Here is a 57,671-nt window from a genome sequence, read left to right as displayed (position 1 = left end):
TAAGGCTTATCGTTGATGACCTCACTGTGGCATATCAGCGCGCGTGCGATGGCATTACAGCGGATTTTGGCTGTGAGGCTGCGAAACAAGTGACCTATCTTGATTATGCAATATGGCAGAAAACACAGTTGCAAGGCGCGACACATCACGCATTTTGGCAAGGCTATTTGGCAGGGGCGCCTCAGGTCCATGAGCTGGCTTTGGATGGGATGCGGAGCAATAAATCTCTGCAACTCGGTGCAACATACATTAGCCATTTTGACAGCACTTTGTCTGAACATATCACTTTGCAATGCCAGCGTTTAGGGATGAGCCATTTTATGTGGCTACACACGTTGTTCTCTTTGTGTATTGCCCGTTGCAGTCAAGTATCTGATGTGGTGGTAGGTTCACCATTTTCTGGGCGTCACCATGCTCAGCTCAAAGACATTGTTGGCTTTTTTGTTAATGTACTCCCCATCCGCGTTCAGTTTACACCAGAGATGACGCTCGAATCCTTATTGGCTGCGCAAAAAGCGCAGATCTTAGCTGTACATGAGCATCAAGGGATGCCTTTTGAGCAAATATCAGCGCTCTGTGAGCCGCGAACAGACCTGAGCCATCACAGCTTATTTCAAATCAGCTTTGCGTTTGACCCAAAAGAGCACACTGAGTTGACATTAGGCGATATACAAGTCACTGCATTGGATGAGCCTAATAGTCAGGCAAAGTTTGAGCTCGACTTAACCTGTAGTGAGCAATCTGATGGCATACGGCTCAATTGGGTTTATGATAAAACCCTATTTTCTCATCATGCAATCGCGGGATTGGCTGACGCGTTTGAGGCCATGGTGAAAGCTGCGGTGACAAACCTAGATCAGCGGGTAACTGAACTACCATTAGTAAAAACTGCAACATGGCAAAAACAGATATTATGCGGTGAGCAACATGCGCTGCGCTCGCCGAGCGTACTGCAGCCTATTTGGGCTCACCAGAATACCGAGTCTGCCAATCGAACGGCACTTGTCGACATAGATGGCACATGCATGACTTATGGCGAGCTGCTATCAGCTGCCGAACAGTTTGCTGTATATTTAACTGAACAAGGGCTACAAAATGACGACCGAGTTATGGTCTGCCTACCTTCAGGGAGTCGGTGGATCACTGCACTGCTTGCGGTGATGCGAGTTGGCGCATGTTATGTGCCAGTTGACCCCAGCTATCCACAGTCTCGGATCCACTTTATTACCAAAGATAGTGAATGTAAGTTTGTACTAACAAATTCTTTAGGCTCTGATCTGTTTAATCATAAGGAAGCTGGCTCGGCTCAACTGATTGATGTAGAAGCCCTTGATGTGACGTCTACTCAAAGGAGGCCGTTGCCGTCGCTGCCTGCAAATTCCGCGCAGCTCGCTTATGTGATCTACACCTCGGGGACTACAGGTCAACCAAAAGGGGTGATGAATACCCACCAAGGATTAATGAATTTGTGCCAGTGGCATCAGCGCGCCTTTGCTGTAGATAGCCACTCTGTAGCGACACAAACTGCCAGTGTGGCATTTGATGCCGCGGCATGGGAAGTGTGGCCTTATTTGGTGGCGGGTGCGCAATTGGTATTTTTACCAAAAACTACCTTTAGTGATGCACGGCTATTGACGCAAGCAATGCACACGCACCAAGTCACCCATAGCTTTTTAGCCACACCGGTTGCGCAGGCGGTTTTAGCTGACAGCGAGTTTACCCCGCAGTCATTGCGTTACTTGTTGGTCGGCGGTGACAAGCTTGCGCCAGTGGATACTTCAGGGCACCCATTTGCACTCATTAATAATTATGGACCGACGGAAAGCGCCGTGGTTGCCACCTCAGGTATTGTTGAGTCGGGCGCAATAACGCCAGATATTGGCCTGCCTATTGATAATACCCAGCTACTCATTTTAGACGCGCAGCAACAATTACAACCCATTGGTGCGATCGGCGAGCTTTGCATTGCAGGCGCCAGTTTGGCAAGTGGCTACTTGGGGCGCACAGCGCTTACCAATGAGCGCTTTATTAACTGGCGTGCACCCACAGGCGACGCAATGCGGGTATATCGCACGGGGGATTTGGTCAGACAGCTTGCAAATGGGCGTTTAGCTTACATTGGTCGTAATGATGACCAAATCAAACTGCGCGGTTATCGCATTGAGCTGGATGAAATTGAGAGTCAACTGCGTGTCCTACCTGAAGTAGAGCAAGCAATTGTATTGCTGTGTGATTCAGGTGAGGCGGGCGCCTGTTTAGTGGCCTTTATTTGCCAAACTGCTGCTTTGGATGAGCAAACACTTTCTAAGCAGTTAGAAGTACAACTTTGTGATGCTCTGCCAGCGCATATGCTACCCAGTAAGTATGTATTGCTGACTGAGATGCCGCTGACGCCCCATGGCAAGGTGGATAAGCCAGCGCTGCACATGCAAGTAAAGCACAAGGTTAGCGTGCCGAGGGTCAGTTCTGCAGATACCGAAGAAGGGCTGACAGAGTCGAGTCGTGCGTTATTACAGGTTTATCGTACGTTATTGAAACGGCCTGATTTACAGCCTGATGATGACTTTTTTGCCATGGGCGGGGATTCAATTTTAAGTATACAAATTGCTACTCGGGCGCGGGCATTGGGCTTTGATTTAGCCGTCTCTGATGTGTTGACTTATTCAAGCGTAGCCCAGTTAAGTACACATATCGCGCAGGCCTCTCTCAACACAGATAGCGCTTCGAGCAATCAAGTGACTTATATGCCAAGTCGTGGAAAAGCCAGTCTATTACCCACACAGCACTGGTTTTTTGAGCAGCAATTTGCATTGCCCACGCACTGGAACCAAGCGGTGATGTTGGGGCTAGATAAGAATGTCTCAGCAGGGCAATTAGAAGCAGCCGTTACAGCACTTATCGCACGACATGATAGTTTAAGGTTGACGGTAGCTGAAAACAACACACTGCATTTTGTTGATGGGCTTTATGCATCTGCCATTGTCCATACGTGTGACCTGAGCGCGTCAGATGGCTGGCAGGATGCGTGGCAAAATACCTGTCAGCAAGGGCAGCGGAGTTTGCAATTTAATGGCTCGCCTTTAGTGCGTTTTATCATGGCTAATACGGGCAAGCAAAATGATAAAAACCGCTTGTGTATCATTGCTCACCACCTGATCATCGATGGGGTATCTTGGCGCCTTGTATTGGAAGACTTATTTCATGCCCTGCAAATGAGTGTTACGGATGACGCGATCTCTTTAATACCACCTAAAGTCAGTATTCAACAAGTGTCGCAGGCGCTGCGAGATCATGCACAACATCATGCCAAGGTGGATGATTGGTTGCCAGCAGTGCAAGCTGCTCGTAAGCAAACATATTTTGACATACATGAACAAACAGCCGCTCAGGCATCAGTTCACAGCCTGCAATTAAAACTCACCACATCGCAGACGCAAGCCTTACTAACAGTTGCCAATAATGCTTATGGCACGCAAATTCAAACCTTATTGTTGGCCGCAGTGCATCTGACATTGTTTAAGTTAACTGATGCGCAATCTCATGTGTTGATGATGGAAGGGCATGGTCGAGAGGCATTACAGGGGCAAGTAGATGGCAGTGAGACTCTGGGGTGGATGACCGCCATGTATCCACTGCATCTTTTTGTAAATGCTACCACGGTGGGAGACATGATCTGCGCGGCCAAAGAGGCACTGGCTGCGGTGCAAGACAAAGCCAGTGATTACGGTACGCTGCGTTACTTGCATTCAGATGCAAAGGTGAGAGAGGTATTGGCGATAGACACCAGCAAATTGGTGTTTTTTAACTACCTTGGTCAACTTGATAGCGTGATCCACAGTGCGGGTCCACTAAGTGATGTGAATGAGTCTTGTGGGGACTTGATAGCACCAGAAAATCATTGTTTTTATGCGATGCAGCTTACATCTTCGATTCAAGCTGAGAGCTTGCGCATGCACTGTGACTTTGATGCAAAGCAAATCTCTCAGGCCACAGCTGAGGCGTTTGTCGCTCAATTACAAAGCGCGATAGATGAGGTACTTACTCATTGCTCAAAGCAAACAAGGCGTCATTACACGCTAAGTGATTTTAAGTTACTGCCCACCTGCTCTAATCGAGGACTCGCTCAGCTCATCGCCCAATACCCTGAGCAGGCTGTCGCAGATATTTACCCGCTCAGCCCACTTCAACAAGGGATGTGGTTTCAAACTCAGTTAGCAGAAGCGCAGGCCCAAGCAACAAGCCCTTACCTTGAGCAGTGTTGCTTTATGTTTGCTGGCGACTTTGATTGCGAGGCGTTTATCTACGCGTGGCAACAAGTCATCAAGCAGCACAGTATTTTGCGCAGTGCGTTTACAACGCTTGACGGTCAGCCAGTGCAGGTGGTGTTAGAGCATGCAGAAGTTCCTGTTGAGTTGGTGGATAGTCAAGGGCAGGAGGAGCAAGGGGTCTGTTTTGATCAGTTAGCTCAGCAGGCGTATCAGCAAGGTATAGTGCTGAACCAAGCGCCCTGTATGCGATTGCAATTGGTGTTAATGTCCGAGCAGTGTGTTGGCTTTATTTGGACCTATCATCATATGATCATGGATGGCTGGTCATTGCCGGTATTATTCAGTGAGCTGCTGCGCTTTTATGCTGCGCGCACCGATGGTCAAGTTCCGGCGATACGCTCAGATAACTTTGCAGAGTATATTGCTTATACACAACAGCGTGACCGCGCGGAAGAAGCTGCGTTTTGGCAAGCATATCTTAGCGATATCGACTCACCGACGTTGATCAGTGACTGTCTCAAAACCACTATCAATGCGCCTGTGCAATATCATGAATACCATCAGGTACTGAGCGAAGCACAGTGCCAAGGGATGGCTCAAACTGCCTCAGAGCTTGGGCTGACTGCCAATCAACTTATCCAAGCTGTCTTCGCTTATTGGCTGAGTGTTTGTGTGGGTCGCAGTGAGGTGATGTTTGGTCAAACAGTTGCGGGGCGGCCAGCTGCGCTTAGCAATATGGCCAGCCGTGTTGGTCCTTACATTAACACTCAAGCTGTGTATACCCAGATTGATATGCAGATGTGTGTCACCGACTATTTGCAGGGATTCAAAGCCAATGTGACTGCACTGAGTCAATTTCCGCATAGCAGCTTAAGTGATGTGCAAACGTGGAGCCAGATAGACAATCAGCAGGATTTGTTTGATGTGCTGTATGTGTTTGAGAACTATCCGACCGATCCTTTGTCCCAAGGGCCGAGCCTGCCGTTTGAAATCATCAGCAGTGACTATCAAGATCAGACCCACTATCCGTTATCTTTTGTAGTAGGCGGAGATAAGCTACTGTCTTTGACTCTGTGTTATCAAACCAGTGTATTAAATGAAGCACAGAGCCAGCATTTTGTCGCAATGTTGGCCCAGTTGCTCGAACAAGTCTGTGAGCAACCTACACAGCAACTGTGTGAACTGTCACACACCTTACATGGGCAAGTTGAGAGCGAATTTACCCGCTTTGAATTAGCCAATAAAGCACATACGGTTGACGAGTACACGCTAAAAGCTGAGACGCTCGCTGATGCATTTATGCAAACAGCGTTTGAACACAGCAGTGAAACCGCATTGGTCTATTTTGATAACGGGGATATCAGCCCCAGTGCATGTTTAAGTTATGCAGAGCTGGACGGGCAGAGTAATCGACTCGCCCACTGGCTGGTGGAGCAGGCGGGACACAGTGACTCGCAGCCGATTGTTGGAATTGCTATTGAGCCAGGACCTGATCTTATCATTGCCGTTTTGGCGGTATTAAAAGCGGGGGCGGCGTATGTGCCGATGACATCGGCACTGCCGCTGCAAAGAAAACAGCTGATAGTGGCATCGTGCCAAGCCGCATTAGTATTAACGGATAGCGCGATTTGGCAAGACCAAGTTGCACCATGTCCCACTTATCAAATTGATGACGTTAATGCGCAATTAGATTGCTATTTAGGCGACGCTTTAAAATCAGTAGGCTTAGGGTCTGATCTGGGCTATGTGATTTATACCTCAGGCACCACTGGCGTGCCAAAAGGGGTGATGGTGGAGCAGCGCAGTATCCTTAATTATGTGCGCAGCTTGTCAGCGCAATATGAGATAAATCGCACTGATAACTACCTGCAATTTGCCAGCTTTAGCTTTGATGTATTTGCCGAAGAGGTATTTTGCGCCTTGCTTAGTGGCGCGACTTTAGTGATGGCTGAGCCGTCTCAGCTGCTCGATACTGCAAGGCTCAGTGAGTTAACGCACAATGCGGATATTAGCTTAATGAGTTTGCCCACAGCCTATTGGCACCAACTGTGTGCTGCGCCTCAAGCTTTTGGCCCATCGTTGCGATTGATCACCATAGGGGGTGAGCAAATGCAGCTGGCGGCACTCAAATCATGGCAAAAAAATCAAGGTACTCAGATACGATTGATCAATGCTTACGGGCCAACTGAGACCACCATTTCAGCTACCTTGCAAGAAGTGACGAATTGGCAAGACGAAGACATTGCCATAGGTCGCCCTGTCAACGGATTGCAATTACATGTTTTAGACGCACAGCTTAGGCCGCTGCCTCAGTATGTGACTGGTGAGCTGTACATTAGTGGTGTCGGTCTTGCGAGGGGCTATTTAGGAGATACGAAAAAAACCGCTGAGGCATTTGTCATTGACCCTCATACCGGTTTGAGACTTTATAAAACCGGTGACTTGGTGAAGGTGAATGCACGCAACGAAGTTATCTTTTTAGGTCGCCGGGATGGTCAAGTAAAGGTACGAGGGTATCGTATTGAACTTGCAGATATTGAAAGTCAGTTGATGGCCATTGAAGGCATTGGCAATTGCGCGGTCGTGGTGCGCCAAGATAGCAGTGGCAATGAGCAGTTGGTTGCGTTTTTCGAATCGGCACGTCTACAGGTGGATACATCAGCGCTGCGCGAGATACTCAGCACTCAGCTACCAAGCTATATGGTCCCGCAACTTATCACCTCAATCGATGCGCTGCCGCATACCAGTAGCGGTAAGCTAGACCGCAAAGCATTAGTTGCCCGTGCAAAAGGGCTCAGCGTGCCAACTCACGCTAAGACAAAGCCACAAAGTCGCCTTGAGATTGGCATTGCAGCGCGATTTTCTCAGCTGCTTAAAGTTGACCATGTCGGGCTAGACGATGACTTTTTTGTGCTCGGTGGTCACTCCTTGTTGGTCATGCAGTTAGTGGCCGAGATCCAATCTCAATTAGCAATCACAGTGCCTTTAGCTGCCGTGATGCAATATAGCACAGTGCGGTCGTTGGCGGCTTTTATTGACACCCAGTGTGCCAAGCAGCCTCATCAGGGGAATACACCGACAAGCGTGATGTGTTTGCAGCAAGGGGAAGTGGGCTTCACGCCTGTGGTGCTGATAGCGGGCGCAGGTGGCTTGCTCATTTCATTTGTGCAGCTGGTGGATAGACTTGATGCACGTATTCCTGTTTATGGTTTGCAACCAGATTTAATTGCCGACAAACCTGATGTGATAGGGGATATTCATCAGACAGCGAAACATTACCTGCAAGCACTGGAGGGCGATTTTGAACAAGTCCATGTCGTGACACATTCATTTGGTGCATTCATTGGTTATGAGCTGTGTCTTTTGTCGCAGCACAGTGAATTGGCGTGTGCCTCGTTGACCATTTTAGATACCCCGCTGCCTAGTCAGCCCAGCACGTCTGTTGATGAACGGCAAATTGACAAGTTTGTGTTACATGACTTATGTGAATTTTTCAGTCTTTCGCCGCGACAAAATGAAATTGAGCACTATAGTCAAATGGCTGGAATGGCAAAGTTTGCGCTTTTGTCAGATTGGCTCTCACACGTTGACGTGCATATGTCAGCACAGCAATTAGCAACATTTTATCAAGTATATAAGGCCCAATTGCTGTCGAATTTGGTGATTGATACGCCGTTGTTGGCTGTGAAAGTCAAAGTCATCAAAGCGGCAGACACCAAAGAATTTGAGGGGCGAGCAGTGAAGTTAGACATGGGGTGGCAGCGTGTGGTGACGAACCTTACTGCACTGGAAGTAGCAGGAGATCATCTATCAATTTTACAAAACAAGGCGGACATGCAAGCGCTTGTTACGCAGATAGAAGATCACTACATACTGCACAGTTAAATGTAAATATTATGTTGTAATTTTATCTTACCTAGTTAAGGATGGGAATAGAATGGATCAGTTACTAGCGCTCGACAAAGAGGACACGAGGACCGAGCTGAATAGTTTTGTGCATGACCTTTCAGCGCAAAAGCAAAGTGGTTTGGCTTGGGTGAAAAGCCATATTAAAGAGATTAATGAGTGGGTAGATAGAGATGGTGTGGCCTTGCTGCGCGGCTTGAATATTGTGAGCACCAATCAGTTCAGCACGATTTTGGAAGCAATTTTTGGCGAGCAACTCAGCCAGTATATTTATCGCTCCTCACCACGCACTGCACTGAGAAACAACATTTATACGACCACGGAGTATCACGCTGATCAGGTTATTTTGCAGCACAACGAAAATGCCTACTCCAACTGTTGGCCAATGCGCATGGGATTTTTCTGTGTGGTCCCGGCAAAAACAGGTGGTAATACACCGCTCGCTGACAGCCGCTTAGTGTATCAGCAATTACCTGTGGCGCTGCGGGAAAAGTTTGAAAAACTGGGCGTCATGTATGTGCGCAACTATGGCGATATTGATTTGCCATGGCAGGAAGTATTTCAAACTCAAAATAAAGAGGAAGTTGAAGCGTATTGCTGGAAAAACGACATTATTTTTGAGTGGAAGCCTGATAACCACTTGCAGACCAAGCAAATTCGTCCTGCGGTTGCGACCCACCCACAAACAGGTGAAAAGGTGTGGTTTAATCAGGCGCATTTATTTCACTGCTCAAGCATCGACAATCAGTTACCTGAGTCAATGCGAGAGAGTATTGGGCTAGAGAATTTACCGCGCAATGCCTACTACGGAGATGGCAGTGAAATAGCAGCCAGTGATATTGCCATTATTAATGAGGTGTATCGCTCGCTGACATTTGCTTATCAGTGGCAGCGCAATGACATTATGCTGCTCGACAACATGTTATACACCCATGGTCGAGAAGCGTATACGGGCACCAGAAAGGTGCTGGTGGGTATGGCAAAAGCGGCGTACTAATATGGACGCAATTGTCGTGCTAAATATGAGTTTTGTTAGTAGTAAAGAAGTTAGCAAAGTAACTGAGCAACGCTAGGGAAACACACAATGAACGGGCTTTATCAGCAACAACTCAGGGTTTTAAGCCTATGCTGTATGAGTTTACTTCTGACCTCTTGTTTTAAAAATGGAGTGGCAAAAGACCACACCATTACTGCCGAACAGATAGAAATGTTCGAAGTCACTGTCAAAGACTACTGCGATAAGATGGTCTTTTTTGGCAGTATTTACGTCACTTCCGGTGAGGATGTGGTGTACAAGGCCAATTGCGGCCCACAAAATATTCAATATGATGTCGCCAATACATCAGACTCAAAATATCGCATTGGGTCGAATACCAAAGAGTTTGCCGCAGCAATTTTACTACGCATGCTGGCAGACGAGGATTTAAAAACCAAAACGGTGGGCGATTACCTGCCTTGGTATCCGAAAAATCAATGCGCGGATGTCTCATTACATAACCTGTTGAGCATGTCCTCAGGCATAGATAACTACAGTGATAATCCAGACGTATATCTTGATTGGGGCTGGCGACCATATTTATACGATGACACGTTAGATTTAAATGGTCCTGAAGGTTTTGGCAATCGCTTTTGTACCTGTACAGAGCAGGATAACAAACCGAGTTTTGAGCCGGGTTCCAAGTTTACCTACAGCAATTGTAATTACTACCTCATTGGTAACATCATTGAACAGTTAGCCGCAGGTAAGCAAGGTCAAATAGACCCAAGCTTTTATTTCAGAAACATCGTTAAAGAGCAAATATTAGACCCGCTCAATATGCAAGACAGCGGTGCGTTTAACGCCATTGGTATTTATGAAAATATGACCACAGGTTATGTCTTTGACGAAAACCAATATTTGCCACTCACAACGGGTCGCCCACCTGAAACGGGCGGGCCAACGCCTTACGAAAACATCTTTAAAAACCCGTATAGCAACCCGTTAGTGCTGTATTCCGCTGGCGACATGTATTCAACAGTGAAAGACATGCATAAGTGGGATCAAGGTCTATATGGTGACCTAATCTTAAATGCCGAACAAAAAGAAATGGCGTTTGCGCCGTACCAAAACACCCAAAGTGATGATGAATGTGAGTACTTTGGCTACGGCTGGTTTGTGACCTATATCGACCCAAATCAGTATGGCAAAGTCGCCGATTGCCCAGATGATCCTAACAGTACCAATTTGAACAAATACGAGAAGTTTTTACAGTACTCAGGCAGCTACCCGTATTCATGGGTGACCAGCTTTTCAAGGTTGTTAGAGCGTGATCAAACCGTGATGGCGTTTAGTAATTACCACAAAACCGGTTATGAGTCTGATTGTATCGCAGAAGAGTTACGTAACATTATTTTCTATAACGATAGACACCGTACCGAGCAGTGCCAAGGCGTGCTCGATGGCACGGTGAATTAATACCAGTAACAAGATGAGTTAAAGGCTGCCTGCATTAGAGTGTTGGGTGAAGTGTGTCTCTGTACTTTTGTCGGCCTTAATACGGAATTTCTGTAATTTCGCGTGGAATTACAGTGATAAGGGCAAGTAAATGCAAAGTTTAATGATGTTTAAACACTTCGCATGAACTTGGTGGGTTCACAACTGTTTAAATCTACATCATAGAGGATGAATTATGACAGCGACAAAAACAGCAAAGGACGACAAGGCAAATGAAGCGAATGCTTCTGCTACGGAGCCGCAAAGCACTGTAGTTCAGGCAGAAGACCGAGCAGCCGTGGCGCAGATCATTGTCGATAAGTACTCTAAATGGTCGTTTGGTTCTGGGTTAATCCCAATTCCAGCGGTTGATTTAGTGGCTTTGACGGGTATCCAAATGAAGATGATTGGTGAAATTGCCAACGTGTATGGCCAATCATACAGCGACAATAAACTGCGTGGCACGGTCAGTGCTGTGATCGGTGGTTCATTTCCGCAAACGCTTGGGGGAGCTGGTTTAAGTAGCTTCTTAAAAGCAGTGCCGGTAATTGGAACATTGAGTGCAATCGCATTTATGCCTGTAGTGTCTGCCGCATCTACGCATGCAGTAGGCAGCACGTTTATTCGTCATTTTGAAAATGGTGGCACTTTGATTGACCTTAATCTTTCTAGCATTAAGGGCGATATTGCTGATATTGCAGCGAAATATCGTAAAAATAAAGGTAATGCCAGCACACAACCGAGCGATGCCACTGTGTAATCACAGTGGCTGAACCTTGATAAACCAACAGGTTAACTGTTGGTTTATTTCGCAGCATTGGGCTTTTGAGGAGGTCATTATGATAGTGGCATTGTATTTGGTGTTATGTATTTTATCCGGCTATTGGGGACGCAATACGTTTGCAGGGCCGGTGGGCTTTTTTCTGATTTCATTATTTTTGACGCCGATAGTGAGCTTGCTGATGTTGCTGCTCACCCAAGATCGTAACCCACAGCAAGAAAGTGAGGACGACTAGCTTTAATTTATTTTAAGTGCGCTTGGCGATAATTATCGCTGTAAGGCTATTTAGCCGATAACAAAAATGATAAGAAAATCAAAATGGTATTATACGATTTAATCAGTCGGAATATAAAAATAAAGAAAAGGACTTTCGTGATGTTGGGCTGTATCTCTGGCCTTGCTAATGCGTTAGTCCTTGCCTTGATAAATAACGTGTCGGAAAACATTTCAGATATCCACAAAGAGAACCATATTCTCTATTATCTGGTGTTGTTTATTCTGACCATTTCAATTTATGGCCTGACGCAGCAAAGGCTGATGACCAAAGCCGCGAAAATGGTCGAAAAAGCCATTGATAGGCTGCGTGTTGAGTTATTTGAATGTGTGCGTCATACCGAGTTATCCACCCTTGAAACCATAGGCAAAGAGCGCATTTTTAATACGCTCAGTAAAGAGCTGCAAACCATCTCACAGTCGGCACAGCTGTTTGTGATTATTGGTCAGTCGATCAGCCTAGTGTTTTTTACCTCTTTATATATCGCGTGGCACTCGTTTGTGGCGTTTTTGGTTATCTCCATTTTAATTTTAATGGGCGCCAGCATTCACCGGCTACGCGCTAATGAAATCCAACGCAATATGCAGCTGTCATTTGAGAGCGAAAATAAGTTGATCCAACGCTTATCTGACTTGTTGGATGGCTTTAAAGAGGTGAAGCTGAGCGTGCCGCGAGCCGATGACTTAGAACATGAATTTGTTATGGACTCCGCGCGGGCTAAAAAAGCCAAAACCACCACACAAACTTTATTCGCTACTGATTTTGTGCTCTCGCAAATCACCTTTTTTGCCGCCACGGGAGCCATGGTGTTTATTGTGCCGAGCCTGTCTCATGTATACACAGATGTGGTGATCAAAGTCACCACGGCGTCACTGTTTTTAATTGGCCCCATTACCAGTATTGTTGGCGGGATCCCAATTTACACCACCGCAACGGAAGCGGCGCAAAACGTACTGACTTTGGAAGAAGACCTCAAACGTGCCAAAGTGGATAATTCAAACTTAGATACAGAGCACTTTTCCTATGTACATAATTTTGATGAGTTGAAACTGGAAGGGGCTTATTACCAGCATGGCCAAAAAGGTGGTGACAGGCCGTTTTTTGTTGGTCCTGTGGATTTGAGCTTGAAGCGCGGGCAGGTCACCTTTATTACCGGTGGTAATGGTAGCGGTAAAACCACATTTATCCGTATGTTAACTGGGTTGTATGAACTGCAAGGCGGGCAAATATTAGTCGATGGCCAACCTATTACAGATAACCTCAAAGAAGCCTATCGCAGCTTATTTACAGCGGTGTTCGCAGACTTTCATTTATTCAAGCAGCTTTATGGTATTCACAATACCAGCCAAGAAGAAATCGATGATTGGTTGGCGTTTTTAGAGATGAACACCAAGGTCAAAGTAGTGGATGGGGAGTTTAGCAGCATTGACCTATCATCCGGTCAGCGCAAGCGATTGGCTCTTTTGAGCACCATTTTAGAAAACCGACCCATTTATATCTTTGATGAGTGGGCGGCGGATCAGGACCCTATTTTTAGGCGTAAGTTTTATGAGCAGGTGCTGCCAAAACTTAAAGCTCGCGGTAACACCGTCATTGCCATCACCCATGATGATGCGTATTTCCATTTGGCCGATGTGCACTTAAAAATGGTCGAAGGACAGTTAATGGAACACCATGAAGTTGAGGGTAAAGGAGTAACATCATGAACATCATTCTCCCTTCTGATATAACGCTGACGATTATAATTAGCGCCATCTTGGCAATAATAATATCGAATATTTTGATGCGCTTGCTCAAACGTTATCAACCTAAATTGAGACGACGCATTTTATCTTGGCGCTTTCGCGCAGGGTTAACCTTATTGATTGCGATCTTTTTGGTGATAGCGCTTATTCCAGTCATTTTTATCAAGGTTGATTCGGGTGAAGTTGGGGTACTTTGGAAGCGCTTTGGTGGCGGTACTTATTTGGATGCGCCATTACATGAAGGCACAGTATTGGTGTTTCCATGGGATACGCTCACCATTTACTCTAGCCGTTACCAAACTGCACATACCAATGTGTATGCCATCACCAACGAGGGCTTGCGGATCACCCTAGATATCACGGTACGTTATCGCCCTGAAGTAGACTTTATCCCCTATTTGCACAAGTTAGTCGGGCCAGATTATGTCGATGAAATCATTCTCCCAGAGGTGAGCTCTGGAGTGCGCATGATTGTATCGCAATACGATGCAGAGCAGGTGTATGGCAATCAACGCAAAGAAGTACAAGAAGAGTTGCTTGGACAAGTGCTCAATGAGCTGGAACTAAAAGAGAAGTCGATGCTGCGCCAAGAGGCGCAAAAAATGGCGGGTCACCACTTGGTGAACTTAGATGATGTGCTGATCAAGCGCGTTGATTTACCCGATAAAGTACACAGTGCGATCATTTCCAAAGTGAATCAAAACTATATTTTGGAAGAGTATAAAATGCGTGTTGAAGTCGCGAAAAAAGAAGCGCTGCGTAAAGAGGAAGAAGCCAAAGGGATTGCGCTTTTTCAAGAAATGGTCAGTGACGGTATTTCTGAGGCCTATCTTAAATGGCGTGGTATTGAAGCCACCATCGAGTTGGCAAAATCGAATAATGCCAAAGTGGTGGTGATTGGCAGTGGCAAAGATGGCCTACCGTTGATTTTAAATACAGAGAGTAGTCTGACGCCACAAAACAGCAGCTTTAAAGAAACCCACAAGCCGGGTGAGCTAAAAGCAGAGCTGGAAGCCTCAGGAGAAATACGCGATAAAGACGACTATTTAAATAGCGTCGACAAGTATGGCCACAAGTTAAAACCGGATCTTCGCCAACCCGATAAAACCCTAACGGATAGATCGCTGCAAACTGGCGAACCCATGGAATATTTAAAGTAGAGACTAAAGCGCCTCTGGTAAAACAGGGGCGTTTTTTTGATAAACGTGAATTGATCTCTACATGTTATTTTAAGCAACAAATATCACTTTGCTTAGTGCCTATTACTATTTCGTCATATAACGTGTTTTTCACGGGAAGTAGTCCGCACTTTATTCATATTTATGTCATATTGGCGTGAATACTCGTAGGTTCGCTCGTCCATTCATAGCCTTGTAATAACGCGTAATACAAATACTGTTAACATATCTGCAAAATGGATTTTGTCGATTTAGCGAACAAAGCAAACAGTACTTTCAACCATTTATAATCATTATTTAAAGGAGTAACTATGAGTGTTTCTAGCAACGGCAGAGTTGCATTAAATAAGACAGTATTACGTTTACTGAGAAAAAAAAGCCCTTAGTCGAGAGCAGCTTGCTGAAGAGTGTGCAAGCCGGCGGTTACCTGTTTCAGTTTCTACAATCAAACGGGCTGAAGCTGGAAAGCAGGTGTTATGTCGCACCATCAAAAGCTTGGCCAGTTATTTTGAGGTCAGTATTGATACTTTACTTCAAGATACTGATACACCACCTTGGATTTATAGCCACTTGATCAGAGATATGCCGCTCCCTTGCTTTGGCAGAGAGTGGGAGTTACAACAGTTCCACACGATTTTAAATCAAGCAGTTAAACATTCAGCGTTACAGACCATTTATCTGCAAGGAATGACAGGGGCTGGTAAAACCGCATTGTTGAACACCTTTGTAGCCCAGTTAAAGGCAGCAAATCAATCGAGTCTTTATTTTTTATGTCCAGCTCCCTCATTGAAAAACCAAGGTCGTTCAGCCATTGCCGGTTTAGTGCGCGCCTTGTTATCGATTAATGAAGAAACATCTCATGCTGCGATAGAGAGTAAGGTCTATACAGTTGCTACCGGGCCTTTGAGTATTTTGCGCTTATATCAGTGGTTGGGTCTTGCGTTAAATGAACATGAATCACAGGCACTGGACGTACTTTGTACGGTGCGTAAGCAACAGTTAGACGCGCAGTTGATACAGCAATTGTTACGCTATATTGCCCATAAAGGCATCGTAAACATGGTCATTGATGATGCGCACAATTTAACTGCTAAGGAACTGTACTTTGTCAGTCAATTTGCTCAAAGTGACTGCCCACAACCTATGCTACTCATTATTTCGGCTCAGCAAAAAAGGTTTTTTGTACAACCACCAAGCTGGCTTACCCGCGCCCATTCCATTGCAGTGAAACCACTGGATAAGCAGTCCATGCACCAGCTTGCGAATTACATCCTTAGAAGCCAAGGTGTGTTAGTTGCAAGTCAGCAAAGACGGGTCATCGCTGCGATTGAGCGCGCTGAAGGCAACCCTTCTTTTTTAAAACAATTACTCTGTGATGACTATACAGCAACAGAAGTCCCTGACACATTGCAATTACTGGCTCTAAGTAGCCTCAATAATATGCCTTGTGACGTTGCCAATACGTTGAAGTTTGCCGCCAGTCTTGGTCAGTATTTTGATACCCAGCAGTTACAGTCATTTAATGAATACCATGAAATTCGGGCCCCATTGTGTGTGTTGCATAAAATGCTTTGCAGTGGACTGATCAGGCAAAATGAGGATCGCTTTAGCTTTGTGCACCCTTTGATCCAAGAAGCGCTCAAAAGCCTGGTGCATGAAACAGAGTTTAGTTGGTATATCTCTGGCTCGTTTGATCATATTCAGGGCAAGACTGAGCAAGTGACCCGCATATGACCCAATATTAGGGAGCGTAAAAAAATATCTTTTCCTTGACCACACGGCATGCCATTCAGTACGCGGTTGAATGCGCATGTTTTCTGTACTTTGAGAAAACAAGGAAAAACCATGTCTACAGTTTTAAAATTAACACCCGCCGTACAACCTTGGATTGGTACGAGTGATGCATTGTTTAAATTAAATCAGCAGATAAACCAACTTACCCATTGTAACTTGCCTGTTCACATCATTGGCGAGCCAGGCAGTGGAAAGCATCTCGCTGCGTGTCATCTGCACAATTTAGGGAAAGCCAGCTCTGAGTCATTGATTGTCTCGAATGTCGCCAATTGGGGTGAGCAGTGTGCAGCGGCTCAGCTAGAACAGCTCATTGCACAAACACAAAATGGCTCACTTTATCTGAAAAACATAGATATGCTCAGTTCAGCGCAAGCGGAATCAGTTAAAGACTACTGGCTCAATTTATCAACAGAGTATCCCGCTTTACGACTGATCACGTCTACCACATGTGAAAAGCAAGCTGAGGCATTAGGACAAAGTCAGCAGCATTCATTTTTGAGTTGGTTACATTATCATTGTCTTGAGCTCTCGGTTCCTTCTTTGCACGAACGCAAAGAAGACATCGACGCATTGGTTAAGCATTATCGGGGGACTTGTCAGCACATTGCGAATTTACAGCTTCAACCTCAGGCATTAGAGATATTGAAAGCGTACAACTGGCCGCATAATGTGAAACAGCTGAAGCGTTGTTTAGATAAACTGTCTTTTTTGAGTAACCAGCAAGCGGTGTCTAGTCAGGCCTTGCTCAGCATTTTTCCTGCAATGCAAACTGAGGCCACGCCAAAGCCGATGGCAATGCATGTTTTAAAGCCCGTCGAGCCAAGCTTGACCGAAGAAGTGCAGTCGCTAATTCAATGTAATGATGAACATGACTTGCTTGTTGCAGAGCAAAGGGGAGAGGGCATAGCTGCCACACCGGCTGCGCCGCATCCTCATAAATCCCACCCGGCCCTTATTCGCGCCTTACAATTTGTCGATAAAAACTTTGAAAAGCCACTGAGTTTAAGTGAAGTGGCCAGCTATGCCTGTGTGAGTCCTTCACATTTGTCTTTTTTGTTTAAACGTTTTGTTGGTCAGTCATTTAAGCAAACCTTACTGCGTATTAGGATCAAAAGAGCGATGGTGTTGTTACGCGAAGACCCTTATAGCCAAGTTACTGAGGTTTGCGATGATGTCGGTTTTTCTGATTTGAGCTTTTTTGTAAGGAAATTTAAGTCGGTGGTTGGGGTGAGCCCCGGTGTATATCGCGATCAACGCACAAAACACTAACTTAGCATCAAGGTGCATGCTGATTTCACCGATAGATATCAGCATGCAGCGGTTTAGATATATTTACCAATTAGTCGCTTTATTATACCAACCATTTTAAGCAGTACTGCCAATTCTCACCTTGCTAGATTTCTTATACTGACCTCAGTGTTTAGGCGATGACGCAAAGATATATGCGCTGAACACCACATATGTTTTTTATTCCAAAACTCAAAGCAAATAGGTGAAATTATGGCATTTCCAACAGCAGTTAACGATCAAATTACTGATTCCGTCACACAAGCCAATGTAAAAGTGCTGGGCGATGCGCCCGCGATGTCCATGGGCAACCTGTTTCAGGCGACCTCTCAAGCGCTAGCAAACGCAGCACACAATGCAACATCTGCGCAGCAACAGTCAGCAATGACAGCGCAAGCGGCTACAACGATGGGCGTCACAACGCTGTACTCGATTGATACTGCAACAACAGGCATTGCAACCAAACGTATTCTTCAGCCACAAAAACAGCCAGTTGCTGGGTTAGGTAACTAAGGTGTTTTATGCGTGTTTGCTCTGGAAAGACCTTGAATCGATGAATGAGCAAATTTGACGCAAGCCCTAAAGTATTAAGCTGACAACAATTAGGCTGAATTTGTAAACAACCATAAGGACGACACGATGGCTTTTCCAACCGCAGTGAACAGTCAAATAACCGACTCAGTAACACAAGCCAATGTACAGGTGCTAGGCGATGCGCCGTCTATTGCTATGGGTAACCTGTTTCAGGCGACCTCACAGGCGCTGGCGAACGCAGCCCATAATGCAACTGCTGCACAGCAACAAGCAAATATTACCGCGCAAGCGGTAACCACAATGGGTGTAAATATTCTTTACTCCATTGACACTGCAACGACTGGGGTTGCGACCAGCAAAATTTTTGCGTAGCGGTCTCTACTCAGTCTTAAACAATCAGGCGATGACGCCTATTTATTAAAAACTTTAAAAGGAAAATAGTTATGGCATTTCCAACCGCTGTAAATAGTCAAATTACCGATTCAGTTTCACAAGTAAATACTAAAGTTCTGGGTGATGCGCCTGCTATCGCAACCGGTAACTTTATGATTGCAACCAGTCAGGCGCTGTCTAATGCGGCACACAATGCGACGTCTGGTCAGCAAAATAGCTCAGTCACAGCACAAGCTGCGCTTGTTCAAGGCGTAGATACGTTGCTTGGCATTAATACGGCCACGACAGCGGAAGGCATTTCAAAAGTTTTCCGTTAAGCCGGGTTGGGTACTGATACGCTGTATCAGTACCATTTTGGCCGGTTTTAATCCGTAATGAACACAGGAGAAACACCGTGCTTAATACGCTCAATGCACAAACCTTTTCATTGGCTGCTGCATCCACCTCTATGGGTCAATCCATTTCATTACTGATGGACAATGCAGTTCAAAATGAAGCGAGAAGTCAAGCTACATCCAGCGCGGCTGTTGCGCAGTGTTGTGCGCTGATGATTTCAGCGGGTGCAGCAGCCATTAAACAAGGATAAAAAAGGAAGTCTTTATGAGTACTGTAAATGACCAAATTACTGACTCGGTAAACGAAGTGAACACGCTATTGATGGGGTCTGCGCCTGCGCAATCCATAGGCATGCTCAATGTTGCCGCGACAGAAACCATCGGTATGTCCATGTTTAATGCCATTTCAACACAGCAAAATGCGCAAACATCGGCATCAGCAGCCGTGGCAGCAAGCTGTGCAAAAATGCTTCAACAATCATCGCCATTGCCAGAAAAAGCCCCGGCGCCTGATCCAAAGGTGGACGTAAGCCAAATAGAAGCGCTTGTGAAAGAGCTGCTGAAACAGCAAAGCGACCCTAAAGATAAATCGGAATCCTAGGGGCGCATAGAGCATAAGATTAATTAACTAAGGCACAGCATATGAATGAGTTAACAAATGTCGGGCCATCGACACAGACGTCACTGGATATAGTAAATAGTACCAGTTTGACTGGTGAGTTAAACAAGCTCTCTGGTGCCGGGAAAGCCTATCAATCTGTCTCGCAGTCGACGGCCATTGCAATCCAAGATGCCACAGACAACCTTAGAAATATCAACACCATGGCAACGACAGCTATGGGGGTTGCCATTTCTCAGATGTTGGCAACAGGTAAAGTCGATGATTATGCAGGCATTATCGAAGCGGCAAATAAAATGGTTGAAAATGGCACCAAAAACTTTGGCGAAGTAGGTAGCTCAGCAAGTAATTTGCTAGATAAGTTTCCAAGCGGTGGTAGCTAGATAAACGTCGGCAAATGACGCGTCGGCTAAAGAGGCAATTATGACAATCATAGTGAACAACAAAGAGATTGAGCAATTGGAGCAGTTTTCTGACAAAACACAGACCCTGATCCAATTTCTTAATCAAGGTGCGCACAGCACTGATGCACTTATACAACAAAGTGAAGTAATGACCTTCACTTCAGAAGCGCAGTTTATCGAGCAGCTTTACTTGGGGCTGATGAATTCAACGCTGCTCTATTTACATCAGATCCCTTTGTCTGTTGATATCAAAAAGTTACTTGAACTTAGTACCAATGATCTCAGAGACTTGGCGACATTCAGTAATCGGGATTCTGAAACAGATAAGGCGAGATTGGCGAATATACTGGCTAAATATCGTCTGGTGGACAGTGCTATTTTAAATAAAATTGCGCTGTTTTATCGACGCTATAACCTGAATTACCATGCTTTAGGGTGGGGCGCATCGTTTCATGACCAACTCACGCTGTATAGTATTATCTGTTATTGCGAACAGGCGTATGATCTGTCTAATCAAACAGTGCATCCCGCTTGTCAGTGGGCAACTGAAAAAGCCCAAAACTTAAGTGAATTTGCACGTTATTTTTGTCTCTATTTGGCTTGGAAAAATGCGAAACAAGGTGGGCAAAGCACACCGGATCACCTTGTTGAAACACTCGCCCCTGTCGTAAACAATACTTTAGATTCTCCAGTGGTCACCTTTGAGCTGCAAGCCGTTGATCTTCACAATGCCATAAAACAGTGGCATGAGGGAGGAAACAATCTCGGCTTCAGTAGTTTTAGCGCGGGGTTACTCAATATTGTGCTTAATATCGACCTTCAGACTAACGACCTAGTTAAAGCCGCTAATGACTATATTAGTGGGCTGCAAACCACGTTGACCAATGCGTTGGCGAGTGACAGTTATATCTGTCAGGCTGGGTTATGTCGTCATTATTTATTCAATTTACATCACAGCGAAGCCTTATTGAACGTGGATGGTCAGGGCTGTTTGAGTTTGTTTAACCACTGGCCAATTGCCGCCTAAAGTAGGGAGTTATCATGGATCCAGCACAACAAAAAAAAGCGGCATGTCAGGCGCTGTCGCAGGCCGTTATGCCGTCGCAGTTAAACTCGATTTTGTCAGACATAGACACCATGTTGGCCACGGCTAGACAGACCATAGATCAGTCATTGCAGCAATCATCACAACTTGTTGATCAATCGCGTCAACACCTCGCACGTATCAATCAAGTACTGGAGAGTGATGCACCTTCAGGTACGTTATCCGAGGAAAGCGCCGACAATGACGCCACATTGGGCGCGTTTAGCCGTTATCAGGACGCCCAACTTGAGGCGCAAGCACATCATCTTGAAGAGCAAAACGCCCATATGAAACAAGTTTTTACCGAGCAAGAAATGGCAGCACAAAAAAGTGCTCAAGCCGCACAGCAGGCGATGGAAGAGACACTGAAAAACATGGAGCAACAGCTAATCCAGCAAAATCAGGACTTTCAAAATGAGGCCATGCAGCGCGGTGCTGAACAGCCCAGTGCATAGCCTTGAATCATAGGAGCCATACGTCATGATCAAAATAGACTTCAAGCCTGTTGATTGGCTGCCGGATGAAAAAGTGAAAACAGCCGCGGCAACTCGGCAAATGCAGGAGTTGGTTGCGCGTTTGGCTGATGCACCTAAATATCACACGCTGACAACGGAAGATCGCAACCAGTTAATTGCAGAAGGGTATGCGCCCGATTTAGTCGACAACTTGGTATTAATTACGCAAAGAGCCGATGATTTGCCTGATGATACGATAAATACTGGCTTTAATTACGCGGCTTTTGATACGGCATTATTTTCTGCTGAGCACCTTAAAGCCCACTTACAAGGCTTAACTCAGGGCTGTTGTGCCTATTGCGAAAGTTATTTATTGGCGAGTAATGCGGGAAAAGTAGGGCATTTCAGACCTGTAGAATTACTTGAAAAAAGCACCTCATTGCAGCAAAACCAGAGTATTAGCTGCTCACCTTATTATGCACTGGCCTATCAGCAAGAAAATCTAGTGTATGTCTGTGATGGATGCAATGATAAGCACAAAGGTGGTCAATTTCCGCTGATTGGTCAACGATTTCCTCTGATCCGTGTGGAACAAGAGCAGTCGTTGCTGGTCAATCCATACTCGGATGACCCTCGCCAGTATATTCGTTTTGACCCTATAACAGCGCGTGCTTATCCATTTGATTTATTGTGTGCCTATTTGATGGAGACAGATGAGCTCAGCTTCACTGAGGCTGAGACAAAGATCTGGTCCTCCCCTGACTTGCTTGGTTATGCGCCTGGGTTCGAAAACTTACCCGGCTTTTCACTTTGGCTTGAGTCCCTCAGCGAGAAGAAAATCGCTCAGCTTGGCAAAGGCTATACCAGTATTGAGGTACTTGGTTTAAACCGCCCCGAACTTGTGGTTGCGCGGCTCAATACTTTGGGCCAATTACACCTAGCCTACGGGCAATTTAAACAGGGGAAACAGGGTGAATTTGACCTGTTTATAGATGCATTACCGACTTTACAATACAGAAGTATGTGTATTGATGTCTTACAGTCATTGCATCATCAGCACAGCACATCGCCTGTATCAGCGAGTTCAGAAAAAGCGCCGCCTTCTCGTGAGGTATCACCGCATGTGGCTGCCAAAGGAGATGCTTTTGCGAATTGGTTTAAGGCGTCATTGCGCTACTGCGTAGAAGAGTCGCAGTTAATGGAAACGCAGCGACGCAATCTTGTCTTTTTGTCTGCAAGAGATAAGCTTTACGGACAAAAGGCCAAAGAGAAGTGCATTTTTTTGCCACTGGATTGGCAACGAGACCAGCATAAACTGATTAAAGTACGTTCTCATCGTAATATTTGGGAGACCTCGTTATCTGAACTTGCCAGTTCTCGGCCAATGGAGCTACTGAACCTGTTTACCCATAACCAGATCTGGGCTGAAGGCCCATTCGACGCACTTCACAGTGCCTAATTTTGTCATTAGTAAGGAAGAACCATCATGACCAGTACATCCGAACAAGAAATTTTAAACGCAGAGCAACAAGCCACAGATGCGGTGGCTCAATCTGACATCAACACCGCAGCACAGTCTACTGGGTATGCGACATCTACACCTTTTGAAGCAGAAAGAGTCGCTAGGGATGCGGTTGTTGCGGCAGATCAAGCCGTCTATAACCAAGCTTGTAATCCCCCGTCAAGCCCGACCCCAGATCAGGCAGAGCAAATAGCAACACAGGCCGTTGCTGATACCGAATAAACAGAAACTCCCTACCATCTAATACCCGACCTGTTCGGGTATTTTTATGTCAAATTAGAGCCAAATAATCGGTATGTATATTCCATAACTAATACCAACGAGACCCGACTTTATACCAATCACTCACATCACAGTCAGCCTATAGTAAAACCATCACACAAAGATGGAATAACAGCATGGGCTTTAATCAACTTGTGACCAAACCTAGCCGCAGTGCCCAGCCTCAACAACCGAGGTTGGTACAGCGCAGAGGCGCATCTGCATCAGATAAACGGATACAGTCGCAAAGCCGTTCCTTGCCGCCCAGACTCAGACGCGGTATGGAAAAACTCACCGGTGTGAATCTGGCCAATGTGCGGGTGCACTATAACTCGCCTAAACCAGCGCTGGTGCAGGCGCATGCGTATGCGCAGGGCAAGGACATTTATTTATCACCAGGGCAAGAGAAACATCTCCCCCATGAGTTGGGGCATATTGCTCAGCAAGCGCTTGGGATGGTAAAGCCCACCACAGAGGTCAATGGTGTGGCGGTCAATGACGACCCAAAACTGGAGCAGCAAGCGACGGATTGGGGTGAGAAGGCGGTTCGTTTAGGTGGGACAGTGCGTAAGGCCTGACCCCATCGTTCACTGGATATATATAAGCGAGTATAGCGTAAAAGTTTAACATCGCAGTTGAGCGCGAGGTTGAGGCAATAAAGGGAAGGTCGATCATCTCAATTTAAGTCATGCTCAGCAAAGGCTGAAGTGCCTCAAAAACCATTATTAAAGGGTTATTGAGGCATAAATAGTGCACTGGCAGGAGAGGTAAAAGCTGTAAGGCCTTTATGGTGTGGGTGATGTGATCTTGTGTCGACCTCAACTATTTAATATTAAAGGTTAATTATATGTACGTGATTATAGGTAAACAAAAAAATGTCAGCACACTGGGTGGTAGTGCTAATGTGAAACACGCGTTTAAACATCAGTGTGGAGCGCAGCTCATGATGAATGCTGAACAATTGAAGATTGCGCAGAATAATGCTGAACAATTTAAGATTGCGAAGAATGAAGAGAAGGAAGGTTTTGTTAAAAAGAGAGGGAATACACAACAGGTAAATGAACATGGCCTGACTCCGAAAAAAGATATAACTAAATCCCATAAAAAAGATCTAGAGATACTGCTAGCTAGGCTAATTGAGGAAGATTTGGACGCCAAAGGTAGTAAGGTTGGAGGAGATAACGGGAAAAAAGTTAATACCAAGTTGATTGGTGCCAGACTAGACATACAAAGTATTGGGAATTTGCAATTTCAAGTTGAGGGAGGATCTTGCGCGAAGGTGACTTATGAGGAAGGCGCGGATTTCGAAAGCATAAAAGAAGGGCTACGAATATCACTTAATAACAGCGCACCTGTGCATGTATCTGCACCCAAAGAGATGGTGAAGACAGAAAATAAATATCAAAAAAACAAACAACGTCAGAGGAAGAAAGGAGAGTTTGATACAAAAGAAAATCAAGAAGAGACTAAGAGTGACAATGATTAATATAAACAATGGGTATGCTAAGAAAGCTGGAATAAACTAGGTTAAGCCTTGTATCGTAAGCATTCTAAAGTAAAGTATAGTTATGGGTTGTTAACCATCTTTTAAGCGACGAAACATGAGCGACCATTGTGAATGGAATTCCTAAGCTACCTTTATTGGGGAAGGTGGCTTTGTGAAGCTTTTCACTCTTTTTGGTATGTATGCGTACGCTATAAATGTTGTCTGATGACCAATCATTACCACGCAATCATAGGTAATTAAATCAATCCGCTTGGCTGGCGACAGATGCCCTGTTACTCATGATTGCCAAGCGTTGTCAGTCTGTCATTGTAAAGAACCATTGAATTTATAGCGTAAGGTAAAGGTGTCGACATCTGACAACATTTTAAAGAAAAATCAGTTTTTTATGGGGAATAATGAAGCAGTAAAGAATGAGCACAGAAGCACCAAAAAAACGCAACACAAGATGCTGATACCGCATTGAACGAAGTACCCAAAAACAAAAGCGACTTGTGGTGCTGCCCATTGACGGGCATAAAGATAGATGCGACAAAAAATGGGTTATGGCTGTTGCTGATTTAGTGGTCTACAGCATGAGTGACATCGCCAACGCATTTGTGGGGCACTACGCCACCGTCAGCCGCGCAGTTGCACAGTGCAAGGTCGTCCCCGTTGCGCTCTGATCTCTTTGGACTAATTAAAACGTGCCAATGTGCCATCGATTAATTTGAGACAGTCGTCTATCTCCCCGACCATCCAGCGGCCAAATTTTCCGCCAGGTTTGACATTGTGTAAGCCTCGATTGGTATACCACTGGAGTAGCTCAGCCTGTTTAGGCCTGCCGTCATACCCAGAGGACTCTGCGATTAAACGCACGATATCACATCCAGCTGCCTTGCCGAGTTCCATGACGTGTTTCATCAACTTCACCCCAGCGCCTTTTGTCTGCTTGTCAGATACAAGGTCGGTGATCTCCAGTATTTTTGCGCCTTGATAATTAAATATCTTATATTTTAGTTTTCCTTCTTTGACACACAAATCCTTTCCATCTCTGGTGATCTGGCGCGATAATGTCTTGGCATATTTGTCGTATTTATGCGCAGATTTTTGAAGTAGGCCTTTTATTTTGGGGGCGCTTGTTTGCTGCGTAACATGCCCTATGATGAGTCGATGATTATGCTGTTTATCACGTTTTATCTGTGCGTACATATCACATACCTTATTGAGTCAAAGCGGTAACTCATTTAACCTGTATCTGTTAGCAAATATGCTTGGGCTCATGGAGGTTTTTATGTTGGCAAACGACACAAACCAATGTAACGCGGTCAGCTAACAACACATCAATTTATAGATAAAGAGGCCTGTTTAAAGTCGATATGGTCCTAATAGGCCCCGATTATCGTCAGATATCTTAGTCGACATCCAATGGAATATGGGAATGCGCTCTAGCAAACTGACCATTGGCTGGAGCCCAGTTTCTCGGCGCAAAATAATTCACATGATCAACGGGGTGAACGCTGACCAAGGGTTCTGATAAAAGCCATTGATTGCCATTTCGTATGCGCACAACCCAGCCTGCGCCACCAACGTGGCCTACTTGAGCGCCTGCATCAGCTTCATGCCCGTGAACATGCCAATCCCCCCATTCAAATTTAAAGCCTCTTTGTGTTCTTGGCTCAATTTCAAATGTATTTTGCAATCCTGCGGGGATCACCGCCATTAACTGGTTTGCATTGATGCGGCCATGATGCAGTAAATTTTGAAAATCTGCTCTGGTGGGATTTGCCGCCCCGGTTGGCACCCATTGGTCTAAACCAAACAAATCAGCCAGCCTTTGAATAGGCTTACTTGTGGTATTTTGCTTTTTGCTCGAAGAATATATCACCGAATTTACTGTATTTTTTTTGGATTTATCTGCTTGTGCATACATATCTCAACCCTTTATTACGTAGCCTTTGATGGTCGTTATAGGTGTTGTGGTACGTCCCCAAAAGTAGCTGATACGTACTCACCTATACTCATAGCGGCTTTTTAATGTGCAAAGTATTGAAGCCGTTCGAGCTGTAATTTAGAGAAGTTTGAGCGGTTTATCTTGGTAGAAACGGGCATTTTTTAGTGATTTCTGCGGCTTAAACTATTCAGAAAGTGTGTTTTTGATTGTTTAACCTCTTTGCCAATGGCCTCTCAAAGCGATCCATAAACATAAAAAATACCAAGCGCCGCGTAAAGTTACTGATTAAGTTACTCATAACTCAACCTGCTAAACAACTGAATAGGATAAGTTATGGATACGCTACATTCCTCACCCAATAACAATGACGCTGAGCAAACAGATTTGGTCCATTCGGAACAACACGAGGCAGCGATTGCGCTTCCACCTGAAAAGGGGCCACTTCAGGGGGCGGCGAGTCTTGATATTTTCACCACGCAAAAAACCACGGCACTGGCCTTCATTGCCAAGTTATTGGCTTTTTTCCCTGGGTTTACGAACCCGCAACGGGATGACGTGATCATCGCAAATCGTATTTTAAACTTTGGGTTGGATGAGTTGAAAACGTCCGATCTGCCCATTGCCAAAGACGCCATGGACTCAGCCCGAAGCTTTTACAGCAAATATGCGAGCTTGCTTGGGCTTGCCGTTGGCGGTGCAATCAGCGCAGGCGTTGAGTGGTTGCAACATACTTACCCAGAGTATCAGGCGATCCGCGCGGCACATGTTGGTAGCGGCGTGATCGCCAGCTGGGTAGTCCACAATATTATGGGCGAGTATGAAAGGCGCATACATCAGCTCAAAGAGCATCTGAATTAACTCAGGTGCTGACCTGTTTGATACCAAAGTCTCTCATCTCATTAAGGGGAGTCTATTTAAGTGAGTACTTGCCACTGTGTAATTTCTTTGTAATACAAAATACCTGCGGACTGAGCTAGTTTTTCAAACAGATGAGGTTTACCCCGAATGATGATTGAAAATTCTCTCAACCCTAAGGGGAGGCATTTTATCGTCAGCATGCTGAGCATCGTGACTTTTGCCAAGTCAGACAATGCTGGTGCCGCTAAGCTGATAACGTAATCTCACTTCAGTTAAATAGATATAAGGAGCTATCATGTCTAAAACCATTACCTACTATAACTCGGGTGCAATCCCACTGATTAATGCCAGCGAACTGCCATATGATGTGGTGAATCTGGCATTTCTATCTTCATCGTCTGACAGCCCGTTCAATTTAGTTTTAAGTGGTGCCATTGCCGCAACGGCGTCTAGTTTAACAAGTAGCACTACTGAGGCCATAAAAGCAATGCAACAAAAGGGGCAAAAAGTGCTGATCTCATTTGGTGGCGGTACGATGACTTCTGATGCTTATCGTGCGTTATCAGCGGACACAGCAAAATTGGCAGACTCTTTAGCAAGCTTTGTGAAAAATAACCATTTAGATGGTGTCGATATAGATTATGAAGACACCGCCGCGTTCACCGGTCAAGCGGGGTATGACGGCGCACAATTTTTGGTTTCTTTGACTCAGGAGCTCAGAAAACGCCTTCCGAGCCCCGATTATGTGATTTCTCATGCGCCTCAACCTCCGTATTTAGAGCAGGGGGGATACATGGCAGGGTATGTTGAAGTGGTAGAGCAGGTTGGACAAGACATTGACTGGTTAAATGTGCAGTTTTACAACAACCCACCTTGGAGTGCCAATCCGGACCAAATTGTGAGCTCATACTTGAATTATACAAAGCTACCTAACCTGTCTCCAGAGAAGGTTATTGCTGGCTTTCCTGTCACGCAGAACGATGCGGGTTCGGGGTATATGCCAGTGCAAACACTCATTAATGAAGTGATTAAACCTATCCAAGCACACTCAAGTCTTGGTGGCATGATGAACTGGCAGTTCTCAAGTGACCCAGGTGGCGTCTGGATCACCGAAATTGCACAAGCGCTAGATAGCTAGATCAACATGTGAGGGGGTTGGTACAGGCCGCCTTTGGCGGTCTGTTTTGCTATAGGTATCAAGGCGGGTTAAGGAAAGATAAATTAACGTAAAAAATACCAATCTAAACCCCACTTTTACCAAGTTGGTAAAACCCACCTCTTTTATAGTTAATTCAACCAATTCATGTGTTTGGTTTTTCACCTTCAAATTTATGACACTTAAATAGAGAGAGTTTATGATGGGTAATACATCCCCTTTAGGTTCAAAAGATAACCCAGGCTATGTAAAAGTAACTAATACACCAGAATTACAGCTAGCTTATGCAGAGGTTGCACACCCTCATGCAAAAGGGATTATCTACAATGGCACAATGAAGCCAAGCATTGCAAACAAGTACAAAAGTGAAGGTTATAGCTTTTGTATGCGAAGCCTTAATACCTCAACTGGTTCATCTACCTCAGGTTCTGAAAATACGGAACTGTGCACGATACCGTTGACGGCACAAGAAACGAATCGAATCACAGGTGCAAGTGATAAACATGGCTATGGGCTGGCCTTAATGCCATTCTATATACTTAATGTGTCAAACATTGTTGATCCGACAAGTACTGGCTCAAAAAATGATGGCTCAACAAGTGCACCAGCTGAGAATACGCCGGTATATATCGCCGCAAAGGTGATCGACATGGTGAGTGAAGCCGCAATTCCGATAGGGACTACTGTTTGGTTACAGTTGCAAAATACTGGTGATGGTACAAATTTATCTCTAGTCCAGCAAATTGAACAGCAGATCTTTCAATCCGGTTACTCAGTGGGGATCTTGGGTGACGAAGTTCAGCAACAGCAGCAAACTAACGGTCGCGTTTTGGAGTCTACTTATACGCCGTTTGAGCAATCTGGTAGTGGTACCCAAATACGCACGATCGCCATTGGTGACAATACAGGCTCATACCCCATTTACTGGGCGATTCAATAATCTTTCCCGTCTTATATGAGCAGGCAAGCGATATCTGACCTGCTCTTAACTTAGGTCATTCTCTATGCGTACTGTACTTAAATATACCATTCAGCCCGGTGATTCATTGGCTTTAATTAGCATCTCCTTGCGTGCTTGTGCAGGGGTCACTCCCATCGATATAGAGCACGCGAATCCTGCACTCTTATCGCAGGAAATCATAAGTGGTGCCCTTATCAAAGTACCTTATTTTAAAGCCAGTGGTTACCTAAATTATGAAGTGATCAATGGAGATACACTGGAATCGATCTGTGAGGGACTGGTCAATGCAGCCGGCGTCACCGTGATGGACATCATTGAGCACAACCCCCATGCTCATCTCAATCAACTCACGGCTGGTCAGGTTTTATTGGTGCCTTTTGTGCCTCGAGTTGGCTATATGACAGCGCAGCGCTCCGCCCTTGCTCCATCCGAGTAACGCTTGCGTTTTCATTAAAATTACCAAAAAGTTCCTCATAGTTACCACCTAGCATAGACACGCATCAGGCTACACTCTCAGGGTAAACCCGCTGATAAAAGTCACCCATTATGACTATGAGGAAAAAGCCATGTGGCAATCTGCAAGCAAAGACGCTATACCTTCACCATCTGACGCTATCTTGAATGCCTATGATCTGGAGCGCGAATGCCGCTGGTTAGACAAGGTCATTCAATATCGAGTGTCACATTACTTCGGTACACCGAAAGACCCTGAGTTGCGCGTCTCAGAGGCGCCAGAGTTGTTACCCATGCCCGCGCCGCCATCATTACAAACCAGTGACTCTCCATTTGCGACTTTCCTCACTGCAAACCATGCCACGGTGACCGAACGATTACTCATCATGCTTGCTTTGGCCCCGATTGTGCGTCCCACTCTGTTTGATGTTTTTCTTTCTATTAACGAGCAGACGAATCGGCCATTTACAGAGTTTGGTATGCGAGAGCACCAAGGGGCGGTGCTTGCAACTGGCGCAACAGCGGCTTTCATAGAGGATGAAAATCAGCTGGTGACTCAATTTAAGGTGCTGGAAAAGCTAACAAGGAGTGCCTTGCTGAGCCAAATGCTCGACATGGATACTGAGTCATCAGCGCAGTCAAGTTTGCACACTCCGCTTGTACTGAAGCCTGAATTTGTGCAGATGTTCACAACTGCTGAACCTTATCACCCCGAAACCAGCAGCCATTTCCCTGCCAGCTTGGTTGACACCCAATTGGACTGGCGCGATTTAAAACTGCCAGATTCGACGCGTGAACAGCTCAATGACATTATCGAGGGGATCCGGTATGGACAGGCACTACGCACAGATTGGAAAATTGGCAGACAACTGAGAGCGGGCTATCGCGCGCTTTTTTATGGCCCGCCGGGCACCGGAAAAACCCTAACTGCCAGTGTGCTGGGTAAAGTGTTAGATAAAGCGGTCTATAAGGTAGATCTGTCTCTGATCACGTCCAAATATATTGGTGAAACAGAGAAAAATCTGGAGCAATTGTTTAGCTTGGCTGAACATCGAGACTGGGTGCTTTTTTTTGATGAAGCGGATGCCCTGTTTGGTAAGCGACTGCAAACCAGTTCTTCCAATGATCAGTTTGCCAACCAAAATGTTGCCTATTTACTGCAGCGTATAGAGCAGTTTAATGGCACTGTGATCTTGGCATCAAATTATAAAGACAATATAGATGATGCGTTTTTCCGTCGTTTTGAGTCCATTGTTGAGTTTCAACCGCCTCAATCTGCGCAGCGTTTGGAGATATGGCAAAGTGGCTTGTGTGGTCATTCTCAGCTGTCCTCTGAAGTCTGTTTAACCAGACTGTCTGATGAATATCCGCTCAGTGGTGCTGAGATCATAAATGTATTGCGGTTTGTGTCTTTACGCTTGCTAGCTCAAAACCGCAGTGAAATTCAGCTGTGTGATATTCGAGAGGGAATAGCCAGACTGTCAGAACACCGCACTCAGCTCAGATGGTAGTTGGACGTGATAAAAACTTACTTGAGCAATAGAATCGTAACTTTTACCAAGTTGGTAAAAGTACCTAGCGTTATAGTTAAAAGCGCCAACTCAAGTTGGAAATGTCAATCTAGTTGCTAGCCCTGTTACACGCAATATATGGAGCCCGTAGCAGGGCTATTTAGACACGCACAAAAAGCACGCAAGCGGGATTGGTGAAAATAGTCACTTAGGTATTAAAAGCCATTGTTTACTGTTAAAAACGCCTGTGAAAAAGCCATTTAATATACCATTCAATCAATCGGTTAAACCAAAACAATCGGTCCAGAACACGCTAAATTATTCCTTACTTTCTAACCATAAACAGTAATTAACCATTAAGGAATAAATCATGGCATTTCCAACTTCAGTCAATGACCAAATCACAGACTCAGTCACGCAAGCGAATGTAAAAGTGCTTGGTGACGCCCCCGCAATGTCGATGGGTAACTTGTTTCAGGCGACTTCACAGGCATTGGCTAATGCAGCGCATAATGCGACAACGGCTCAACAACAAATGGCTGTTACAGCACAAGCTGCCACAACCATGGGCGTGACTACGTTGTATTCAATTGACACGGCAACAACGGGCGTTGCAACTAAAACAATACTAGCAAGTAGCTAACTTTCCATTGGAAGTGCTGTGCTCCATCAGCACTTCTCACACGCTATGAGAAACCATTATGAGCGAACAAAATAATGATGGCGCGTCAATGGATCCTACACTTGCAAACACTGAGCAATCAGAGGATATCCAAGCGTCTTCGCAAAACGAGTCATTGGTAACCCTAGAGGCAATGGCATTATCAGATCAGCAACCTGAGCTGAATATAGAGCAGGAGCAGACGGCGCCGTTACAGTTGCAACCCAATGAAGTCTCACCGCCTATTCAGCGCAATGCCCATGACTATATTTATGCATTGGGTCAGCTGAACATTGTATTTCCAAATGAAGGCATTAAGCGGCAATTTTTGAGTGTGGCCATGGATCTTGGTGTCAATGAGAAAGCCTACTATGAAGTGTTTACCAATAAGGCTTTACCAGTCACTAACCCTGCCCGTGATAAATATTTGTATCTTGCAGAGCAAGTAGACTGGGTATTGCATATCGACCAACAACCTCGCTATGTATTGATGCCAACAACGCCCGTTGAATTACAACAACTCATTGCGGCTCTTAAACCCCCTTCAGATACGCTCGAACCGATTTATACATGTGTGATTGGCCATGTTAGCGCTGCTCAAAATGATTTAGCGTTACCTGAGGTGATCTGTCAGCAGGTATATCATCATACGCTGACTGACTTGCACAATACGATACAACAAATTTCGAGTGCTGAAACCAACGCTATTCAGGATGTGATCAGAGAGTTGGAATTAAAGCCAAACCTTGGCCGCAATGATTATGATCGGGCTAAAAACTTTGTGGCCTTTCGCTATCCTGACATCTATGTGCAAACCCATAAGATGCTGACAGGTTCGAATGCGATACCTAATGCCTCGTTGCTCCGTATTGCGTTTACCCACTTTGACCCACAATCTGAGCATCAACTGGTGGATATTACATTGACTTATAAAGAAAATGCGTCACCACGGCATCACTATTATTTTCTGCGTGTCGATGTCAGTGGGTTATATCCTTTTATCAATACAGAGATACAGCCATTCATGCCGCTTCAGACAATGATTGCTTCTGGCTAATGCAAAGGAAAAAGTACAATGAACACACCAGACAATGTCTGCGCGCCAGCCCCTGTGCAGCGTGCTTCTAATCAAGCCAACGGCGAACTGGTATATGCCATTGGCAAAATACAGCCGAGCTTTCCGACACTGAATCTCGAAAAACAATACGAGGCTGCCGCATTATCAATAAAGGCCAACCCAGATGAATTTTACAAGGTATTTAGTTATCAGGTGACGACAGATAACCAACCGGATCTCACCTATCGGCCCTTTTTATATTTGGCGCAGCAGGCAACTTGGGTACTGACAATTAACCTCGTCGATTCTTACGTCCTGATACCTGATACGCCCACACAGCTTGATGCGTTGATTGATACTACTAATCATCTACAAGACGACTACGTGATGAATGGCAGGTTGGTTGGCTTTGATATGCCAAATAGCAGGGCGGATTACATGCTGCCTATGGTGAAGGTCAAGCACCTGATCAATACCGCAGACATTAGTATTCCGGTGCTGGCCGATGGTCAACCCGCTAATCGTCAGTTGGCATTGCCTACGTTGAAGCCAACCACAGGCTTAAGTGGGCAAGACAGAGCGGGTAATTATTTTAAGAGTCACTTTTATCAGATTGTCGTGGGCAGTGATCAACAGCTTTTACCCGAGGATGTGCTGGCAATACATGTGCAAGTGCAAGATTCGGAGCCGACTCGCCAAGTTTACGAATTTATTTTGAGTAGTTCGGATCGCAGTCGCTATGCCTGCAATATAGATGTGACCAATCAGTATCCTTTTGTTTCATCCCGATTAGCACCATTTGCTAAAAGTAATTAGGAGGCGACCATGACGCTACCAATGCCAGTTCAGCCTAACAAACCGGTACATCAGTCAGATACCGCTCAGCGCATGATCGCTGAAGAAATTGACATTAATTATAGTGGGGCAATGAGTCGATATGTTTATGCTGTGGGGTACATCAATGCCAAGTTTCCATCACTGAACTTAGAGAAAGAACTGTATCAAAACAGCCTCATGGATAAGCATGGTACGCCTTTGCCCATGCTCAAAAACATCAATGACGACATTGCGCTGCAACGACTCAACCGCAACACTCAGCTATATCAGACCGTGTTTAAAGGCTTAAACGTCAGCACCAATCGTTATATTGCACGCAGTATGGAGTGGATATTTGACAACCGCTACAATGAACAGTTGTATACGCTTGTCATCTCAACCGAAGCGCTGCTCACACAATGTATTTCCGCGCTGGGGCGTGCCCAAAATAATGAGGTAGGGCAGGTTGTCATTGTCGGTGAAATATTGGCGCAAGGTGATGTGTTAGTACATACCATCGTGCCTGTCAGTGCGCTGCCATTTAGTGACGTTATTCACAGTGAAAGCCATAATAATGCCCAGTTTAAAAGTCTGGTTACCGAGATCACATCATTGGACACCTTTGCCGGTGATACCGATGCCACGCGCGCATTGAACTATGCCCTTTATAACAACGCAGCCATTTACCAAAACTCTTATCACCTGTGTTATCAAAGCCGTTCAGATGGTCCAAACCCTAATGGCTATCAATTGGTTAAGGTGGACGTGAATATGAATCAAAGTGGCGATAGGCTGGTGGCGGATGTGATCTTTGCTTACCAAGGGATCAACACCGGCGCGATGCAATTTTGGCGAAGCCGAGTTGACGTCACAGGGGAGTACCCTTTTATCGTTGAAGCTTGGCAGCAATACTTACCCAATAACTTGGAGTGATATGTATCGTGTTTTCACATTACTGCATTATTGAATTACCCAAAATTGAACACTGAAGTTGCGGCTTGCAATGACAAGGATAGTCTGCCACGAATTTTTAAACTAAGAATAGCCAGGTGCCAGAAGAAACAACTTTAAAGAAACTTATAAACCAATTGAGCTAAAAGCGGAACAGACGACTTTGGGAGAAATACTCGGTAAAGGCGACTATTTAATTAGCGTGGATAAATATGATCACAAGTTTTAACCAAACCTACGCTAACTCGATACAAGTCTAACACTTTGGAGTTCTTTCTATGGATAGTAACTCTTTATGGGGGTCGTCTTTTAATAAATCGATAATACAGGGGGTAATTTTATGTATTTTATCAATACCAAGGATCAGATACTTATACTTAAACAAATAAAACTTAACGGGATAACTATTGTCAGAATGGCTTTCTAGTTTATTCAATTCTATAAGAGCAAAGCCCAACATTTCGAAAAGTTCATGTAATCGCATTACATCTTTTGATTTTGTATTGATCCCCTCTTTATAAGTATTACTAACACTATTATTCCTACCATATGCCATAAGCATTTCTTTCAGAGAGCATTTGTGTGTTTTCTTATTATTAGGACCTCCAACATCATATACAAAATTTAATTCTATTCTGGACTTTATTTCTTGCTCAGCAAGCTTTAAAAAATATCTAATACTCTCAACTTTCATTAAGTTAGTATTATGTTTTAAAGATTGTTCATTGGCTGCATTTGAAGCTTTTAATTCGTTCCTCAACTCTTGTAATTCGATCTTTTGAATCTTTACGGAGTATTTTAGCCAAACAAGTGCACAAAATGCGATTAAAGGGTTCAATACTCCACCAAAAAAGTCACCGAGGGCTCCCCAGTCTGCACTGCTATCAGATATTGGTTGATCAAAAAAGTTGAAAGAATAAGTCAAGACAGCCAATAAAGGTGCTATAACGCAGAGTACTAAAGAATATTTTGCGAGTTTGTCACTCATAAATAAATCCATTTTATGTAGGCCTATCTGATTTCATCATAGCGGAAAGATTGTAGTTTTAAACTATTAGAACTCAAAATATTTGCTAGCAGAATCATATAATTTATGTGTTTTTTTATTCTATACTTTTCTATGTTGTAACACTGAAAGATCTAAGTAGCGCTGTCGAGGTTGTATAAGTTTCACTGTAACTAAAGAGAGCTAAATTATGGAATGGACAAAAATAGTACTTGCTATTGCCGCAATTGTTTCATGTGTCTCATCCGCAATATCTGCAAATTTTGCATATAGAGCTATAAAAGAGAATAAAAAGAACGTGTTTCTCAAAGATAAAAATGGAGTAGCGTTAGCTGTTCGAGAGCTAACTCTCAATTTTAATCAACAATGGGATGAATTTAAGATATCAGGTTTTTCTGGTATACAGACGAAAATCTTTAACTCAAAGTATTTTATGGATGAAAAAATATACGGAGATTTGATCGCTGTGTTAAACCGGCTTCATAGGTATGAGTATAGAGAATACAGGCCGGAGGAGAAAAGCAAAGAAGCAGAAGAGATAAGTTCAAAATTAAAGGATTTACAGTGCAAAATTAGGCTGGATCAATGAAGTTCGTTTAGTTCTTTAAATTACAGAAAGATAATTGACGCTTTAAATTGAAAATTAAAGGTTGACAGTTGCGGTATTTTAAAAATGGTGGCCCCACCTGGACTCGAACCAGGGACCTACCGATTATGAGTCGGGTGCTCTAACCAACTGAGCTATAGGGCCATTTTCAGCGATTGTGTGAAAACAATCTTTTGAAGCGCTGGCAGTATATGAACTTTTTCGCCGCTTGTCACTAGCTAAAGTGGAAAAATATAACTTATCTTGTTCAATTGATTAATAAAAAAGCAAAAAAGTGCTGTGTTGAAAAACAAAAAAGCCGGTGTAAACCGGCTTTTTTACGAAAACATCTATTACAGACCGAGTTTCTTCTCTAGATAGTGGATGTTTGTACCACCATTTTGGAAGTTTTCGTCTGCTAAGATCTTCTTGTGTAACGGTGTATTTGTTTTGATACCGTCAATCACAAGTTCGTTTAATGCATTGCGAGCACGGGCGATTGCAACGTCACGGTTTTCACCATAAGTGATTAATTTACCGATCATTGAATCGTAGTGCGGTGGTACTGTGTAGTCAGCGTAAATGTGGCTGTCCCAACGAATACCTAGGCCACCTGCAGGGTGGAAACGCGTGATTTTACCTGGAGACGGAATGAACGACTCTGGATCTTCAGCGTTAATACGACACTCGATAGCGTGACCTTTGATCACAACGTCATCTTGTGTGATTGATAGAGGCTGACCAGCAGCAATTTTTAGCTGCTCTTTGATTAGGTCAACGCCTGTAACCATTTCAGTTACTGGGTGCTCTACCTGAATACGTGTATTCATTTCGATGAAGTAGAATTCGCCATTCTCGTATAGGAATTCGAATGTACCTGCACCGCGATAACCGATTTCGATACATGCACGTGTACAACGGTCACCGATGAACTTACGCATTTCTGCTGTGATACCTGGTGCTGGCGCTTCTTCCACTACTTTTTGGTGACGACGCTGCATTGAACAGTCACGCTCACCAAGGTGAATTGCATTGCCTTGACCGTCAGCAAGTACCTGTACTTCGATGTGACGTGGGTTTTCTAGGAATTTTTCCATGTAAACCATGCCGTTGCCGAAGAACTGCTGTGCTTCAGTTTGCGTCAGTGCTATTGAGTCTAGTAACTCTTCTTCTGAGCGAACAACACGCATACCACGACCACCGCCGCCGCCTGCAGCTTTGATGATAACTGGGTAACCGATGCGCTTAGCGATTTGCACGTTGCGCTCGTTGTCTTCTGTCAGTGGGCCGTCAGAACCTGGTACACACGGTACGCCAGCTTTACGCATTGCTTCGATTGCAGAAACTTTATCACCCATTAGACGAATTGTGTCGCCCTTTGGACCGATAAAGATAAAGCCGCTTTGCTCAACTTGGTCAGCAAAGTCAGCATTTTCTGATAAGAAACCGTATCCTGGGTGGATAGCAACAGCGTCTGTTACTTCTGCCGCAGCGATAATGCGAGGAATATCTAGGTAACTCTCAGACGCAGCTGGTTTACCGATACAAATTGTTTCGTCTGCAAGTAGAACGTGTTTAAGGTCACGGTCAGCAGTTGAGTGCACTGCAACCGTTTTAATCCCAAGCTCCTTGCAGGCACGCAATACGCGAAGTGCAATTTCACCTCGGTTTGCAATGACTACTTTATCTAACATAGTGTTTGCCTTCTTGGGAATTATTCGATGATGAACAGTGGCTGATCAAATTCTACTGGCTCGCCGTTTTCAACTAGGATAGCTTTAACAGTACCTGCCTTGTCAGATTCGATCTGGTTCATCATCTTCATCGCTTCAACGATGCAAAGCGTGTCGCCAACGTTTACTTTTGTACCAACTTCAACGTATGCCGCAGCGGTTGGAGAAGACGCAGAGTAGAAAGTACCAACCATTGGAGACTTAACTTGATGACCCGCAGGTGTTGCTGCTTCTGCTGGCGCGTCAGCTGCTGGCGCCGCCGCAGGTGCTGCTACTGGTGCCGCTGCAGGTGCTGGTACTGCGAATTGCTGAGGCTGAGCCATAATCGGTGCACTGCTGTGACGGTTAATACGTACTGATTCTTCACCTTCGGTGATCTCTAGCTCTGCAATACCTGATTCTTCTACTAGTTCGATTAGTTTTTTAATCTTGCGAATATCCATAACTTGGCCCGCCTGTTAGTTAATTTGAGTTATCTTGTTTGCGCAACTGGTCAATCGCTGCCATTAATGCAGCTTGATAGCCAATTGCACCTAATCCACATATGACGCCTTTCGCTACATCCGAGAAGTAGGAGGTATGTCGAAACGGCTCACGTGCGTGCACATTTGAAATATGCACTTCATAAAATGGGACGCTGATACTGAGCAACGCATCGCGCATGGCGATACTGGTATGTGTGAAAGCCGCTGGATTGATAATAATACAATCCACTTTGCCATAATGGTCATGGATGGTATTGATAAGCTCTGCTTCACTGTTGCTCTGAAAATGAGTCAGCACCACATTGTGTTGTTCTGCGCACTTTGTCAGTGACTGCATTATCTCAGCTAAGGTCTGTGTGCCATATTTGTCTGGCTCGCGACGGCCCAACATGTTCAAATTTGGACCATTAAGTACTAAAACCTTAAAATTTGCTGACATAATGCGTGAAATTCCTTTAAATGGGAAATAACGAGACTTTTTGTCTCTTGCTGTGTCTAACTTAAGCGCTTGCGCGGTAAATAGCAAATATTTCTCACGTTCGTGAACTATTATAGAGTGTTCGAGGTAAATAGCAGCAAAATACTGGTCTAATCAGAGATAAAGCACAGCCTATTTAAGTCTGTTGCTTAAATAGGCTGCTGGAAGAGGGGAGGGTTTACTGGTAATTACGTACTTTACGTAGGTGATCTGCAAAGTCTTCTGCGTTCATAAAACCAGTTACGCGCAGTTCGGGGATTTCATTGCCTTGTTCGTCGAAGAACAGCATGCTTGGCAAGCCGAATACGGTAAAGAACTCCATAATTTCAAAAGTGGTGTCATTACTTTCAGTTAAGTCGAGCTTTAATAACTCAAAGTGTTGGAACTCAGCCTGTACTTGCGCCTCTGGGAAGGTGTACTTCTCAAACTCTTTACAGGCCACACACCAATCAGCATATAAGTCGACGACGGCAATCTTGCCTTGTTGATTGGCTTTGGCCACTTCGCTATGCAGCCCCTCCAGTCCCTCGATAAGACGGAACTTTTTCTCCTCCATCACACCGGCAGCGACACTAACCTGTGGTTGAGGTGCTGGGAAAAGCACAGACTTTGCCATAAAGAAGGCACTGACAAATAAGGTCATCGACAGCGCCCATAAGAAGGTTTTGCCTTTGCCTTGTGATTGCGCACTTTGCCAATAATGCAGATATAGGGCTGTTGCAATGGCCAATACTGAAGCCAGCATTACAATAATGTCAAAGTCTAAGATGCGCTCGAGTAAAATTAGTGGCACAAACAACATTAAGAAACCGAACAGCGTTTTCACCTGCTCCATCCAGCCGCCTGCTTTGGGGAGCAGCTTACCACCTGAGGTGCCAAGCAATAGTAGCGGCAGACCCATACCTAAGCTCAGCGCATATAAAGTCAAGCCGCCAACAAGGTAGTCACCACTTTGCGCAACATATAATAGTGCAGCAGACAGCGGCGCTGTGGTGCAAGGACTGGCGATTAAGCCAGATAGCACACCCATCATAAAGACGCCGGTATAATTGCCGCCTTTTTGCTGGTTACTGATCTCTGTTAATTTGCTCATCATGCCGCTTGGCAGTTTTAGCTCAAACCAACCAAACATGGCAAAGGCTAAAATGACAAACAAAATACTGAAGCTAATCAGTACCGCAGGGTGCTGAATATAACCTTGGATATGACCACCAAAATAAGCCACAACAAGACCTAGAGCTGCATACGTGACCGCCATACCTTGCACATACACAAATGACAGTGAAAATGCTTTTTTGGTGGACAGGTTCTGCTGACCAGCAATGAGGCTCGATAGGATCGGGAACATTGGGAATACACAAGGCGTGAATGCCAATAAAACACCCACCAAGAAAAATGCGCCTAAGTTGGTAACAAAGCTTTGCTGCGCCAATTTATCACTGAAAGACAGTTCGCCGTCATCATTGCTGCTCACTGTTTTTGGTTGTGGTGCCGGTTTAGCCGCTGTTTGTTGCGTGTTTGCTTTACTTTCGGCTTGTTTGGCGACTGTATTTGTTACACCAGTCAGCCCAGTAAGAGGGATCTCAATGATCTCTGGCGGGTAGCACAGTCCAGCTTCTGCGCAGCCTTGATAGCGAATTTTAACTACCGCATCTTGGCCAATGTTGCTCAGCTTCGAGACCACGGAAAGTTCGTCAAAGTATACTTCGGTGCGGCCAAAAAACTCATCTTCAATCATTCTGCCTGTGCTTAGCTCAGGTACTTTGATGTCTGCGCCCTTGGCAACAAACTCCAACTTGTGTTTGTAGATATAGTAACCTGGCGCAATATCCCAGCCAGTGAATAACACAGAACCTTGCTGGTCAAAATCAAACTCAAAGGCTTGATCAACGGGTAAAAATGTTTGCTGTTTTGGTTCTAATAAGCTGTCTAAGACCGAGTTATTGGCAGCAGCTTGAAAGCTGCCTATAAATAGCAGCGTTATAAAAGAAAATAGTAGCGTCGTCAGTCGCATTAATTTAGTACCTCTTCCATCCAGTTAAAATATTGCTGCGAGCCATCAGTGATTTCAATCACTTGTACTTCAGGTACGTCGTAGCTGTGCTCAGCTTGGATCGCATCAATGACGTTACTAACCAGTGCGGATGTTGTTTTGACTAGTAGTTTAACTTCTTCATCTTGGGTGACTTTTCCCTGCCACACGTAGATTGACTCTATTTTGGGCAAGATGTTCACACAAGCGGCTAATTTATTTAAAACTAAATGCGCCGCAATGTGGCGGGCATTGTCTTGACTATCACAAGTCGTCATGACCATTCTATACGGGGTACTCATCGTGTTTTTGCCGACTAAGTTAGTGGTGCCCTTATAGTAACGAATGACAACCCGGATCCCAAGGTGTGCTCGTTGAGTTGCATTTATATACTCTGAACTTTCAAACTCGGTTTTGTTCTAACAAAGACTTTTGCTACTAAACCGACGTAGTAAGTCATCACCAGAGTACAAATAGATGCTGACTGTAAGCTTGAAATTAGACCTGACAAGCCATACATCTATTTCAGTTTATTTGGAGAATCTATGTTTAAAGTTCTTTTTTTGTTATTTATTGTCGTACCCATTGTTGAAATTGCGCTACTTATTCAAGTCAGTGATGTGATTGGTGGGTTTGCGACCATCGCATTGGTGATTGTCACCGCAATTTTGGGTGCGAAGTTGGTCAAGCAGCAGGGACTGGGTGCGTACTCTAACGTGCAACAACAAATGGCGTCAGGTAAGTTACCTGGGCAAGATTTATTTACAGGGCTGTGCGTGATAATCGCTGGTGTATTTTTAATGACGCCGGGGATCATGACAGACGCCATAGGTTTTATGCTATTAACGCCAGTTATTCGCGAAAAAATAGCCAAAACACTAATTGAACAAGCCAGTGTGAAAATGCAAAGCTCTGCGCAGAGCAGTATGTTCGGGCAAGGCTTTGGTCAGTCCCAAGCGCATCAAGATGCACAGTCTCCTTTCGAAGAGCAGAAGTTTGACCCGTTTGAGCGCAAAGTACCAAAGTCAGAATCGCAATCGTCTACCACCATTGAAGGTGAATATCAGAGAAAAGATTAAAATTTTTTAGTTTTTTCTCTTGGGTTTTAAATATCCACCCCCATCTAGAATTGCAAGTTACAAATTAATCCAGAAAGTCGTGCTAGCGCCGTTAGTCGGGCCGCGACTCACTCTGAGTAAACAGTCTATTCTGGCCTTGTTCAGAAAAGTTAGGAGAACTAAATCAATGAACATTCGTCCTTTACATGATCGCGTTATTGTTAAGCGTCTAGAAGAAGAAACTAAATCTGCTGGCGGTATCGTATTGACTGGCTCAGCAGCTGAAAAATCAACTCGCGGTGAAGTTGTTGCTGTAGGTAATGGCCGCGTTTTGGACAGTGGTGAAGTAAGAGCTCTAGAAGTAAAAGCAGGTGACACAGTACTATTCGGCTCATATGTTGAAAAGACTGAAAAGATCGAAGGTCAAGAGTACCTGATCATGCGTGAAGACAATATCCTAGGTATTGTTGGCTAAGCAGTAGCTTGTAAGAAAAACACAGTAGCTTTTAACGAAAAGAATTTAGAGGAATAAAAACATGGCAGCAAAAGAAGTTCGTTTTGCAGGTGACGCTCGCACTAAAATGCTTCAGGGCGTTAACGTATTAGCTGACGCAGTAAAGGTAACACTGGGTCCTAAAGGTCGTAACGTCGTACTTGATAAGTCATTCGGCGCACCAACTATCACTAAAGATGGTGTATCTGTAGCGAAAGAGATTGAACTTGAAGACAAGTTTGAGAACATGGGCGCACAGATGGTTAAAGAAGTTGCGTCAAAAGCAAATGATGCAGCAGGTGACGGTACAACGACTGCAACGGTTCTTGCGCAAGCAATCGTAAACGAAGGCCTTAAGTCTGTTGCTGCAGGCATGAACCCAATGGACCTTAAGCGCGGTATCGACAAAGCAGTTGTTGCTGCAGTTGAAGAGCTAAAAGCACTTTCTGCACCATGTGCTGATACAAAAGCAATTGCACAGGTAGGTACTATTTCTGCAAACTCTGATAAAGAAATTGGTGACATCATTGCTGAAGCAATGGAAAAAGTAGGCCGTGAATCAGGTGTTATCACGGTTGAAGAGGGTCAGTCTCTTGAGAATGAACTAGACGTTGTAGAAGGTATGCAGTTTGACCGCGGTTACCTATCTCCGTATTTCATCAACAACGCTGAAAAAGGCCAAGTTGAGCTAGACAACCCACACATTCTACTTGTAGACAAAAAAGTATCTAACATCCGTGAACTACTTCCTACACTAGAAGGTGTTGCTAAAACAAGCAAGCCACTACTTATCATTGCTGAAGACCTTGAAGGTGAAGCACTAGCAACGCTAGTTGTGAACAACATGCGTGGTATCGTAAAAGTAGCTGCGGTTAAAGCACCTGGTTTCGGTGACCGTCGTAAGGCAATGTTACAAGACATCGCTATCCTAACAGGCGGTACTGTGATTTCTGAAGAAATCGGTCTAGAGCTTGAAAAAGCAACTCTAGAAGATTTAGGTACAGCTAAGCGCGTTGTTATCACTAAAGATGACACAACGATTATTGATGGTGTTGGTGAGCAAGCTGCTATTGACGGCCGCGTTTCACAAATCAAAGCACAAATTGAAGAAGCAACGTCTGACTACGACAAAGAAAAACTACAAGAGCGCATGGCAAAACTTGCTGGCGGTGTTGCAGTAATCAAAGTTGGCGCAGCAACTGAAGTTGAAATGAAAGAGAAGAAAGACCGCGTTGAAGATGCACTACACGCAACTCGCGCAGCGGTTGAAGAAGGTGTGGTGCCAGGTGGTGGTGTTGCATTAGTTCGTGTTGCTAGCAAAATCGCTGGCCTTGAAGGCGACAACGAAGATCAGAACCACGGTGTTAACGTTGCACTACGTGCGATGGAAGCGCCACTTCGTCAAATCGTTTCAAACGCAGGTGACGAAGCGTCAGTTGTTGTTAACGCTGTAAAAGCAGGCGAAGGTAACTACGGTTATAACGCGGCAAACGGCCAGTATGACGACATGATCGAAATGGGTATCCTTGACCCAACTAAAGTAACGCGTTCTGCACTACAGTTCGCAGCGTCAGTAGCGGGTCTGATGATCACAACTGAAGCTATGGTTGCTGAAATTCCAAAGGATGAAGCAGCTGCTGCACCAGACATGGGCGGCATGGGCGGTATGGGCGGCATGGGCGGCATGATGTAATCATCCCCTAGCTCATAAGCTAATACGAAAAACCCAAGCAATAGCTTGGGTTTTTTTATTTTACTGATTTAGCGGCGTGGCTGGGTGACAAACCTGCTGGGCATGTCAATGTGTAAGTTCTGGTTAGTTATTTGAGGTTATTATCCGTGTTTTTATTTTTGGAGTGTTTTTATCTTTCATTCTTAGGCCGGTCTTATAAATAATTACACAGCCTAAGTAGCTTATGTTTTTAAAGGCTAGGAAGACTAATTAAATAGCTTGCTGTCTTTCGAGTCGATCAGTGTCAATTTTGGATACTATGAGCAATGATAGGACAACGCCACAAATTATAGCTCTTAATGGGTATATCAAAATTTCATAGTTATCATAAACTAAAGTCAAACCTTGAAAAACACTTGCAATATTTTTACTAATGCCCAGTTGTTCTAAGTGCCTCAGTAAGTTTTCTATGAGTGCGAGCCAAAGTACTAGGGTAATAATACGATACAATCCAGCTAGAATACCTTCTGCATGAGTCATATTGACATCATTAAATTTGTCACTATTGGTAAAAGCCAGTAGCTTTCGTGATAGATATGTTCGTAGAATTAAAGCCTTTATAGTCACATAGCAAATGAATATTTGTATACCGAATATTAAAGAGCCCCAATATATAGTAGGAATATTCCTTTGATGAAAGGTAAGCAATATGATGCAATATTCTAATAATGCTGTTATAAACACTATGCCACAAATATGAATAACATTGATGTTGTTTCTTTTTATAAACATAACAGCAGCTGTTAAGCCAAGTATTGACAACACATAAGCGTCAGCATCGGCATACTGTATTGCAGTGAATGCGATTGCTGCCACGGAAATAACTAATAAGTTGAATGCATTCACTTCATCACCCTAGATCACACTTTATAGTGGCAATTGAGTGAGAAAGGATAATGTTAACACGCTGTGGTTCCGTGGGCTTAGCGGTTCCAGTACCACCTGAAATAAACATTGATTGTTTCTGAGTTAATTTCTTAAGGCTACGTTTTTTTAGATTAGGCTTACTATTCATTCTCAGTTCCCTTTATGCGTCTCTTCGCGATTAAAATGCCCTTTGATTGTACGCTGAATTTACAATCTGTTAGTTGTTTAAAAATAGACGTAAAGTCAATTTTACATACCTTACTCCAGACGACAAAGTATTCCAATGGTATTTTACTGACTTCTTTTTCGTAGTTGAGATAAGTGTCTCTCGAAATACCAACTAAATCGGCCATTTGCTTTTGTGTTTTGCCTGCAAGAAGACGCATATTTTTTAAATCGTCTCCAGTTATCATATGTGGCCTGTCCCTCACAGTCACGATTCCTTATTCCTGTTTTTAATTAAAATTTACCTAGTTTACACTGTTGTGTTACTGTATTGTTTTTGTAAATTTATTGCAATATATAAAGGCTGGCAACATATAAATAATCAGCGAAATAATATTAATTAATATACTCTAAAACGATAAAGGTCGGGGTGAATAGTTGTATTTAATTATCTGGGATGAGTATTCCTTATTACTATTAATGTAATTGGACATTTTCCGGTATAACAATCGATGGTTTTGATAAGCGATTGATATACATCAATGACACCGTGATAAAGCGACACACTAAGATCAAAGCGGACGCTAATCCGTATGACTTAGCATTTGAAACATATTTCGAGCAGCGCCTTGAGCGAGCTTGGCGTGATTCAATGCAAGGTCAACGTAAAGTACTAACGCTGTGGCTCAGACAGCAGCATCGCTGCCCACTATGCCGCCAGACGATTACCAAAGAAACAGGATGGAATATCCATCATATTATGGAAAGGGTAAAAGGCGGCTCAGATGAGCTAAGTAACTTAGTGTTGTTGTATCCCAATTGTCATAGGCAATTACACTTAATTTAGGTCCAAGTACTTATGGGTTTTTTCATGGTACAACAGGTCGAAATTAAACCAAAACAAGTTTGCACTTATGAACAGTGAGCATTTTGAACTGTTAAATCAAGTTAAAGATCAAGACGATCCTTATGGTTTTTATTGTGATTTTGATGTCAAAAAGGCAATAATAATGTCACAGCTTATTTCTAAAGGGTATATACAAGGTCAGGAGCAAAGCCATGATGATGGAGTTATCTTTAGTAAAGTACAAATCACGATGAAGGCATTTCAACTTGTGAGAACTTTGGTAAGAAAGGCTCAGAATGGACGCTGCCTAATAGACTGACAGCTTTAAACATCTCAGTTGGGATATTGGGATTAATAGTTACAATCATAATTGTGCTTTATATCACAAAAGGTTGATCGCCGGTCTGTACTCAGGTACTGACTTATAAAGGCTTGAGCCGTATGCGGGCAAACTCGCTCGTACGGTTCTTAGGGGAGGAGTAGCCAGCAATGGCTACTCCTTACCCGACGTAAAAATCGGTCCAAATCGCTTTTTAGAAAAACCCTAGCACATTGATGTTAGGGTTTTTTTGTGTCTAAATTTTGCTAAGGCTTCATCATTGTTAGGGGTATAAAGTGGAGTATCGATTTAACGCCCATGTGTCTTTTTAACAAGAAGTTCAAATTAAGTAGCTAGTGTCAAATAGACGCGGCTTTTTACCGTGCGCTTATTCCTACATAAGTTACTTCAGCTCAACAAGATCTACATAAAACGAAGGCCACTAGTTAAAAAGCAAACAATTGCAAATGTTTAAATTTATGCTTACTTTGGTCACATTTGTGATCAAGACCTGATCTCTAGCAACCCGTCATAACGATACAAGGGCTTCTATGATGTTTAGAAGCTCTTTGCCCCTCAGTATTTACTTGCTTTACTACTCAGTTGCGAAGAAATGTTATCGTGTAACTTCATCCAGTTACTTTCATAGCCCCATGCACTTTTAAATTCACCATCGGCCTTTGAACTGTCTAGCATATCTTTAAGATCAAAAATTTGAGAAAAGTTTTCCTCGTTAACGTCATACCTTGCCCATCCACGTACTTCCATATCAATGTTCTTTAAATAGCTAGACTTAAACTCATTCGCAGCAGCAACAAATTCATCGTTGTTATTGAGCGTTTGTTCTACCAATGTTCGCTCATCTTCCGTTAAAGAACCCGTAACTTGTAGTTCGCCAGATTCCGCTATTGAAATACCCCAGTCTTTATTTGCTAGCTGTGGTTGCTGCTCATTAAGCTCAGACATAATACTTTTGTATTGTTTAGTCATTTGTTCAACTGACTGAGAAAGATCTCCGCTTGGTGTGTATAGGTGAACGGTTGCAAGTGCGATACCATCCAGCGCTTCATCTGCCGTTTTTGTTACAACTTCATCGTTAGATGACATAGAAAGGGGTCGATCATAAGTTGGTGTAGGAGCTTTGACTGAGTTTTTATAATAGACGTCAGCAAGCATGCCTAGTTTATTTGACAGTTCAGCTTTATTGCTTTGTGTTGACGCTTGCTCTTTATTCGCGAGAGAAGCGACGGGTTGTATCAAGCTATCACCTTGCGTATCGATTTTCATACTTGTTCCTTGTATGTTTCCATCTAAACTTGTTATCGACACGTTAAGTATTCTCTTTAACATATTCAACTATAGAATCAAAAAATATAAAGTCGATTGTTAACTGCTATTTGGATCAGATCTAATTTGCAACGAAAAAAGTGTAAATTAGCACTCTGGTATACACCAAATTGGTATCAATAGAAGTTCTATTGATATATAACTGGATGAAAAATAAATTTACCGTCTATTTCATTAGGGGTATAAAGTGGGGTGTCACTACTTTCTTTAATTTGAATAGTTTAAATAAAACAAATATTTAGGCTGTAATTAGGCGGCATGATGTAATCATCCCCTAGCTCATAAGCTAATACGAAAAACCCAAGCAATAGCTTGTTTTTTTGATCTTTGCTACCAGTAAGTTCATTCGTTTGACGGTGAGCCACTTGCTGATAATACTCGGCTCGCAAGAAGAAAACTTATGCGGTTATCTTGTACGATAGAATTCCCTCATCTAAACATGAGTAATGTTGTTCTACCAACCTCGCCTCTTACAGGTGCTTTGTATAGTGATAAAACACCTGTAAAAGTTGACTAGCTAGAAGTGGGATGTATCCAGTCGGTAAGTGAAAGGGTTATGCCACCAAATCATGCGTTGCAAGCTCATCAAGTAGGCTGATAAGTTGACGATAAATGGATGCTGATGCGCCTAAACCTAAACTGATTCGTATGGTTTCTTGCGCGATATGTTTATCATAACCCAAGTGTAAAGCCGTCCTTGAAGCTGCGTTCTTTTTATCAGAACAGGCAGAACCCGATGTGATTAAAATGCCTTCTTGGTCAAAGAGATTTTGAATTTTACTGCGCTTTAAGTTGCCTAATGCGCAAAATGTAATACCGGGTACCCGTTGTACACTGTCACCTAAAATATTGCTAGATGGGAACTTGGTTTTTAAATCGTGTTCAAAAGCGTGTTGAACTGATTCAATTTCTTCGTTATTTTTCATATCCTGAGATGTTGCTTTCAAAGCGATTGCCAGTGATGCAACCCCCAAATAGTTTTGGGTTCCTGCTCTTAGCGAGTTTTCTTGCCCTCCTCCTATCATCAGGGGTTTAAAGTGCCATGGATTTTCTAGCAATAAAAAGCCTGAGCCGGGCAACGCGCCAAATTTGTGTCCTGAGGCGACAGCGAAATCGATGTTGCTAGATTCAAAACTAAAGGGCAACTTGCCTATTAATTGCGTGGTGTCGCTAAAATATTTTGCATTGAAGCGATGTGCAAGAGCACCTATTTGCCGATAATCTTGAACAATACCGGTCTCATTATGCGCCGCCATAACTGCGATAAGGATATTTCTTTTGTGGCAGTTTTCCAGCTTTACTCGTAAATCTTCAATGTTGAGTAAACCATTTTTAAAGTGTGATATTTCAACGGCTTCAATCCCCTTGCCCTGATAGTATTTGATATTTTCAAGCGTCGCTGAGTGCTCTAGAGCAGAGTAAAAAATAATGGAGTTATTAATTTTTTCATGCTCAAATAAATGGAAAAATATCGAGCGAATGCCTTCGGTAGAGCCACTATTAAATACGATATTTTCAGCGTCACAGTTGAGTAATGAACACAACTCACCTCGACTTTGTTCCATCTCATTATACAGTTGACAGCCTAAGCGGTGGTTTGAATTGGGGTTGGCAAATTTATTGAGTTTGAAGTACTCATTTAACAGCTCAATCACTTCCGGTTTGACGGGGGCAGAGCCACTAATATCCGCATTAATCATAATTTTCCTTAATAATTTTTTGTTTTATAGCAGGTTTAAGAGCCTGCTTTTTTGATGAGATTGTCTTTCTAAAGTGCCATAGAAATAATTTTTAATGAGCTTAAAAAAATGAATACATTGATACACTTTTTTAGAATAGTTTCATTGAGCCTAAGGGAAGCAAGAGCCCCAATTTTGGCGCCAATAAAAATGCCTATGACTAAGTAGAGGCATAGCCACCAATCCAGAGTGTCGCTCAGCGCTCGACCAGAAAAAAGACTGATTGAAGACAACACACCAATAATGGGGGCAGAAGCTATGGCTACCTTGGGGCTGCAACGAAAGACATATATCATAATAGGTAGGTAAATAAACCCGCCACCTTGACCGACAGCACCGCATAATAAACCAAGCGAGATGCCAATGACTGGCAGGGCGGGAGTACGCTTGAGGTTAATGTCTGAGAAGTACTTTTCCAATGTGCGGTCAAGTAAGGCTATCAGCACAGAGCAAATCGCCAACAAAGAAAAAACAATGAGTACTACTTGCTCTGGGATATGAAGCGCAAAGAATGAGATCGCTAAACTTGCAAGGCCCATAGGGATACCAAAACGATAAATTAAGGTATTGTCCTGCATTTTGCTTTTAGCAAGGTGAAGCATGGCACTGCTTGAACCAAAAAAGCTTTGTGCAGTTGTTAAACCCGTAATTGTGAGTAAAGTGAATTGCACACTGCTTATTAACGGCATAAAAATAATCAATAATGGCGCAAGTAGGATCCCACCACCAATACCTAATAGCCCTGAAAGGCACCCTGTTAAGATGCCAAAAAGTCCAACAAGTAGCTCTGGATTCATTTTAGTATTATCTTCCCAGAACCTTGATTGACTTGACCAATAACATGAAAGTGATCAGGGTAGGAGTCAGATAAAGCTGCTAATTGGCTTTCATAGGTTTGTTGGTCAACGGTAATTAATAAACCGCCATTGGTTTGCGGGTCATGTAAAAGCAGCTTAAGCTCTTCGCTGATATCATTTTTATACTGTAAATATTTGGCATATCGGCTGATGTTATTAAATGTCCCGCTGGGATTTTTAGTTGCCTTGATACACAGCTCTTTCACTCCATCAATAAGCGGGATATCTGATGTATCAATAGAAACATCGAAATTCGAATTCTCAACCATTTCACTTAGGTGACCAATGAGACCAAATCCTGTTATATCGGTCATAGAATGTACACCGGAAAGTTTGCCTAGCTCATAGCCTATCTTATTTACACGGGTAATATATTCAATTGTATGCTCAGGTAACGCATCTTCATTAAGTAAATTCATTTTTAATGCATTGGAAAGTACACCAATCCCAATAGGTTTCGTGATTATGACTAAGTCACCTACTTGCGGGGTGTTATTCCTTTTTATCTGGTGCTGCTGGGCTTCTCCGATAACTGCAAATCCATATAAAGGTTGGGCATTTTTTATGGTATGGCCACCAACATTTTTTGCATTACATTGTGTGAGTACTTCTTGTGCGCCTTTGATCATATCCTCTACATAGGGCATTGGAATATCTTCGGGAGGAAATGCCAGAATCGAATTAACGATTAATGGCTTTCCACCGGTTGCATAAATGTCACTGAGTGCATTTGCTGCTGCGATTTTTCCAAATAAGTAAGGAGAGTTGACAGTGGAACTAAAAAAGTCAGTAGAAAACAAAAGGTGTTTGTCGCCAAAATTATATACTGCGCAATCATCAGATGTTTCAAATCCCAGAAGTAAGTTAGGGTCGATAGCATCATTGTTTTGGCTGGTTGTTTTCAAAATCCTTCCTAGCATATTGGGTGGAATTTTACACCCACATCCACCTGACTCTGAAAGTTCTAGCAAGTTACAGCTTGTCATAAGTATTCCTTTGTTGGTTTGTTAAAATTATTTTTCCTTTAGGTGAAAATATTAATAATTAAATATTTCATTTTTATTTCTTTTTTATTTCATCTTGGTTTTTTTAATTTTTGGTGACGGTTTTGGGGGTGTAATTTATTTGCTAAACCTGATGTTTTCCATCATTGTTTATTCTGGTGGGCTGAACTGGGAAGCATAAGCATTTTCGATGTGGCTTTATATATTCTAGTTTATTATCAATTGGTTATGTTTTTTGTTTAGGCTTCTCGTTGGCTGGACTTAAAAACTATAGCCCAGTACTGTGATGCCCGGCTATGATGTGGTAGATAAATCACTGCCATTTTTATTTCGGTTGTGAGCTTACGTAAGTTAAAAAGTACAAACTGTGTTTAGACGGCAACAAAATTGATTGAAGTGCGTCTGAGTTTGGGTTTTTATCTTTTTGATTAATTACTGATAGTTAGCTCAGCGAGCTCTTTTTTAGCATTTATACGCAATGATATTAACGCCGTTGTGCCTCGTACATCGGTAAGGTAATCGAGAGTTTTTGGCAGCTGGGTAAGTACTTCAAATTGCTCGTTAGAAAGGTTATAACGCCAAAATTGAAATTGCTCATTGACTCCATATAGAGTGCTATTTTTAAATACAAAGCGTTTATCACTGCCTTGAGTAATAAGAGCATCGATAAAAGTATCTTCTATTGTGGCTGTTTGCCAAAATCTGTCGAGCTGATCGGTATAAATAATCTGTTTATTGTCACTGTACTGTGCCCAATTAACCGGTGCCTCTCGGAGTATCGTATAGGTTAATGCTCGTAAATCGAGTTGTGCAAATTGAATCAGCCCTGCCACACGAATATTGGCCAGTGCAGTTTGTTGTTCGCTATCCCAATCGAAAAGTTGTTCAATGGGCATGGGGAAAGCAAAGTGTTGAGTGCTGCGATCTAACGCAAGTTGGTACAACGCCTTCGCTGAATTAGCCATAAGGCTTTGGCCATCTTGGGACCAAACTAATCCCTCAATATAGCTGTCCATCGCAAAGTTTGAGAGCTGTTGACTGCTTTGCCCATCACTTATCCAAACCTGATCAATGCCAGAGCGTTGTGAGCGAAAAGCCAACTTGTCACCATTTGGCTGAAATACAGCACTCCCTTCTGATGAAATCGAGCGTTCAATTATATCGAATTTTGCTTGAGGAAAAGTATTGTCTGTCTGTGCCGTAACCGTGGTTGGTTGGGCGAATGAGAAAGAGGCGATGTCTCGATCATAAAAGCCTTTAATCACTAGTATGCGGTCGCCGTCAGGGTGAAAATTTGGTGACCCCATTGGTTCGTCTAGAGGCAAGCTGACGTTTTCAATCTGCCCATCATAGGAGAGCGTGAATAACTGCCGTCCAGTGCTGAATACCAGTTTTTCATCAAGCGGTGAGAAGCTGGGATAAATAAAGCGATATCGTGCGATTTCTGTTGGGTATTGAATGGCCGTTTTAGAGCGTACTTTTCCTTGGGGTGAAACAAGTACGAGATGGTACTCATTATTGGTATTAACTGTGGTCAGAGCGATCAGGTTTTCATTTTTAGAATACGCATATGAAATAACGTTATCATCCTCTGAGCCATATATTATCTGACTTTCTTTGCTCTCTATTGCATAACGGATCAACTCCCACCTTGTATCATGTTGCTGCAATAACGCCAGGCTGCCGCCGTTCATCCAGTTAGGTGCACGCAGCCGAGAGTTTTTACACTCCATGAGGGTTGTGGGTTGTTGTGGGGATATCAGAGATTTGGCAAAGTCTAAACTCATTAGCTGGTAACATAGTTTTTGTGTAATGGGCTGTCGACAATCTTGCTCTTGTACAAAGTATAGGGTGTTGCCATCTGCAGAGAAGGTATGTGTACCGTTTGACTTGAGCTGTTGTGTGAGCTGAAATTCGGCTTGAGTTTGCGTGTTTTTGGCCCAAATATTGTTGATACAGAGGCGGTCTTCATAGCGATGAAACACCACATAGTCGCCATCAGGTGAGTAGATCCCCGCATTTTCTCTATTATCAGTTGCGGTGAGTGCCGTAAGTTTGGTGATATTTAGAGTCTGTGGCTGTGGTTTATATAGTAGTGCTAGAGCACCTATAGCAAGCAAACCTCCAACAGCAGCATATGCGAATTTGAATGTAGAGGCGCTGTTTTTATCATTCTGTGGGGTGTTTTGCTTTGCTGGTAAAGCGTGTTCGAGCTGTGCATTGTTTGATAATACCATGTTAGAGAGGGACGCTGCTTTGGATTTGTTGTTACCCCACTGAACGTTTGCTTCTAAGCTGTAGCCTTGCTTAGCATGGGTCTTGATGAACCCTTGTGCTTTACCATCGTCACCAAATGCTTTTCTAAGCTGCGCAATGCTGCGTTGCAGGGTATTAGGAGATACGATCACGTCCGGCCAAACTGCGTCAAGTAGAGTGTCTTGGCTCAACACCTCACCTTGATGTTTTGCCAGTACAGTAAGTACAGCTAGCGCCTTAGGTGCCAGCGTTTGGGTGTGATCTTGGTAGGTGATCTGATTTCGAGATACATCAATATAAAAGTCGTCCACCCAATACTGTTGCTGCATGATTTATCCTAGTCAGGTTTATCAAAGGGAAAATGCTTGAATACACAGTTAATCAAATAAACATACCGATTTGTCTTTTGAAGTTCAAACATAACTCCATGAAAAAAAGACTAATTAATTTTCTATTAGGATATCTATAAGACGTCAGCGAGACGTCAGCAATACCCCATGTAAATCATTTTCTTCTCGTTATGCTGAGGCTTAAATTCTGAATATGAGACAGCGCAGTTTGCGCAATTGAGGAAGAGAATGATGAAAAATTATTTAATATTACTGCTTGCGTTTATCCCTTTTTTTAGCATACAGGCCACTGAGTTTGAGCCATATACCATGCCAAATACACAGGTGGTGCCCATTAAAAATCATCATCAACATGGGCAATATGAGTTATTGATAAAATTGCCTGATGAGTATGATAAAGATCCCAAACGCCGTTTTCCGGTGATTTATTATACTGACGCAGTGTGGCATATAGATTTCTTAACATCTACTACGCGGTTTTTGATGGAAGACGCGATCTTAGTGGGTATTTCGTGGCAAAAAGACATAGATAAAGTAAGTAAGGCCGAATCTGGTGAATATGCTAGCCGTTTCCGTGATTACACTGCGGTTTCTTTTAAAGATAAAGTGCGTCAAAGCAAATATCAATTTGGTCAGGCAAAGCTGCACCTTGCCTTTATTAGCGATGAGGTGATCCCGATGGTTGAGAAACTGTATCGCACATTACCACAACAGCGCACCTATTTTGGTTATTCACTGGGTGGACAATTTGGGGTGTACGCTTTAGCGGCACAACCGGATACCTTTAATCACTATATATTAGGGAGCCCGGCTTTAGGTGGTAGCGTGGACTATTTAAGTGAATTGCTAGGTAAGCAGAAACAGCTTAAAGCAAATGTATTTATCTCATACGGCGATCAAGAAGCACGCCTTAAAACACATGTTGATGCTCTGCTTTCTAAATTAAAGGCACATAAGCAAAGTCATTTATCTCTAACACATGAAGTGATGGAAGGAGATCACGCACAAGCGGTGCCCATGACGGTAGCGAGAGGTATTTCATGGTTATCAAATCTATAAAAAGTTGCTTGTGTATTGAAATAATTTGAGTGTGAGGGAGAGTCCAATGACATTACTTGTTAATAAACTGACTAATAAATGGTTGATCATATTGAGTGGTATTTTTGTTTTGGTTGTGACAAATGTGTCGGCTACTGTTAGAACGTCAGAAACACCGAAGGTTGGGGCCAAAGAGCAGGTGCTGCCACGTTCAGAGTTATCTCAGCCTGAGGTACCTTATATTAGTTATGCACCAGAGAAGTTAAATGATGGTATTCAAGTTGGTAAATTTGATAGCACCAATGCTAATAAAGCCAAGCTCAATGAATTTGTGAAGGCCATAAACACGCAAAAGTTTGGTAAGTACGATAGTTTGCTGGTTGTTCAGGGAGGCAAACTGATTTTTGAGTCTTATTATTTACAGGGGCGAATTGATAAACTTCACCGTCAAGCGTCTGTTACTAAAGCAATACTGAGTTTAGCGCTAGGCCGAGCTATTGCCCTTGGCCATTTAACAATGATGGATTTGGACAAACCCATTGTATCGTTTTTCCATAACTTGAATTCGGAGCAGCTCTCACCAGGGACTAAGCGGATTACTTTACATCAAGCTTTAACGATGCAAACAGGGTTACGCATTAAACGCGAATTATATGCGGCGTTAAGCACAAAGGTCGGCGGGAAAAGCACTCATACTCAGTTGCAAGCGCTGCTGTCATCAGCATCACCAATTGAACCCTCAAAGCAAACTTTTAATTACCAAAGCGAAGATCCTGCACTTGTAATGCTTGTGCTCAATAAGGTGGTCCCCGGTGGTGCGAAAGCATTTATCGAACAGGCGCTTTTTAACAAATTAGGGGTTTTTAATTATCAATGGCATGAAGGAGATGGCGGCTTACCTATCGGGGCATATGGCGCAGCGTTGACATCAAGGGATATGGTTAAGCTAGGTTTGTTAGTTAAGTCTGGCGGACAGTGGCTGGGTGAGCAATTGATCCCCAAACAGTATTTGGCTAAATCAACCAACAAAATAGTGGCACTTAATGAAAGCGATATATTTTTCACAGGAGATAAAGTGAAGCTACCAAGTTATGGCTATTACTGGTGGCAGGCAGAAATGCTGATTGATGATAAACGTTATTTTACTCGCTCAGCACAAGGAGGGGGAGGGCAATATATTGTTTTGATTGATGAATTAGATTTAATACTAGTGACAACTGGACATGAAGAGAATGAGCAGACTATGAAAATGATTGCGACACACCTTTTAACTGTATTTTAATCAGGAAATATTTAGAAGAAATACATCGCTTTTATTAAAGTTATAAATGGTTGCTTTTTTAAAATGTTTTTCTAATTTTTTATTTAGTAAAGCTTGTGTTTTTTATAAGGTATATTTGATTGTGGTTTGTTTTTAAAGTGGGTAATTTGAGTTTGGATATTATAGAAAATAGGAAAAAGAAAATGAATATTAAACTAAAAACAACAAAGCTTAAGTCGTTAACTAAAAACCATAACTCAATCGGTAAAAATATGACCCCTCATGTCGCTGGCGGTAGTAGTCGTCCAGGTGGGGGTGGTGGTAGTTATGAGCCAACGATGCCTACTAATTGTGAAATTGATCTATGCCACACTGCGCCAGAACCTGGTATGGCATGTAATATTACAGGAACTTCACCTTATTAACAAACCTACCAGTGAGCAACCTGTTTGCTCACTGGTTATATCTTTTATAGCTCGGTACTATCTGGGCTATAATATTTTTACTTCTATTTATGCTTAATCTTAAATCTCATTATTGAATGTTTTTTAAATTAATGCTCATTAATTCCTATTCTTAATTTTATTCTATTTAATTAGCCTTTTGCTTTTTTTTGGTGATTTATAGAAAGTGTAAAGTGCTTTTTGATTTTAATACTTCATTCTTTTCATGTTGGTTTCTTTTTCAATTTTGAAATTTATTTTTGTTTATTTTTTCTATTTTTTATTCATAAGCATATGTGCTTAATGTTAATTTTTTTTCCCATTTCATTTCTTGTTTTTGAGCTGTTGATTTTTGGTTTTTTTCTGGATACGTTAATTTTGGCCCTATGAATAGGAATATA

The 57,671-nt window shown here is 43.4% G+C and carries 54 protein-coding genes and 1 tRNA gene (1 of these 55 only partly in view); 39 read left to right on the top strand and 16 right to left on the bottom strand.

Annotated features, from left to right (window positions below; all coding sequences use genetic code 11):
• The 21 genes from L1077_RS03370 to L1077_RS03270 all read left to right on the top strand — a co-directional run.
• Positions 1–8,153: the 3' portion of a non-ribosomal peptide synthetase gene (locus tag L1077_RS03370; protein WP_237135596.1), read on the top strand. Its footprint begins 3,892 nt before the window's first position; only the last 8,153 of its 12,045 coding nucleotides appear in the window; the start codon falls outside the window, past its left edge; the stop codon is at positions 8,151–8,153.
• Between the two features lie 52 nt (positions 8,154–8,205).
• On the top strand, positions 8,206–9,171 hold the full coding sequence (locus L1077_RS03365) for a TauD/TfdA family dioxygenase (RefSeq protein WP_237135595.1): 966 nt from the start codon (positions 8,206–8,208) through the stop codon (positions 9,169–9,171).
• A gap of 87 nt (positions 9,172–9,258) precedes the next feature.
• Positions 9,259–10,629, top strand: a complete 1,371-nt coding sequence (locus L1077_RS03360) for a serine hydrolase domain-containing protein (RefSeq protein WP_237135594.1) — start codon at positions 9,259–9,261, stop codon at positions 10,627–10,629.
• A 214-nt stretch (positions 10,630–10,843) separates the two neighbouring features.
• Positions 10,844–11,407, top strand: a complete 564-nt coding sequence (locus tag L1077_RS03355) for a YcjF family protein (protein ID WP_237135593.1) — start codon at positions 10,844–10,846, stop codon at positions 11,405–11,407.
• Positions 11,408–11,486: 79 nt separating this feature from the next.
• The gene (locus L1077_RS03350; RefSeq protein ID WP_196760557.1) at positions 11,487–11,663 is read left to right on the top strand and encodes a hypothetical protein; all 177 of its coding nucleotides are present in this window, start codon (positions 11,487–11,489) and stop codon (positions 11,661–11,663) included.
• 140 nt (positions 11,664–11,803) lie between these two features.
• Positions 11,804–13,408 (top strand): cyclic peptide export ABC transporter, encoded by a 1,605-nt coding sequence (locus tag L1077_RS03345; protein WP_237135592.1) that lies wholly within the window; start codon positions 11,804–11,806, stop codon positions 13,406–13,408.
• Positions 13,405–14,607: a prohibitin family protein gene (locus tag L1077_RS03340; RefSeq protein WP_081216409.1), complete on the top strand. Its 1,203-nt coding sequence runs from the start codon at positions 13,405–13,407 to the stop codon at positions 14,605–14,607. The genes L1077_RS03345 and L1077_RS03340 overlap by 4 nt, the downstream gene beginning before the upstream one ends.
• Positions 14,608–15,096: 489 nt before the next feature.
• On the top strand, positions 15,097–16,359 hold the full coding sequence (locus L1077_RS03335; RefSeq protein ID WP_237135591.1) for an AAA family ATPase: 1,263 nt from the start codon (positions 15,097–15,099) through the stop codon (positions 16,357–16,359).
• Positions 16,360–16,470: 111 nt separating this feature from the next.
• Positions 16,471–17,688 (top strand): AraC family transcriptional regulator, encoded by a 1,218-nt coding sequence (locus tag L1077_RS03330; RefSeq protein WP_237135590.1) that lies wholly within the window; start codon positions 16,471–16,473, stop codon positions 17,686–17,688.
• A gap of 231 nt (positions 17,689–17,919) precedes the next feature.
• Positions 17,920–18,219, top strand: a complete 300-nt coding sequence (locus tag L1077_RS03325; RefSeq protein ID WP_039607636.1) for a RebB family R body protein — start codon at positions 17,920–17,922, stop codon at positions 18,217–18,219.
• 126 nt (positions 18,220–18,345) lie between these two features.
• Complete coding sequence (locus L1077_RS03320; RefSeq protein ID WP_010380819.1) at positions 18,346–18,612, top strand: RebB family R body protein; 267 nt, start codon at positions 18,346–18,348, stop codon at positions 18,610–18,612.
• Positions 18,613–18,683: 71 nt separating this feature from the next.
• Positions 18,684–18,950, top strand: coding sequence for a RebB family R body protein (locus L1077_RS03315; RefSeq protein ID WP_039607637.1), 267 nt, complete (start codon positions 18,684–18,686; stop codon positions 18,948–18,950).
• 77 nt (positions 18,951–19,027) lie between these two features.
• Positions 19,028–19,219, top strand: coding sequence for a RebB family R body protein (locus L1077_RS03310; RefSeq protein WP_237135589.1), 192 nt, complete (start codon positions 19,028–19,030; stop codon positions 19,217–19,219).
• A gap of 14 nt (positions 19,220–19,233) precedes the next feature.
• The gene (locus tag L1077_RS03305) at positions 19,234–19,569 is read left to right on the top strand and encodes a RebB family R body protein (protein ID WP_237135588.1); all 336 of its coding nucleotides are present in this window, start codon (positions 19,234–19,236) and stop codon (positions 19,567–19,569) included.
• Between the two features lie 41 nt (positions 19,570–19,610).
• Positions 19,611–19,970: a hypothetical protein gene (locus L1077_RS03300; protein WP_039607640.1), complete on the top strand. Its 360-nt coding sequence runs from the start codon at positions 19,611–19,613 to the stop codon at positions 19,968–19,970.
• A gap of 40 nt (positions 19,971–20,010) precedes the next feature.
• On the top strand, positions 20,011–21,018 hold the full coding sequence (locus L1077_RS03295) for a hypothetical protein (protein ID WP_237135587.1): 1,008 nt from the start codon (positions 20,011–20,013) through the stop codon (positions 21,016–21,018).
• 14 nt (positions 21,019–21,032) lie between these two features.
• Positions 21,033–21,530 carry a hypothetical protein gene (locus L1077_RS03290; protein WP_237135586.1) on the top strand — a complete coding sequence of 166 codons (498 nt, stop codon included), beginning with the start codon at positions 21,033–21,035 and terminating at the stop codon, positions 21,528–21,530.
• A 25-nt stretch (positions 21,531–21,555) separates the two neighbouring features.
• Positions 21,556–22,989 (top strand): hypothetical protein, encoded by a 1,434-nt coding sequence (locus L1077_RS03285; RefSeq protein WP_237135585.1) that lies wholly within the window; start codon positions 21,556–21,558, stop codon positions 22,987–22,989.
• A 27-nt stretch (positions 22,990–23,016) separates the two neighbouring features.
• A complete protein-coding gene (locus L1077_RS03280; RefSeq protein WP_237135584.1) occupies positions 23,017–23,274 on the top strand; it encodes a hypothetical protein in 258 nt (85 codons plus the stop codon).
• Between the two features lie 176 nt (positions 23,275–23,450).
• Positions 23,451–23,891 carry an eCIS core domain-containing protein gene (locus tag L1077_RS03275; protein ID WP_237135583.1) on the top strand — a complete coding sequence of 147 codons (441 nt, stop codon included), beginning with the start codon at positions 23,451–23,453 and terminating at the stop codon, positions 23,889–23,891.
• A gap of 269 nt (positions 23,892–24,160) precedes the next feature.
• The gene (locus L1077_RS03270) at positions 24,161–24,799 is read left to right on the top strand and encodes a hypothetical protein (protein WP_237135582.1); all 639 of its coding nucleotides are present in this window, start codon (positions 24,161–24,163) and stop codon (positions 24,797–24,799) included.
• Between the two features lie 693 nt (positions 24,800–25,492).
• On the opposite strand, the gene L1077_RS03265 is transcribed toward L1077_RS03270, so the two are convergent.
• Both L1077_RS03265 and L1077_RS03260 read right to left on the bottom strand, forming a co-directional pair.
• Complete coding sequence (locus L1077_RS03265; RefSeq protein ID WP_237135581.1) at positions 25,493–26,008, bottom strand: hypothetical protein; 516 nt, start codon at positions 26,006–26,008, stop codon at positions 25,493–25,495.
• A gap of 202 nt (positions 26,009–26,210) precedes the next feature.
• Positions 26,211–26,729: a hypothetical protein gene (locus L1077_RS03260; protein WP_237135580.1), complete on the bottom strand. Its 519-nt coding sequence runs from the start codon at positions 26,727–26,729 to the stop codon at positions 26,211–26,213.
• A 354-nt stretch (positions 26,730–27,083) separates the two neighbouring features.
• Between L1077_RS03260 and L1077_RS03255 the strand changes: the two genes are divergently transcribed.
• The 9 genes from L1077_RS03255 to L1077_RS03215 all read left to right on the top strand — a co-directional run bounded on the left by L1077_RS03255 (position 27,084) and on the right by L1077_RS03215 (position 35,156).
• The gene (locus tag L1077_RS03255; protein ID WP_237135579.1) at positions 27,084–27,608 is read left to right on the top strand and encodes a hypothetical protein; all 525 of its coding nucleotides are present in this window, start codon (positions 27,084–27,086) and stop codon (positions 27,606–27,608) included.
• A 295-nt stretch (positions 27,609–27,903) separates the two neighbouring features.
• Positions 27,904–28,746: a glycosyl hydrolase family 18 protein gene (locus L1077_RS03250; protein ID WP_237135578.1), complete on the top strand. Its 843-nt coding sequence runs from the start codon at positions 27,904–27,906 to the stop codon at positions 28,744–28,746.
• A 217-nt stretch (positions 28,747–28,963) separates the two neighbouring features.
• Entirely contained in the window at positions 28,964–29,704 is a 741-nt protein-coding gene (locus L1077_RS03245) for a hypothetical protein (RefSeq protein ID WP_231098079.1), read from the top strand.
• Between the two features lie 64 nt (positions 29,705–29,768).
• Positions 29,769–30,161 (top strand): LysM peptidoglycan-binding domain-containing protein, encoded by a 393-nt coding sequence (locus L1077_RS03240; RefSeq protein WP_237135577.1) that lies wholly within the window; start codon positions 29,769–29,771, stop codon positions 30,159–30,161.
• 130 nt (positions 30,162–30,291) lie between these two features.
• Positions 30,292–31,689 (top strand): ATP-binding protein, encoded by a 1,398-nt coding sequence (locus L1077_RS03235; protein WP_237135576.1) that lies wholly within the window; start codon positions 30,292–30,294, stop codon positions 31,687–31,689.
• A 370-nt stretch (positions 31,690–32,059) separates the two neighbouring features.
• Positions 32,060–32,332: a RebB family R body protein gene (locus L1077_RS03230; RefSeq protein WP_039607656.1), complete on the top strand. Its 273-nt coding sequence runs from the start codon at positions 32,060–32,062 to the stop codon at positions 32,330–32,332.
• A 58-nt stretch (positions 32,333–32,390) separates the two neighbouring features.
• Positions 32,391–33,407, top strand: coding sequence for a hypothetical protein (locus L1077_RS03225; protein ID WP_237135575.1), 1,017 nt, complete (start codon positions 32,391–32,393; stop codon positions 33,405–33,407).
• An 18-nt stretch (positions 33,408–33,425) separates the two neighbouring features.
• Positions 33,426–34,223 (top strand): hypothetical protein, encoded by a 798-nt coding sequence (locus tag L1077_RS03220; RefSeq protein WP_237135574.1) that lies wholly within the window; start codon positions 33,426–33,428, stop codon positions 34,221–34,223.
• Between the two features lie 9 nt (positions 34,224–34,232).
• Positions 34,233–35,156: a hypothetical protein gene (locus tag L1077_RS03215; protein WP_237135573.1), complete on the top strand. Its 924-nt coding sequence runs from the start codon at positions 34,233–34,235 to the stop codon at positions 35,154–35,156.
• A 274-nt stretch (positions 35,157–35,430) separates the two neighbouring features.
• On the opposite strand, the gene L1077_RS03210 is transcribed toward L1077_RS03215, so the two are convergent.
• A complete protein-coding gene (locus L1077_RS03210; protein WP_237135572.1) occupies positions 35,431–36,162 on the bottom strand; it encodes a hypothetical protein in 732 nt (243 codons plus the stop codon).
• 208 nt (positions 36,163–36,370) lie between these two features.
• Here L1077_RS03210 and L1077_RS03205 point away from each other — a divergent pair, with 208 nt between their 5' ends.
• Positions 36,371–36,769, top strand: coding sequence for a hypothetical protein (locus L1077_RS03205; protein ID WP_237135571.1), 399 nt, complete (start codon positions 36,371–36,373; stop codon positions 36,767–36,769).
• A gap of 85 nt (positions 36,770–36,854) precedes the next feature.
• On the opposite strand, the gene L1077_RS03200 is transcribed toward L1077_RS03205, so the two are convergent.
• From L1077_RS03200 to cutA, 6 genes are all read right to left on the bottom strand, one after another.
• Positions 36,855–36,931 (bottom strand) — tRNA-Ile (locus L1077_RS03200).
• A gap of 188 nt (positions 36,932–37,119) precedes the next feature.
• On the bottom strand, positions 37,120–38,460 hold the full coding sequence (gene accC, locus L1077_RS03195) for an acetyl-CoA carboxylase biotin carboxylase subunit (RefSeq protein WP_063361268.1): 1,341 nt from the start codon (positions 38,458–38,460) through the stop codon (positions 37,120–37,122).
• Positions 38,461–38,480: 20 nt separating this feature from the next.
• Positions 38,481–38,942, bottom strand: coding sequence for an acetyl-CoA carboxylase biotin carboxyl carrier protein (accB, locus tag L1077_RS03190; protein WP_237135570.1), 462 nt, complete (start codon positions 38,940–38,942; stop codon positions 38,481–38,483).
• A 19-nt stretch (positions 38,943–38,961) separates the two neighbouring features.
• Positions 38,962–39,423 (bottom strand): type II 3-dehydroquinate dehydratase, encoded by a 462-nt coding sequence (gene aroQ / locus L1077_RS03185; protein ID WP_063361266.1) that lies wholly within the window; start codon positions 39,421–39,423, stop codon positions 38,962–38,964.
• Between the two features lie 217 nt (positions 39,424–39,640).
• Positions 39,641–41,476, bottom strand: coding sequence for a protein-disulfide reductase DsbD (locus tag L1077_RS03180; protein WP_237135569.1), 1,836 nt, complete (start codon positions 41,474–41,476; stop codon positions 39,641–39,643).
• On the bottom strand, positions 41,476–41,796 hold the full coding sequence (gene cutA, locus L1077_RS03175) for a divalent-cation tolerance protein CutA (protein ID WP_063361264.1): 321 nt from the start codon (positions 41,794–41,796) through the stop codon (positions 41,476–41,478). The genes L1077_RS03180 and cutA overlap by 1 nt, the downstream gene beginning before the upstream one ends.
• Positions 41,797–42,039: 243 nt before the next feature.
• Here cutA and L1077_RS03170 point away from each other — a divergent pair, with 243 nt between their 5' ends.
• From L1077_RS03170 to groL, 3 genes are all read left to right on the top strand, one after another.
• A complete protein-coding gene (locus L1077_RS03170) occupies positions 42,040–42,573 on the top strand; it encodes an FxsA family protein (RefSeq protein WP_237135568.1) in 534 nt (177 codons plus the stop codon).
• Positions 42,574–42,739: 166 nt separating this feature from the next.
• Positions 42,740–43,027 (top strand): co-chaperone GroES, encoded by a 288-nt coding sequence (locus tag L1077_RS03165; RefSeq protein WP_023400700.1) that lies wholly within the window; start codon positions 42,740–42,742, stop codon positions 43,025–43,027.
• A gap of 61 nt (positions 43,028–43,088) precedes the next feature.
• Positions 43,089–44,738: a chaperonin GroEL gene (gene groL, locus L1077_RS03160; RefSeq protein WP_063361262.1), complete on the top strand. Its 1,650-nt coding sequence runs from the start codon at positions 43,089–43,091 to the stop codon at positions 44,736–44,738.
• Between the two features lie 249 nt (positions 44,739–44,987).
• Here groL and L1077_RS03155 read toward each other — a convergent pair whose 3' ends face one another.
• Together L1077_RS03155 and L1077_RS03150 are read right to left on the bottom strand one after the other, a co-directional pair.
• Positions 44,988–45,623, bottom strand: coding sequence for a hypothetical protein (locus L1077_RS03155; protein ID WP_237135567.1), 636 nt, complete (start codon positions 45,621–45,623; stop codon positions 44,988–44,990).
• A 161-nt stretch (positions 45,624–45,784) separates the two neighbouring features.
• On the bottom strand, positions 45,785–46,057 hold the full coding sequence (locus tag L1077_RS03150; RefSeq protein ID WP_211036686.1) for a helix-turn-helix domain-containing protein: 273 nt from the start codon (positions 46,055–46,057) through the stop codon (positions 45,785–45,787).
• Positions 46,058–46,338: 281 nt separating this feature from the next.
• Here L1077_RS03150 and L1077_RS03145 point away from each other — a divergent pair, with 281 nt between their 5' ends.
• Positions 46,339–46,656: an HNH endonuclease gene (locus L1077_RS03145; RefSeq protein ID WP_237135566.1), complete on the top strand. Its 318-nt coding sequence runs from the start codon at positions 46,339–46,341 to the stop codon at positions 46,654–46,656.
• 163 nt (positions 46,657–46,819) lie between these two features.
• Positions 46,820–46,975: a hypothetical protein gene (locus L1077_RS03140; protein WP_237135565.1), complete on the top strand. Its 156-nt coding sequence runs from the start codon at positions 46,820–46,822 to the stop codon at positions 46,973–46,975.
• A 576-nt stretch (positions 46,976–47,551) separates the two neighbouring features.
• Here the strand turns inward: L1077_RS03140 and L1077_RS03135 are convergent.
• From L1077_RS03135 to L1077_RS03115, 5 genes are all read right to left on the bottom strand, one after another.
• Positions 47,552–48,262: a hypothetical protein gene (locus L1077_RS03135; RefSeq protein ID WP_237135564.1), complete on the bottom strand. Its 711-nt coding sequence runs from the start codon at positions 48,260–48,262 to the stop codon at positions 47,552–47,554.
• A 614-nt stretch (positions 48,263–48,876) separates the two neighbouring features.
• A complete protein-coding gene (locus L1077_RS03130) occupies positions 48,877–50,022 on the bottom strand; it encodes a cysteine desulfurase family protein (protein WP_237135563.1) in 1,146 nt (381 codons plus the stop codon).
• A 68-nt stretch (positions 50,023–50,090) separates the two neighbouring features.
• Positions 50,091–50,858, bottom strand: coding sequence for a sulfite exporter TauE/SafE family protein (locus tag L1077_RS03125; protein ID WP_237135562.1), 768 nt, complete (start codon positions 50,856–50,858; stop codon positions 50,091–50,093).
• On the bottom strand, positions 50,855–51,904 hold the full coding sequence (selD, locus tag L1077_RS03120; RefSeq protein WP_275424196.1) for a selenide, water dikinase SelD: 1,050 nt from the start codon (positions 51,902–51,904) through the stop codon (positions 50,855–50,857). Before selD ends, L1077_RS03125 begins: the two co-directional genes overlap by 4 nt.
• Before the next feature lie 446 nt (positions 51,905–52,350).
• Positions 52,351–54,507, bottom strand: coding sequence for a winged helix-turn-helix domain-containing protein (locus tag L1077_RS03115; protein WP_237135561.1), 2,157 nt, complete (start codon positions 54,505–54,507; stop codon positions 52,351–52,353).
• A gap of 249 nt (positions 54,508–54,756) precedes the next feature.
• Between L1077_RS03115 and L1077_RS03110 the strand changes: the two genes are divergently transcribed.
• The 3 genes from L1077_RS03110 to L1077_RS03100 all read left to right on the top strand — a co-directional run bounded on the left by L1077_RS03110 (position 54,757) and on the right by L1077_RS03100 (position 57,252).
• On the top strand, positions 54,757–55,587 hold the full coding sequence (locus L1077_RS03110; RefSeq protein WP_237135560.1) for an alpha/beta hydrolase: 831 nt from the start codon (positions 54,757–54,759) through the stop codon (positions 55,585–55,587).
• A gap of 46 nt (positions 55,588–55,633) precedes the next feature.
• Positions 55,634–56,848, top strand: coding sequence for a serine hydrolase domain-containing protein (locus tag L1077_RS03105; protein WP_237135559.1), 1,215 nt, complete (start codon positions 55,634–55,636; stop codon positions 56,846–56,848).
• Between the two features lie 182 nt (positions 56,849–57,030).
• Positions 57,031–57,252, top strand: a complete 222-nt coding sequence (locus L1077_RS03100) for a hypothetical protein (protein WP_237135558.1) — start codon at positions 57,031–57,033, stop codon at positions 57,250–57,252.
• The last annotated feature ends 419 nt before the right edge of the window (positions 57,253–57,671 follow it).

Origin of the sequence: Pseudoalteromonas luteoviolacea, assembly GCF_021654285.1 — a bacterium.
Taxonomy (GTDB): Bacteria; Pseudomonadota; Gammaproteobacteria; order Enterobacterales; family Alteromonadaceae; genus Pseudoalteromonas; species Pseudoalteromonas luteoviolacea_J.
The sequence above is the reverse complement of the archived record's forward strand: the minus strand, read 5'-3'. Positions and strand labels throughout refer to the sequence as shown.

Excerpts from the sequence above, each read along its gene's own strand:
- L1077_RS03365 (WP_237135595.1), top strand. The coding sequence starts at position 8,206 with ATGGATCAGTTACTAGCGCTCGACAAAGAGGACACGAGGACCGAGCTG.
- L1077_RS03360 (WP_237135594.1), top strand. The coding sequence starts at position 9,259 with ATGAACGGGCTTTATCAGCAACAACTCAGGGTTTTAAGCCTATGCTGT.
- L1077_RS03355 (WP_237135593.1), top strand. The coding sequence starts at position 10,844 with ATGACAGCGACAAAAACAGCAAAGGACGACAAGGCAAATGAAGCGAAT.
- L1077_RS03350 (WP_196760557.1), top strand. The coding sequence starts at position 11,487 with ATGATAGTGGCATTGTATTTGGTGTTATGTATTTTATCCGGCTATTGG.
- L1077_RS03345 (WP_237135592.1), top strand. The coding sequence starts at position 11,804 with ATGTTGGGCTGTATCTCTGGCCTTGCTAATGCGTTAGTCCTTGCCTTG.
- L1077_RS03340 (WP_081216409.1), top strand. The coding sequence starts at position 13,405 with ATGAACATCATTCTCCCTTCTGATATAACGCTGACGATTATAATTAGC.
- L1077_RS03330 (WP_237135590.1), top strand. The coding sequence starts at position 16,471 with ATGTCTACAGTTTTAAAATTAACACCCGCCGTACAACCTTGGATTGGT.
- L1077_RS03325 (WP_039607636.1), top strand. The coding sequence starts at position 17,920 with ATGGCATTTCCAACAGCAGTTAACGATCAAATTACTGATTCCGTCACA.
- L1077_RS03320 (WP_010380819.1), top strand. The coding sequence starts at position 18,346 with ATGGCTTTTCCAACCGCAGTGAACAGTCAAATAACCGACTCAGTAACA.
- L1077_RS03315 (WP_039607637.1), top strand. The coding sequence starts at position 18,684 with ATGGCATTTCCAACCGCTGTAAATAGTCAAATTACCGATTCAGTTTCA.
- L1077_RS03305 (WP_237135588.1), top strand. The coding sequence starts at position 19,234 with ATGAGTACTGTAAATGACCAAATTACTGACTCGGTAAACGAAGTGAAC.
- L1077_RS03300 (WP_039607640.1), top strand. The coding sequence starts at position 19,611 with ATGAATGAGTTAACAAATGTCGGGCCATCGACACAGACGTCACTGGAT.
- L1077_RS03295 (WP_237135587.1), top strand. The coding sequence starts at position 20,011 with ATGACAATCATAGTGAACAACAAAGAGATTGAGCAATTGGAGCAGTTT.
- L1077_RS03290 (WP_237135586.1), top strand. The coding sequence starts at position 21,033 with ATGGATCCAGCACAACAAAAAAAAGCGGCATGTCAGGCGCTGTCGCAG.
- L1077_RS03285 (WP_237135585.1), top strand. The coding sequence starts at position 21,556 with ATGATCAAAATAGACTTCAAGCCTGTTGATTGGCTGCCGGATGAAAAA.
- L1077_RS03280 (WP_237135584.1), top strand. The coding sequence starts at position 23,017 with ATGACCAGTACATCCGAACAAGAAATTTTAAACGCAGAGCAACAAGCC.
- L1077_RS03275 (WP_237135583.1), top strand. The coding sequence starts at position 23,451 with ATGGGCTTTAATCAACTTGTGACCAAACCTAGCCGCAGTGCCCAGCCT.
- L1077_RS03270 (WP_237135582.1), top strand. The coding sequence starts at position 24,161 with ATGTACGTGATTATAGGTAAACAAAAAAATGTCAGCACACTGGGTGGT.
- L1077_RS03265 (WP_237135581.1), bottom strand. The coding sequence starts at position 26,008 with ATGTACGCACAGATAAAACGTGATAAACAGCATAATCATCGACTCATC.
- L1077_RS03260 (WP_237135580.1), bottom strand. The coding sequence starts at position 26,729 with ATGTATGCACAAGCAGATAAATCCAAAAAAAATACAGTAAATTCGGTG.
- L1077_RS03255 (WP_237135579.1), top strand. The coding sequence starts at position 27,084 with ATGGATACGCTACATTCCTCACCCAATAACAATGACGCTGAGCAAACA.
- L1077_RS03250 (WP_237135578.1), top strand. The coding sequence starts at position 27,904 with ATGTCTAAAACCATTACCTACTATAACTCGGGTGCAATCCCACTGATT.
- L1077_RS03245 (WP_231098079.1), top strand. The coding sequence starts at position 28,964 with ATGATGGGTAATACATCCCCTTTAGGTTCAAAAGATAACCCAGGCTAT.
- L1077_RS03240 (WP_237135577.1), top strand. The coding sequence starts at position 29,769 with ATGCGTACTGTACTTAAATATACCATTCAGCCCGGTGATTCATTGGCT.
- L1077_RS03235 (WP_237135576.1), top strand. The coding sequence starts at position 30,292 with ATGTGGCAATCTGCAAGCAAAGACGCTATACCTTCACCATCTGACGCT.
- L1077_RS03230 (WP_039607656.1), top strand. The coding sequence starts at position 32,060 with ATGGCATTTCCAACTTCAGTCAATGACCAAATCACAGACTCAGTCACG.
- L1077_RS03225 (WP_237135575.1), top strand. The coding sequence starts at position 32,391 with ATGAGCGAACAAAATAATGATGGCGCGTCAATGGATCCTACACTTGCA.
- L1077_RS03220 (WP_237135574.1), top strand. The coding sequence starts at position 33,426 with ATGAACACACCAGACAATGTCTGCGCGCCAGCCCCTGTGCAGCGTGCT.
- L1077_RS03215 (WP_237135573.1), top strand. The coding sequence starts at position 34,233 with ATGACGCTACCAATGCCAGTTCAGCCTAACAAACCGGTACATCAGTCA.
- L1077_RS03210 (WP_237135572.1), bottom strand. The coding sequence starts at position 36,162 with ATGAGTGACAAACTCGCAAAATATTCTTTAGTACTCTGCGTTATAGCA.
- L1077_RS03205 (WP_237135571.1), top strand. The coding sequence starts at position 36,371 with ATGGAATGGACAAAAATAGTACTTGCTATTGCCGCAATTGTTTCATGT.
- accC (WP_063361268.1), bottom strand. The coding sequence starts at position 38,460 with ATGTTAGATAAAGTAGTCATTGCAAACCGAGGTGAAATTGCACTTCGC.
- accB (WP_237135570.1), bottom strand. The coding sequence starts at position 38,942 with ATGGATATTCGCAAGATTAAAAAACTAATCGAACTAGTAGAAGAATCA.
- aroQ (WP_063361266.1), bottom strand. The coding sequence starts at position 39,423 with ATGTCAGCAAATTTTAAGGTTTTAGTACTTAATGGTCCAAATTTGAAC.
- L1077_RS03180 (WP_237135569.1), bottom strand. The coding sequence starts at position 41,476 with ATGCGACTGACGACGCTACTATTTTCTTTTATAACGCTGCTATTTATA.
- cutA (WP_063361264.1), bottom strand. The coding sequence starts at position 41,796 with ATGAGTACCCCGTATAGAATGGTCATGACGACTTGTGATAGTCAAGAC.
- L1077_RS03170 (WP_237135568.1), top strand. The coding sequence starts at position 42,040 with ATGTTTAAAGTTCTTTTTTTGTTATTTATTGTCGTACCCATTGTTGAA.
- L1077_RS03165 (WP_023400700.1), top strand. The coding sequence starts at position 42,740 with ATGAACATTCGTCCTTTACATGATCGCGTTATTGTTAAGCGTCTAGAA.
- groL (WP_063361262.1), top strand. The coding sequence starts at position 43,089 with ATGGCAGCAAAAGAAGTTCGTTTTGCAGGTGACGCTCGCACTAAAATG.
- L1077_RS03150 (WP_211036686.1), bottom strand. The coding sequence starts at position 46,057 with ATGATAACTGGAGACGATTTAAAAAATATGCGTCTTCTTGCAGGCAAA.
- L1077_RS03140 (WP_237135565.1), top strand. The coding sequence starts at position 46,820 with ATGTCACAGCTTATTTCTAAAGGGTATATACAAGGTCAGGAGCAAAGC.
- L1077_RS03135 (WP_237135564.1), bottom strand. The coding sequence starts at position 48,262 with ATGAAAATCGATACGCAAGGTGATAGCTTGATACAACCCGTCGCTTCT.
- L1077_RS03130 (WP_237135563.1), bottom strand. The coding sequence starts at position 50,022 with ATGATTAATGCGGATATTAGTGGCTCTGCCCCCGTCAAACCGGAAGTG.
- L1077_RS03125 (WP_237135562.1), bottom strand. The coding sequence starts at position 50,858 with ATGAATCCAGAGCTACTTGTTGGACTTTTTGGCATCTTAACAGGGTGC.
- selD (WP_275424196.1), bottom strand. The coding sequence starts at position 51,904 with ATGACAAGCTGTAACTTGCTAGAACTTTCAGAGTCAGGTGGATGTGGG.
- L1077_RS03115 (WP_237135561.1), bottom strand. The coding sequence starts at position 54,507 with ATGCAGCAACAGTATTGGGTGGACGACTTTTATATTGATGTATCTCGA.
- L1077_RS03110 (WP_237135560.1), top strand. The coding sequence starts at position 54,757 with ATGATGAAAAATTATTTAATATTACTGCTTGCGTTTATCCCTTTTTTT.
- L1077_RS03105 (WP_237135559.1), top strand. The coding sequence starts at position 55,634 with ATGACATTACTTGTTAATAAACTGACTAATAAATGGTTGATCATATTG.
- L1077_RS03100 (WP_237135558.1), top strand. The coding sequence starts at position 57,031 with ATGAATATTAAACTAAAAACAACAAAGCTTAAGTCGTTAACTAAAAAC.